At 59.2% G+C, this 55,483-nt stretch carries 54 protein-coding genes and 2 pseudogenes (1 of these 56 cut by a window edge); 36 read left to right on the top strand and 20 right to left on the bottom strand.

Features of this window, described 5'->3' with window-relative positions; translation table 11 throughout:
* On the top strand, nt 1-469 hold the 3' portion of the coding sequence (locus ACWTU7_RS02370; RefSeq protein WP_455837572.1) for a TylF/MycF/NovP-related O-methyltransferase. 281 nt of this gene lie to the left of the window's left edge; only the last 469 of its 750 coding nucleotides appear in the window; the start codon falls outside the window, past its left edge; it ends in the stop codon at nt 467-469.
* Between the two features lie 68 nt (nt 470-537).
* Here the strand turns inward: ACWTU7_RS02370 and ACWTU7_RS02365 are convergent, their stop codons facing one another.
* Nucleotides 538-1,383: a GSCFA domain-containing protein gene (locus ACWTU7_RS02365; protein WP_455846490.1), complete on the bottom strand. Its 846-nt coding sequence runs from the start codon at nt 1,381-1,383 to the stop codon at nt 538-540.
* 406 nt (nt 1,384-1,789) lie between these two features.
* Here ACWTU7_RS02365 and ACWTU7_RS02360 point away from each other — a divergent pair, with 406 nt between their 5' ends.
* The 7 genes from ACWTU7_RS02360 to ACWTU7_RS02330 all read left to right on the top strand — a co-directional run bounded on the left by ACWTU7_RS02360 (nt 1,790) and on the right by ACWTU7_RS02330 (nt 9,847).
* On the top strand, nt 1,790-3,595 hold the full coding sequence (locus ACWTU7_RS02360) for an ABC transporter ATP-binding protein (protein ID WP_287335338.1): 1,806 nt from the start codon (nt 1,790-1,792) through the stop codon (nt 3,593-3,595).
* 6 nt (nt 3,596-3,601) lie between these two features.
* Nucleotides 3,602-4,780: a hypothetical protein gene (locus ACWTU7_RS02355; RefSeq protein ID WP_455837570.1), complete on the top strand. Its 1,179-nt coding sequence runs from the start codon at nt 3,602-3,604 to the stop codon at nt 4,778-4,780.
* Nucleotides 4,781-4,940: 160 nt separating this feature from the next.
* Nucleotides 4,941-5,975 (top strand): hypothetical protein, encoded by a 1,035-nt coding sequence (locus ACWTU7_RS02350; protein WP_455837569.1) that lies wholly within the window; start codon nt 4,941-4,943, stop codon nt 5,973-5,975.
* Nucleotides 5,965-7,134, top strand: coding sequence for a glycosyltransferase family 9 protein (locus ACWTU7_RS02345; protein WP_455837568.1), 1,170 nt, complete (start codon nt 5,965-5,967; stop codon nt 7,132-7,134). Before ACWTU7_RS02350 ends, ACWTU7_RS02345 begins: the two co-directional genes overlap by 11 nt.
* Before the next feature lie 192 nt (nt 7,135-7,326).
* Entirely contained in the window at nt 7,327-8,361 is a 1,035-nt protein-coding gene (locus tag ACWTU7_RS02340; protein WP_455837567.1) for a hypothetical protein, read from the top strand.
* Nucleotides 8,362-8,399: 38 nt separating this feature from the next.
* Nucleotides 8,400-9,164 (top strand): sulfotransferase domain-containing protein, encoded by a 765-nt coding sequence (locus ACWTU7_RS02335; RefSeq protein WP_455837566.1) that lies wholly within the window; start codon nt 8,400-8,402, stop codon nt 9,162-9,164.
* Nucleotides 9,161-9,847, top strand: a complete 687-nt coding sequence (locus ACWTU7_RS02330; RefSeq protein WP_455837565.1) for a sulfotransferase family protein — start codon at nt 9,161-9,163, stop codon at nt 9,845-9,847. Before ACWTU7_RS02335 ends, ACWTU7_RS02330 begins: the two co-directional genes overlap by 4 nt.
* Nucleotides 9,848-9,862: 15 nt before the next feature.
* On the opposite strand, the gene ACWTU7_RS02325 is transcribed toward ACWTU7_RS02330, so the two are convergent.
* Nucleotides 9,863-10,780: a sulfotransferase family protein gene (locus ACWTU7_RS02325; RefSeq protein WP_455837564.1), complete on the bottom strand. Its 918-nt coding sequence runs from the start codon at nt 10,778-10,780 to the stop codon at nt 9,863-9,865.
* A gap of 174 nt (nt 10,781-10,954) precedes the next feature.
* Between ACWTU7_RS02325 and ACWTU7_RS02320 the strand changes: the two genes are divergently transcribed.
* The 4 genes and pseudogenes from ACWTU7_RS02320 (at nt 10,955) to ACWTU7_RS02305 (ending at nt 14,555) form a co-directional block, all read left to right on the top strand.
* Nucleotides 10,955-12,124, top strand: a complete 1,170-nt coding sequence (locus ACWTU7_RS02320; RefSeq protein WP_455846487.1) for a glycosyltransferase family 4 protein — start codon at nt 10,955-10,957, stop codon at nt 12,122-12,124.
* Between the two features lie 108 nt (nt 12,125-12,232).
* Entirely contained in the window at nt 12,233-13,048 is an 816-nt protein-coding gene (locus ACWTU7_RS02315; protein ID WP_455837562.1) for a glycosyltransferase family 2 protein, read from the top strand.
* 78 nt (nt 13,049-13,126) lie between these two features.
* Nucleotides 13,127-13,858, top strand: coding sequence for a glycosyltransferase (locus tag ACWTU7_RS02310; protein WP_455837561.1), 732 nt, complete (start codon nt 13,127-13,129; stop codon nt 13,856-13,858).
* A gap of 242 nt (nt 13,859-14,100) precedes the next feature.
* Nucleotides 14,101-14,555 (top strand): annotated as a pseudogene (locus ACWTU7_RS02305) (NUDIX domain-containing protein).
* A gap of 108 nt (nt 14,556-14,663) precedes the next feature.
* Here the strand turns inward: ACWTU7_RS02305 and phnF are convergent.
* Entirely contained in the window at nt 14,664-15,449 is a 786-nt protein-coding gene (gene phnF, locus ACWTU7_RS02300) for a phosphonate metabolism transcriptional regulator PhnF (RefSeq protein ID WP_455837560.1), read from the bottom strand.
* The gene (locus tag ACWTU7_RS02295) at nt 15,446-16,627 is read right to left on the bottom strand and encodes an alpha-D-ribose 1-methylphosphonate 5-triphosphate diphosphatase (protein WP_455837559.1); all 1,182 of its coding nucleotides are present in this window, start codon (nt 16,625-16,627) and stop codon (nt 15,446-15,448) included. The genes phnF and ACWTU7_RS02295 overlap by 4 nt, the downstream gene beginning before the upstream one ends.
* A 116-nt stretch (nt 16,628-16,743) precedes the next feature.
* Here ACWTU7_RS02295 and ACWTU7_RS02290 point away from each other — a divergent pair, with 116 nt between their 5' ends.
* The 3 genes from ACWTU7_RS02290 to phnE all read left to right on the top strand — a co-directional run bounded on the left by ACWTU7_RS02290 (nt 16,744) and on the right by phnE (nt 19,220).
* Nucleotides 16,744-17,604: a PhnD/SsuA/transferrin family substrate-binding protein gene (locus tag ACWTU7_RS02290; RefSeq protein ID WP_245497145.1), complete on the top strand. Its 861-nt coding sequence runs from the start codon at nt 16,744-16,746 to the stop codon at nt 17,602-17,604.
* A 79-nt stretch (nt 17,605-17,683) separates the two neighbouring features.
* Nucleotides 17,684-18,433 (top strand): phosphonate ABC transporter ATP-binding protein, encoded by a 750-nt coding sequence (locus tag ACWTU7_RS02285; protein ID WP_455837558.1) that lies wholly within the window; start codon nt 17,684-17,686, stop codon nt 18,431-18,433.
* Nucleotides 18,426-19,220 carry a phosphonate ABC transporter, permease protein PhnE gene (phnE, locus tag ACWTU7_RS02280; protein ID WP_455837557.1) on the top strand — a complete coding sequence of 265 codons (795 nt, stop codon included), beginning with the start codon at nt 18,426-18,428 and terminating at the stop codon, nt 19,218-19,220. The genes ACWTU7_RS02285 and phnE overlap by 8 nt, the downstream gene beginning before the upstream one ends.
* 102 nt (nt 19,221-19,322) lie before the next feature.
* On the opposite strand, the gene ACWTU7_RS02275 is transcribed toward phnE, so the two are convergent.
* The 3 genes from ACWTU7_RS02275 to ACWTU7_RS02265 all read right to left on the bottom strand — a co-directional run bounded on the left by ACWTU7_RS02275 (nt 19,323) and on the right by ACWTU7_RS02265 (nt 22,919).
* Entirely contained in the window at nt 19,323-20,123 is an 801-nt protein-coding gene (locus tag ACWTU7_RS02275; RefSeq protein ID WP_455837556.1) for an endonuclease/exonuclease/phosphatase family protein, read from the bottom strand.
* Between the two features lie 154 nt (nt 20,124-20,277).
* Nucleotides 20,278-21,738, bottom strand: coding sequence for a phospholipase D-like domain-containing protein (locus tag ACWTU7_RS02270; protein ID WP_455837555.1), 1,461 nt, complete (start codon nt 21,736-21,738; stop codon nt 20,278-20,280).
* Between the two features lie 71 nt (nt 21,739-21,809).
* Nucleotides 21,810-22,919, bottom strand: a complete 1,110-nt coding sequence (locus tag ACWTU7_RS02265; RefSeq protein ID WP_455837554.1) for a calcium:proton antiporter — start codon at nt 22,917-22,919, stop codon at nt 21,810-21,812.
* A 397-nt stretch (nt 22,920-23,316) separates the two neighbouring features.
* Here ACWTU7_RS02265 and ACWTU7_RS02260 point away from each other — a divergent pair, with 397 nt between their 5' ends.
* A complete protein-coding gene (locus tag ACWTU7_RS02260; RefSeq protein ID WP_455837553.1) occupies nt 23,317-23,973 on the top strand; it encodes a TerC family protein in 657 nt (218 codons plus the stop codon).
* 110 nt (nt 23,974-24,083) lie between these two features.
* Here ACWTU7_RS02260 and ACWTU7_RS02255 read toward each other — a convergent pair whose 3' ends face one another.
* Together ACWTU7_RS02255 and ACWTU7_RS02250 are read right to left on the bottom strand one after the other, a co-directional pair.
* Nucleotides 24,084-25,214, bottom strand: coding sequence for a site-2 protease family protein (locus ACWTU7_RS02255; RefSeq protein WP_455837552.1), 1,131 nt, complete (start codon nt 25,212-25,214; stop codon nt 24,084-24,086).
* 103 nt (nt 25,215-25,317) lie between these two features.
* Nucleotides 25,318-25,755: a CBS domain-containing protein gene (locus tag ACWTU7_RS02250; protein WP_065007865.1), complete on the bottom strand. Its 438-nt coding sequence runs from the start codon at nt 25,753-25,755 to the stop codon at nt 25,318-25,320.
* Nucleotides 25,756-26,149: 394 nt separating this feature from the next.
* Here ACWTU7_RS02250 and ACWTU7_RS02245 point away from each other — a divergent pair, with 394 nt between their 5' ends.
* A complete protein-coding gene (locus ACWTU7_RS02245; protein WP_287335322.1) occupies nt 26,150-26,560 on the top strand; it encodes a DUF427 domain-containing protein in 411 nt (136 codons plus the stop codon).
* Nucleotides 26,561-26,612: 52 nt separating this feature from the next.
* On the opposite strand, the gene ACWTU7_RS02240 is transcribed toward ACWTU7_RS02245, so the two are convergent.
* Both ACWTU7_RS02240 and ACWTU7_RS02235 read right to left on the bottom strand, forming a co-directional pair.
* Nucleotides 26,613-27,029, bottom strand: a complete 417-nt coding sequence (locus ACWTU7_RS02240; protein ID WP_287335321.1) for an HD domain-containing protein — start codon at nt 27,027-27,029, stop codon at nt 26,613-26,615.
* A 209-nt stretch (nt 27,030-27,238) separates the two neighbouring features.
* Complete coding sequence (locus ACWTU7_RS02235) at nt 27,239-27,478, bottom strand: hypothetical protein (RefSeq protein WP_029356005.1); 240 nt, start codon at nt 27,476-27,478, stop codon at nt 27,239-27,241.
* Between the two features lie 250 nt (nt 27,479-27,728).
* On the opposite strand from ACWTU7_RS02235, the gene ACWTU7_RS02230 reads away from it, so the two are divergent.
* Nucleotides 27,729-28,070, top strand: a complete 342-nt coding sequence (locus ACWTU7_RS02230) for a hypothetical protein (protein ID WP_455837551.1) — start codon at nt 27,729-27,731, stop codon at nt 28,068-28,070.
* A 53-nt stretch (nt 28,071-28,123) separates the two neighbouring features.
* On the opposite strand, the gene ACWTU7_RS02225 is transcribed toward ACWTU7_RS02230, so the two are convergent.
* The 4 genes from ACWTU7_RS02225 to ACWTU7_RS02210 all read right to left on the bottom strand — a co-directional run bounded on the left by ACWTU7_RS02225 (nt 28,124) and on the right by ACWTU7_RS02210 (nt 30,631).
* Entirely contained in the window at nt 28,124-29,530 is a 1,407-nt protein-coding gene (locus ACWTU7_RS02225; RefSeq protein ID WP_455837550.1) for a PAS domain S-box protein, read from the bottom strand.
* Nucleotides 29,531-29,698: 168 nt separating this feature from the next.
* Entirely contained in the window at nt 29,699-29,863 is a 165-nt protein-coding gene (locus ACWTU7_RS02220; RefSeq protein ID WP_455837549.1) for a DUF3309 family protein, read from the bottom strand.
* Between the two features lie 355 nt (nt 29,864-30,218).
* Nucleotides 30,219-30,440, bottom strand: coding sequence for a hypothetical protein (locus ACWTU7_RS02215; RefSeq protein WP_029356010.1), 222 nt, complete (start codon nt 30,438-30,440; stop codon nt 30,219-30,221).
* 8 nt (nt 30,441-30,448) lie between these two features.
* Complete coding sequence (locus ACWTU7_RS02210) at nt 30,449-30,631, bottom strand: hypothetical protein (RefSeq protein WP_287335318.1); 183 nt, start codon at nt 30,629-30,631, stop codon at nt 30,449-30,451.
* A 171-nt stretch (nt 30,632-30,802) separates the two neighbouring features.
* Here ACWTU7_RS02210 and ACWTU7_RS02205 point away from each other — a divergent pair, with 171 nt between their 5' ends.
* The 5 genes from ACWTU7_RS02205 (at nt 30,803) to ACWTU7_RS02185 (ending at nt 34,864) form a co-directional block, all read left to right on the top strand.
* Nucleotides 30,803-31,234 (top strand): hypothetical protein, encoded by a 432-nt coding sequence (locus ACWTU7_RS02205; RefSeq protein ID WP_095519845.1) that lies wholly within the window; start codon nt 30,803-30,805, stop codon nt 31,232-31,234.
* Nucleotides 31,235-32,071: 837 nt separating this feature from the next.
* Nucleotides 32,072-32,278 (top strand): hypothetical protein, encoded by a 207-nt coding sequence (locus ACWTU7_RS02200; RefSeq protein WP_029356015.1) that lies wholly within the window; start codon nt 32,072-32,074, stop codon nt 32,276-32,278.
* A 63-nt stretch (nt 32,279-32,341) separates the two neighbouring features.
* Nucleotides 32,342-33,748, top strand: coding sequence for a Do family serine endopeptidase (locus ACWTU7_RS02195; RefSeq protein WP_455837548.1), 1,407 nt, complete (start codon nt 32,342-32,344; stop codon nt 33,746-33,748).
* A 158-nt stretch (nt 33,749-33,906) separates the two neighbouring features.
* A complete protein-coding gene (locus ACWTU7_RS02190; RefSeq protein WP_128340398.1) occupies nt 33,907-34,344 on the top strand; it encodes a DUF2267 domain-containing protein in 438 nt (145 codons plus the stop codon).
* Nucleotides 34,345-34,399: 55 nt separating this feature from the next.
* Nucleotides 34,400-34,864: a YbhB/YbcL family Raf kinase inhibitor-like protein gene (locus tag ACWTU7_RS02185; RefSeq protein ID WP_095519842.1), complete on the top strand. Its 465-nt coding sequence runs from the start codon at nt 34,400-34,402 to the stop codon at nt 34,862-34,864.
* A gap of 27 nt (nt 34,865-34,891) precedes the next feature.
* Here ACWTU7_RS02185 and ACWTU7_RS02180 read toward each other — a convergent pair whose 3' ends face one another.
* The gene (locus ACWTU7_RS02180) at nt 34,892-36,367 is read right to left on the bottom strand and encodes an FAD-dependent oxidoreductase (protein WP_455837547.1); all 1,476 of its coding nucleotides are present in this window, start codon (nt 36,365-36,367) and stop codon (nt 34,892-34,894) included.
* Between the two features lie 244 nt (nt 36,368-36,611).
* Between ACWTU7_RS02180 and ACWTU7_RS02175 the strand changes: the two genes are divergently transcribed.
* Nucleotides 36,612-37,256, top strand: coding sequence for a hypothetical protein (locus tag ACWTU7_RS02175; protein ID WP_455837546.1), 645 nt, complete (start codon nt 36,612-36,614; stop codon nt 37,254-37,256).
* Nucleotides 37,257-37,395: 139 nt separating this feature from the next.
* On the opposite strand, the gene ACWTU7_RS02170 is transcribed toward ACWTU7_RS02175, so the two are convergent.
* Nucleotides 37,396-38,454, bottom strand: a complete 1,059-nt coding sequence (locus ACWTU7_RS02170) for a LacI family DNA-binding transcriptional regulator (RefSeq protein WP_287335315.1) — start codon at nt 38,452-38,454, stop codon at nt 37,396-37,398.
* A 210-nt stretch (nt 38,455-38,664) separates the two neighbouring features.
* Here ACWTU7_RS02170 and ACWTU7_RS02165 point away from each other — a divergent pair, with 210 nt between their 5' ends.
* From ACWTU7_RS02165 to ACWTU7_RS02135, 7 genes are all read left to right on the top strand, one after another.
* Nucleotides 38,665-39,654 carry an autoinducer 2 ABC transporter substrate-binding protein gene (locus ACWTU7_RS02165; protein ID WP_095519836.1) on the top strand — a complete coding sequence of 330 codons (990 nt, stop codon included), beginning with the start codon at nt 38,665-38,667 and terminating at the stop codon, nt 39,652-39,654.
* Nucleotides 39,655-39,742: 88 nt separating this feature from the next.
* Nucleotides 39,743-41,257 carry a sugar ABC transporter ATP-binding protein gene (locus ACWTU7_RS02160; protein ID WP_455837545.1) on the top strand — a complete coding sequence of 505 codons (1,515 nt, stop codon included), beginning with the start codon at nt 39,743-39,745 and terminating at the stop codon, nt 41,255-41,257.
* Nucleotides 41,250-42,251: an ABC transporter permease gene (locus ACWTU7_RS02155; protein ID WP_065007852.1), complete on the top strand. Its 1,002-nt coding sequence runs from the start codon at nt 41,250-41,252 to the stop codon at nt 42,249-42,251. Before ACWTU7_RS02160 ends, ACWTU7_RS02155 begins: the two co-directional genes overlap by 8 nt.
* On the top strand, nt 42,248-43,243 hold the full coding sequence (locus tag ACWTU7_RS02150) for an ABC transporter permease (protein WP_455837544.1): 996 nt from the start codon (nt 42,248-42,250) through the stop codon (nt 43,241-43,243). Before ACWTU7_RS02155 ends, ACWTU7_RS02150 begins: the two co-directional genes overlap by 4 nt.
* A 5-nt stretch (nt 43,244-43,248) precedes the next feature.
* Nucleotides 43,249-44,097, top strand: coding sequence for a sugar phosphate isomerase/epimerase family protein (locus ACWTU7_RS02145; protein ID WP_127209069.1), 849 nt, complete (start codon nt 43,249-43,251; stop codon nt 44,095-44,097).
* Nucleotides 44,098-44,101: 4 nt separating this feature from the next.
* The gene (locus tag ACWTU7_RS02140; RefSeq protein WP_455837543.1) at nt 44,102-45,562 is read left to right on the top strand and encodes an FGGY family carbohydrate kinase; all 1,461 of its coding nucleotides are present in this window, start codon (nt 44,102-44,104) and stop codon (nt 45,560-45,562) included.
* A complete protein-coding gene (locus ACWTU7_RS02135) occupies nt 45,559-46,251 on the top strand; it encodes a class II aldolase/adducin family protein (RefSeq protein WP_455837542.1) in 693 nt (230 codons plus the stop codon). Before ACWTU7_RS02140 ends, ACWTU7_RS02135 begins: the two co-directional genes overlap by 4 nt.
* A 92-nt stretch (nt 46,252-46,343) precedes the next feature.
* On the opposite strand, the gene ACWTU7_RS02130 is transcribed toward ACWTU7_RS02135, so the two are convergent.
* A complete protein-coding gene (locus ACWTU7_RS02130; protein WP_287335311.1) occupies nt 46,344-46,817 on the bottom strand; it encodes a phosphatidylglycerophosphatase A family protein in 474 nt (157 codons plus the stop codon).
* Between the two features lie 361 nt (nt 46,818-47,178).
* On the opposite strand from ACWTU7_RS02130, the gene ACWTU7_RS02125 reads away from it, so the two are divergent.
* Nucleotides 47,179-47,805: a CDP-alcohol phosphatidyltransferase family protein gene (locus ACWTU7_RS02125; protein WP_455837541.1), complete on the top strand. Its 627-nt coding sequence runs from the start codon at nt 47,179-47,181 to the stop codon at nt 47,803-47,805.
* A gap of 146 nt (nt 47,806-47,951) precedes the next feature.
* Here the strand turns inward: ACWTU7_RS02125 and ACWTU7_RS02120 are convergent, their stop codons facing one another.
* Entirely contained in the window at nt 47,952-48,626 is a 675-nt protein-coding gene (locus ACWTU7_RS02120; protein ID WP_455837635.1) for a protein-L-isoaspartate(D-aspartate) O-methyltransferase, read from the bottom strand.
* 572 nt (nt 48,627-49,198) lie between these two features.
* On the opposite strand from ACWTU7_RS02120, the gene ACWTU7_RS02115 reads away from it, so the two are divergent.
* Nucleotides 49,199-50,191 carry a glycosyltransferase family 2 protein gene (locus tag ACWTU7_RS02115; RefSeq protein WP_455837540.1) on the top strand — a complete coding sequence of 331 codons (993 nt, stop codon included), beginning with the start codon at nt 49,199-49,201 and terminating at the stop codon, nt 50,189-50,191.
* Between the two features lie 190 nt (nt 50,192-50,381).
* On the opposite strand, the gene ACWTU7_RS02110 is transcribed toward ACWTU7_RS02115, so the two are convergent.
* Nucleotides 50,382-51,677, bottom strand: coding sequence for a polysaccharide biosynthesis/export family protein (locus ACWTU7_RS02110; RefSeq protein ID WP_455837539.1), 1,296 nt, complete (start codon nt 51,675-51,677; stop codon nt 50,382-50,384).
* Nucleotides 51,678-51,788: 111 nt separating this feature from the next.
* Between ACWTU7_RS02110 and ACWTU7_RS02105 the strand changes: the two are divergent.
* From ACWTU7_RS02105 to ACWTU7_RS02095, 3 genes and pseudogenes are all read left to right on the top strand, one after another.
* Nucleotides 51,789-51,940, top strand: a pseudogene (locus tag ACWTU7_RS02105) (molybdate ABC transporter permease subunit); the annotation flags it as partial.
* 381 nt (nt 51,941-52,321) lie between these two features.
* Complete coding sequence (locus tag ACWTU7_RS02100) at nt 52,322-52,537, top strand: exopolysaccharide production repressor protein (protein ID WP_127313762.1); 216 nt, start codon at nt 52,322-52,324, stop codon at nt 52,535-52,537.
* A 568-nt stretch (nt 52,538-53,105) separates the two neighbouring features.
* Nucleotides 53,106-54,980 (top strand): Wzz/FepE/Etk N-terminal domain-containing protein, encoded by a 1,875-nt coding sequence (locus tag ACWTU7_RS02095; RefSeq protein WP_455837538.1) that lies wholly within the window; start codon nt 53,106-53,108, stop codon nt 54,978-54,980.
* Nucleotides 54,981-55,483 lie beyond the last annotated feature (503 nt).

Below are 55,483 nucleotides of genomic sequence, written 5' to 3'. Positions count from 1 at the left end.
AGGCCGGTCGACGATATTCATGCTGATGAGCGATCTTCGGCCACGGCACTACCACCTTTTCGACTCGTTCGCTGGCCTCTCCGAACCAACCGCAGAGGATCGCAAGCCAAACGGCCGAACGCCATGGAAGTCCGGCGATCTCAGCACCGACGAGAAGATAGCCAGAGAGAATATTTCCGGCTTCAGCAACACCACTTTTCATGTGGGGTGGATACCAGAAACCTTTTCCAGCGTATCCGACCGGCGTTTCGCCCTGGTCCACATTGACGTCGATCTATACGAGCCGACACGTGACGCGCTTGCCTTCTTCTACGATCGAGTGTGCGCGAATGGCATGATCATATGTGACGACTACGGCTCTGCGCTCTGTCCTGGAGCCCGAAAGGCCTTTGATCAATTCTTTGAAAACCGCCCGGAAGGCATTATCGAGCTTCCAACGGGGCAGGCGATTGTCGTAAAGGCAAGCTAGCGCTGAATGGCTGCGGCTACTCTCCATAGACATCAAGTGAGGAACGTCACGGCGGCAAGGCACGGGTGTCAATTCCCGCGTGATGACGCCTGCGACGGAGAAAAGTATGCATTGAAAAACTGTTCAACGATCTCATCGACGACCGATTTCTCTACGTGCCGTAAATCCTCTCTATAGCTACGAGCAAGGCCTCCATAGGTGACAAGCTCGAATGAGGGAAGGTAATGGACATTGTCTCGTTCCCGGCAGACTTGACCAAGCACAGCCCGAAGAACGGACTTGCCTTCAGTGCTCGCAGTGACGACATCCATGTCTTGAAACGTCCGAGCCAATGCAACCGGTGAGACTGTGAGAATTATCGGTGCATCGGGTTTGTGTTGACGGACCATGTCCACGGTAGCCATCACGTTGGCGTAGTTTTCCTGAAAGCCGCTGACGTGAAGCGTCGTTTCCTGCATTCCGCCTCCGCCACGATAAAGCGGTTTCTGTGCTGCTGCTTTGCCACTGGATTTGTTGATGAAAACCTCAGTCATTCCGAAGGTGAATATGAATGCCGTGGCTGCATCGAAGCCAACCCGCATCTCTCCATTTATGCTCTCGATCACCTCTTTGAGAACCTGCGGAGATTTGGCGAAGATGCCGCGGCGGTACGGGTCCTGAAAGCAGATTGGGCCCCAAGGAGCACGTTTCTTGACCTGCCACCAGTCGTCATGGGCCTGATCCCACAACCCAAGCATTTGCTCGACCTGAAGGCGAACAGTGAAGGTGTTGTAGAAGTTCATATGCTCCTGCCGAGGCAGCTCATCTACAATGGCCTGTGTCGGGTCGAAGCTGATATTTCTGTAAGACGGAACGCATGCGATCTGTCTGCTTGTCAATGCACGTCGAATTTCCTGCGCGAAGCAACTCCCCATCGTAAAGAATATATCGTCAGAAGTGAATATTGAGGTTTTGCGGATTGTAATGGTGCCAGAACTGACAAAGTCTTCATACTTCGTGTTTGAATTGTTCGATGCCATCAAGCGAATAGGTTTAATGTATCCGAGTTGGTGGCGGAGCCGAAAATACTTTCGTCGAACTCGCTCTAGCAATGTCACAATGGCTCCATGATCTCCATAGCCGGCCGCCGACAGCAATGCCCGACACTTAGTCCGCTTCGCCGCTAGCCGCAATCAGGAGGATTCAAGATTGACTATAACTTCGAACGAAGTCAGACGTCAGGTATCAGTTTGGCGCATGTGTGACGGCGCCGAGAAAAATTTTCATGGATCGGCAGGAGCGAGGGTCGTCAGAGGACGATACATCGCATCGGGAAACGGAATGAGCGCAAAGAAACGAATTTCAGCGGCCCTGGCATACCCGCTGGTCAAGCGCCTGATCGTGGAGAACCTGCCGCCGCACATAAAGCTGTATCTCACCGGTTTGCTGTGTTCAATCGTCGCTGCGGCGGCGACCGGCGCAACGGCTTGGATCATGAGTGTCATGATCAATAGCATTTATGTAGAACGGAACGCTGCCGCCGCATGGGGTATTAGCGCCGTGATTGTGGGCATTTTCCTGGTTAAGGGGATCGCCGACTATTGCCAGACCATCACAACGGGGAAGGTTCGCCGAGCTATCGTTTCGGACCTTCAAAACCGCCAGTTTTCCCGAATGGTGCGTTTCGACATCAACCGCTTCGCTAACCAGCATCCGGCGAAATTCGTCTCCAAGATCATGTTCAACGCGCGCGCCGGGGCCGCCGTTATTCTCACCCTCACGAGCAGCACCGTCTCCGATGTGCTGAAGCTGATTGCCCTGGCAAGCGTCATGGTCAAGCAGGATCCAATGATGTCGCTGATATCGGTGGCGGTTCTACCCCTGCTATTCCTATCGGTGGGCGCGATAACCAGGAAGCTCAAGGCGCTGGCAAGGGGCGAGACGGAGTTGGCAGCACTGGTCCAGTCGATCGGCACGGAAGCCGTCGAAGGTATCCGCACCATCAAGTCCTTCCAACTTGAAGACAAGGCGGCCGCCAGCTTCGCGAAGGCCGTCCGCAAGATGGAAAGGCGCGGCATCCAGATCAACCGCACATCGGCGTTGATGAGTCCATTGATGGAGACAGGCGGCGGCTTCATCATTGGCCTTTTCATTATTTACGCCAGTTGGCAGACCCTCGGCAACGGCAAGACGCCGGGCGAATTTATGGCCTTCATAACCGCCTTTATGCTTGCCTATGAACCCGCCAAGCGGCTGGCCCGGGTCAATGTCGACATCCAGAAGCAAATGGTGGCCGTCGGGCAGATGTTTGATTTGATCGACACGCCCGAACAGCGACAACTCGCAACCGCGGGCGAGCACCTCACCGATGTCGAGGGCGGCCTCCGTTTTGAAGATGTGGCCTTCTCCTATGAAGGGAATAGCCCTGCGCTGCACGGCGTTTCCTTCGAGGTCCGACCCCGTGAGAAGCTGGCGATCGTCGGCCGCTCGGGCGCCGGCAAAACGACCATCGTCAATCTGATCCTGCGCCTGATGGAGCCGGACAGGGGCAGGATTCTCCTCGACGGAAAGGACATTACGAAGATCAGCCTGGCCGACGTTCGCGACAATATCGCCCTGGTTTCACAGGATGTTTTCCTGTTCGAAGGCTCGATCCGTGACAACATTCGCGACGGACGCCCGAACGCCAGCGATCAGGAAATCGAGTCCGCGGCGGACCTCGCCCGGGTCACAAGCTTTGCTTCGAGCCTGGAAAACGGGCTCGACACGCTGGTGGGTCCGAGCGGCACCAATCTGTCGGGCGGGCAGAAACAACGCGTTGCCATCGCGCGCGCCCTACTCAAAAATGCTCCGGTGATTGTCTACGATGAAGCAACATCCGCGCTCGACGGCGAAAACGAACGGGCGGTCATGGAGGCTGCGTTCGACGATGCATTTCAGCGCACTGTGATCTGCATTGCGCACAGGCTTTCAACCATCAAGGCGGCCGATCGCATCCTGGTATTTGACGCTGGTATGCTTGCGGACTCCGGGACCCATGACGAACTCGCCATGCGCAGCGAAATCTATCGCTCGATCTTCCATTTGGAAGCGTCCGCTCCAATCGTCGAAGGCGGCGAAACGCTGCGGCAGAGCGTATTGCGCTGAAGGCCGATGACCAGTTTTTACCACGGTTCCTACATCCGGTATGTGATAGGTGGATTGGGCCTGCAGTTGCGCCGATACACAAAGGCCGTGCGGGCGCTGTATACCGGCTCCAAGCCTCGTTCCGTTCTTGAGCAGCAGGCCAAGGTCGACGCGCTGATCGCGCGCAGGGACTGGACAGGCCTTGAAGCAAGTACCGATCAAATGGCCATCATGGCCGAGCGTGTCCGCGACCCGGAGTTGATGCAGAAGGCAGGCCAGGCGTTCGAACGGCTGGGCAACTTCGCGCGGGCGGCCGAGCTTCGGCTTTCCGCTCGCCGGCAACGAAAAGGGGAAGGTGCCAATGAGTGGACCGGAGAAGACCTCGGTGCGGATACACTGCTGATCGATCTTGTAGAGGATGATCCTCGCAGTCTTGGCCGGGTTATCCGCCATGCGCGACTGGCCGGCGCCGCCGCTGGATGTGCGCAAAGCGCGACAATTCGGGTCGAGCCGCGCCTCGTATCGCTTCTGCAGCGGACGTTCCCGAATGCGACCGTGGTTCCAGCGCAGCAGAATGTCGTTGGTGACAAATTTGCGACCTTCGAAAATCTCGCCTGGGTTTTCGGCCGCGATGCCGAAAGACTTGCCGCCGATTTCGTGCCGCTGCGGGTAGATCCTGAACTCGTCCAGACATTCCGCAAGCGCTATCGCTCGATGACGGATCTACCACTGGTGGGTCTGTCCTGGGGCAGCAAATCACACACCAAGGACGTCCCTGATTTCCCCGAATGGGCACGGTTCATCGCCCAGACACAAGCGACGTTCGTTTCTCTCCAGTACGGACAGATCAAGCCGGCGCTGAGGCGCCTGCGCAACGGCAATGATGCGCGGCTTATCTATGATGACAGTGTCGACCAGATGATTGATATGGACCGTTTCGCCGCCCAGGTCGCCGCACTCGATGCGGTCGTAACGATCAGCAATACGGCGGCCCATCTGTCCGGAGCACTTGGTGTTCCGACCATTTTCCTGATCGACGACAAGTTTCAGACAGCGTGGCCAGTGATTGGCGATCGAACGCCCTGGTATCCGAAGGGGCTCGTCGTTCGCAAGGAAGGACGCCCGTGGCCGGTGGTGCTCGACGACGTCGGCCGGCGGCTCTCGTCAATCCTGACGGTGCGGTCGACGCCGTCTAGCGATAGTTGAGGTCGCTGTGCCGAGCAGACGATCCATCCTTGAAAAAGCAAAAGCCGCCGACCTGCGCCCGCAAGGTGTTGACGGCAAGCGGCTGCAGAAGGTTCTTGATCGAGCAAAGAAGTTTTTTAAGTGTCCCTCGCGCCACGCTGACGAAAGCGTCGAACGACATATGAGCCTGATGGCGCAGAGTGTCGAGCGGCGTGACTGGCAGGCGGCCCGGGATCATGCGCTGGCACTCGGCCTGCTCGGTGAGCGGCTTGGCGATCCCGGGCTTGTCAAAAAAGCCGGGCGTGGACTGAGACGTCTCGGCGGCGGGAATCGTGCGTGGCAGTTGATCGCGTCGAGCAAGCAAGTGCCCGGCCGGCCCGAATGGGATGGCAGTGATCTTGCGGGTCGCAGGCTTGCCGTCGAGCGGCGCGAAGGCGATCTTGCAATCTTCTTCCAGTTCGCGTCGCTGCTTGGGCCGGTGGTCGCAGCTGCCGAACGATGCACCGTTTTGGTCGAGCCGCGACTCGCGCCACTTTATCGCAGAACATATCCTGGGCTCGATGTCAGGCTAGAGGGAGAAGGGGAGGTGGCGGCGACCGACGCCGACGTTTTCGCCTGCTTCGAGACACTGGCGAAGCACTTCTGGCCGGATGAGCCGACAGCACGCGCGCCCTTCCTCCCGTTGGAGCCGGACCGCCGACTGGTCGCCGAGCTACGCAGCACCTATCTCGCTCGTGACCCGGGGCCTCTGATCGGCTTCGCCTGGGGAAGCCTGAACAAGAGCAAGGACCTGCCGGCTCTGGACGATTGGCGGGCGTTGCTCGGCAATCTGCCGGGACGTTTCATCAGTATGCAGTACGGCGATGTCGGGCCAGCGCTCGCCGAATTCGAACGATGGGCGCCGGGACGCATCATCCATGACGCTTCCGTCGACCAGTTGTCGGATATGGACCGCTTTGCCGCGCAAATCGCGGCGCTCGATGCGGTGGTGACGATCAGCAACACCGGCGCCAATCTGGCGGGAGCGCTTGGCGTTCCGACTGTCGTCATGCTCGACGATGGGTTTCGGCTGTCGTGGCCTGCCTTCGGCGAGACCGTAGCCACATATCCAAGCGTTCGACTGGTTCGGAAGGGCGGTCAGGCATGGGCGTCCGCAATGCAGGAAGCAGGTGGACGGGTTATGCAAATCATCAGTGGAGTTGGTGATGGCCGGTAGCCAACTCCTTCGCCGGTTCCGCCGCGGTGCCGCGCTTGCAGGCTATAAGTACAAGGTCTGGTTCCGTCGCCATCGGCGGCAGCTTTTCCTTCGCTGGCGTGATGGCGACATTGCCGATCAGATGGCGGATTATCGGCGAAGCATCGAGGCGCGCGATTGGTCTGCCGCACTGCCGAAAGCCCTGGCCCTGGGGTCGATTGCGAAGTCGCGGGGCGAGGTTCGCCTGCTCGACGAGCTTAGCAAGGCGCTGATGCGGATGGGCGCCTACGGCCCGGCGGCGGAGCTGAAAATCGCCCGGCGCCACATCGTTGAAGGCCGCGTCAACGGCGAATGGCTCGGCCAGGATATCTCGGACCAGGTCCTGCTCGTCGATCTGATGGAGACCGAAAAGCAGGGTCTGGCCACCGCGATTCATCATGCGAGTTCCGTCGGCCGCGCGCTCGCCCGGGCTGCTCGTTTGATCGTCCTGGTCGAGCACCGGTTGGTGCCGCTCTTTCAGCGGACATTTCCCGCCGCCGATGTGCGAGCTGTCGGTCAGGGGAACAAGGCCTATGGCGAGGCCCAGGCCTTTGCGGGCGTTCAGCATCTGACTGCCGTGTTCGAGACAGATGAGACCACGATCCGGGAGAATTTCATCCCGCTGAAGCCGGACCCGGCGCGGGTCGATGAACTTCGCGCTCGCTATCGGAAGGATGGCCGGCCGTTGGTCGGCATCGCATGGGGCAGCTCCAATCCTGGCAAGGACCTGCCGCCACTTACGGCATGGCGCGGGCTTATCAGCCGTCCCGACCTCCGGTTCGTTTCGCTGCAATATGGCCAGGTCGAGTCCGACCTGAAGATCCTGACCGATGGCGAGCTCGCGCGTATTCTCCATGACGGATCAATCGACCAACTTGTCGACATGGATCTTTTCGCGGCGCAGGTTGCCGCGATGGACGCCGTGGTAACCATCAGCAATACAGGGGCGCATCTGGCGGGCGCGCTCGGCATCCCGTCGGTCTTTATCCTTGGCGATGGGTTCAAACGTTCCTGGCCGGTCGAGGGCGATTGCACACCCTACTATCCTTCCGCCGTGCTGGTCTCGAAACGGGAAAGGCCTTGGGCCGCGGTGATGGAAGACGCACAAAACCACATGGGCTTACTCATCAGCACTGTTTGAATCCACCACGCAAGGCATCGCGAGTGTGCCAGGCAGGTCCAAACCGGCGAAGTGGTCAAGCGCCTTTCTTGACGGCAAGAGCATTGTAAACTACCCGGCGGGGCGGCCGTTCTGAATTTCACGGATAAGAGGCGATGCATATCTTTGGGTAGGTCGAGAACCAAGGCGGCTTCTCCTGTCAGCGAAGGCTTTGTGCAGCGGCTCCTCGCCGCGTACCGGCTTGTTCATCCAGGAAATCTGTTCAAGCGCGGGCGTATCTACGCCCGCGGCAGGGCAGCGACGAGGACTGTCTACTTCGTCCCACACAACCGCAACAATGTTCGGCTGCTGGCTGACGCGGCAGAAATTCTGGTTGACCGCGGCATCCGCTGCGTGTTCGCGCATCTCGATGGATTGAAACGCGGCGGCGTAGCGCGACCTGAACTCAACGCCCGGGGAATATCGCATATCGGCTTTGCCGAGCTCGAGCGGATGATCAGACCCGGCGACATGCTGGTGACTGGAAATGACTATGCGCCGCAATTCTTTAGGCGATGCATAGACTCCATCAACTTCGGCATGGTCCGTGTGGTCGGGCTGATCGGCGGTGCGCGACTGCTGCAGCCGCATCGATTTGTGAGAGCTGACTACATCCTGTCGATGGGACCAGCGGCGCTGCAGCAAAGACGCCAGCCGACATACGTTGTCGGCTCCCCGGTAATTGAGCGTGCCGTCGAAGGTGCTGGCGCCAGGCACGATGAAGGGCTTTTTGTGCTGGTGAACTTCAAGGGGGATATCGAAAAGCCCGCAGATCGCCAAGCGATTGAAGCCGTGGCAGGCGCATGTGCGAAACTCGGCCTTGCCTATGTCGTCAGCGTCCACCCCACGATGTTCGCAAAAGTCGATTTGCCGAACAAATCGACCCTGGATTTCGCACAGCTGCTCCCGGAGGCTCTGGCGCTCGTAACGCGCCCAAGCACCACTGTTTACGAAGCAATCGCCTGCGGCATTCCGGTGGTGCTGTTTCCGCTGGTTTCTCCCATGGTCGAGTTCGACAGCCCTATGGGCGCTTTCAAACCAACATTGTCGGAGCATGACCTCGTCGAGGATATCCGCGCTGCGGTCAGGTCAAGGCCGACTTATTTTGAGCAAAGCCGGGACTTCCTCAACGCCAATCTGTCGATTGATCCAAAGGTGCCGGCTTCGCAACGGATCGCCAATGCCTTAATCGATATTTACAATCGCTGATCTGCTCGATCAAAGTGCCCGCAATCGGAGTTCGCAAGTTGAGTTTGTTTTCCAACTTTTTTGCAAGAAAGCCGCCCCTCCTTGTCGTCTCGTTTCCCAAATCCGGGCGGACCTGGCTGCGCGTAATGCTTGACGATCTGGGCGTCGATGCGGCTTACACGCATGACGGTTCCGACCACAAGGATCTGCGTGACATTGCGCAGATAAGCCCCGACAAATCTCGCTACAAACGCCAACGGATTCTATTCCTGACGCGAGACCCCCGCGACACTGCGGTATCTGGATATTTTCAGGTCAACAAACGCCATGGGCTGGAAGCAGGTCCGATCGGCGATTGTATAAGAAGCCCCAAACACGGTGTCGAGAAGATTGCCCTTTTCAACCTGCAGTGGTTTGCAGCCGCAAGTCACATGCGAAAGATTGCGCTTCTGCGCTATGAAGATGTGCAGCGGGATACAAACGACGCATTGCGCAGCATCGGAAAATTCTTGGGAAAATCCTTTGAAGAGTCCCAGCTTGCCGATGTTGCCGTCAGCAGATCGTTCAAACGAATGCAGCAATCTGAAATGTCAGGAGAACTGGGTGCGCGCTATGGCGGAAGACTGCAACCACGCAATCCTGACGACCCGGAAAGCTTCAAGGTTCGAAAAGGTAAGGTCGGTGGTTATTTGGACTACCTCAGCGCGGATGATGTAGCCTTCTGTGACAATTTGCTTGCGCGGCTCGATTACTGGAAGCGGCTCGATGAAGCCTTCCAGCGGCATGGCATATCTTATGCCGAGGACAGGGCAGGTGTGAATTGATCCGATGCAAAGGCTTTGTCTGCGGATGCGGACATAGCGGCACCACGCTGATAGCGACGATCCTTGCCTCGCATGCCGATGTCTTTTTGCCATTCGAAGAAACCAACGTGTTTTTCAAATGGACCCCACTTGCGCTGTATCGCTACTCAAAGCTGAAACAGGCGGCCATTGGGGCGGGCAAGTCGGTGCTGCTTGAAAAGACACCGCGTCATATCAGGCGTGTCGACCGGATACGACGCCTGGTGCCGGGCGCGAAGTTCGTGATGCCGGTACGCGATGGGCGCGATACCGTTGCTTCGCTGACCAGGCGGCTTGGCGATGCGACCGAGAGCCTGGATCGCTGGATTTCGGACAACACAATGGTGCTTGCCGAGCGCGGCAGCACGGACGTCCTGATTTACCGCTACGAAGATCTTGTCGATGACCCAGAAGCGACCGTCGAAAAGATCTGCACCTTTCTGGGATTGTCGTTCGATCAGAGTCTGCTCGACTATCATCGGAACCCGCAACGATGGTTCACACTTAATGCGCAACCCCAACATGCCGCATTGCGCAACCAGCAAGTGAACCAGCCAATTTATGATGGCCGCGGCCGCTGGAAAACCGAACTGGGTCAGCAGGAATTGATGGAGCTTACCGAGGGGCGAGGGAAGCCCCTGATGCAGGCGTTCGGATACCTTTGAAACCGCGCGACCGCTTTACTCTGGAAGCGCGCGCGGATAGCCAAACTGATCGAAGTCGCGCTCATACGCGCGATAGATGGTATCCGCCAGTTCTTGCGTGAAATAGTCGGCAAGCCTGCGGCGCGAGGAGGTGTGCAGAGGTGGCATCGCCGCGCGTCGCACCTCGTCGCTCGCACCGACATGATCGAGAACCCGTTCGAAATCCTGTGCGAAAGTCTCGGTCTTGCCGATGAGGTCGAACGCAACTCCTGGAAGGTCGACGATGTCGCTTTGCCTCTGCCAATGCTTGTCGATGCGCCATGTGGAAGTCGTGCAGGCAAAGGCGACGAAATCTGCAAAGGACAGGCTCTTGTCAGCACCAACAGGCAGCGCCGGATCAGCCCTTTCGCGGTGGGCTAGATAGACCTCCACCCTGCCATAACCAGGCACAAGGGGACGGTCGCGATATTGGTCGGCCCAGCACGACAACAGCCGGGTATAGGGATTGCGAACGAAGGTAAATCGCAAGGCTTCGGGACTTGTGGCCATGCGATAGAACTGCAGGACGCCATGGCGAGGCGCCTGCAAGTTCGACGCCTTTCGGTTGTGCACCTTCCAGTTCTGGTCGCTGCGCCATCCCGACACGGTGTCGTTTCCGATCATGGCTGCAAGGTTGCTGCGAATGCGGCTGCTCGCCGCCTTTGGCGTGGCGAGATACAGGATCTTGAGTTGCGGGACTACGTCGATCAGGTCGTCCGGCAAATATGCGGTTTCCATGGCTCTGCGGTAAAAAGCGAGCGCTTCCGGATGCGCCCAGGCAAGAAACGGCTCCTTGACCAGACCGCGAAGATTTCGCAGTCCTGGTCGCAACGAGCGCTCGAGGCGGCGGATCACGCCGATCTTGCGTTTGCCCGGAATGACCGTATCGGCGGGCGAAACATGGCTGGTGGTCATCGGCAAAACCCTCGCCTTGAAAGCAGTCTACCAGTCGTGGCATAGCCGCAACCACGCAGAACTATAGCGAATTGCCCCCTATCCAGGACCGGCTTGCTGCGCTTAATAGACTGCGAAGAAAGTCCCGCCAAGTTCGAAAGCTTATTCGTGGTGCAAAAGGCGTAACGAGATCGCATGGATTTGTCACAGCATGATCAACGGGTTCAAGCTGAACCGAAGATGCCTATTGTGTTCGTACGCCAGCGCTATGCGCCTTTTGGCGGAGGCGAGATCATGCTGGAAAACATCATGGCGGCGTTCGCCGCGCGTCAACGGCCGGTGGCCGTGCTGTCCGGCGACTGGCCGCGATACGAGGGCATAGAATTCATCCATTGTGCCGGCCGCCGCTTTCCCCGCTCGCAGCGGGCGACGTCCTTTGCTCGAGCCGCATGCCGCAAGATCGCCGAAATGCCACCGGCCCTGGTGCAGAGCAACGATCGACTTCCGTGCTGCGATGTCTTCCGGGCCGGGGAAGGCGTTCATGCCGCCTATCTTGCCGAGCGGCGGCGTTTCGAGACGCGGCTTGGCAGGGCAGCGATGGCGCTGAGCCCCTTTCACCGCCAGACGCTGCGTCTTGAACGCACAACCTATGCGAGCCCACGGCTTAAAGCTGTGATTGCCATTTCGAAAATGGTGGCTGAGGATATTATCCGTCACTACGACTATCCGGCGGAACGTGTGCACCATGTTCCCAACGGGGTTGACCTGCGCCGTTTCAACCTGGAGCTGCGTCAGCAGCATCGAACTGCGGTCCGCTCACGGCTCGGCATCAACGATGACAGGTCGGTCGTCCTGTTTGTCGGCTCGGGTTTCGCGCGAAAAGGACTTCTTCCATTGATGAAGGCTGTCGCCACGCTGGACGGTGAGTCGGAGGTGTGGGTCATTGGCCATGATTCGCGCGCCAATGCCTTCAAACAGGCCGGCGACAGACTTGGTCTTGGCGCAAGGCTCAGGATGTTGGGGCCGCAGAAAGATATGTTGCCATGGTACGGCGCGGCCGACATTGCCGTGCTGCCTTCCATTTATGACCCATTCGGCACAGTGGTGATCGAAGCCATGGCCAGCGGCTTGCCCGCCGTGGTAAGCACCGGGTGTGGCGCGCGCGAGCTGGTCGATCGGTTCGAGCCGACGCTTGTTTGCGACGCAGCCAGCGTAAACGACCTCGCCGCCGGGCTTGCCCGTGCGTTGCAGCTGTCGTCACGGCCTGAGACTGCGGCAAAGGTCAGAGCGGCGGCCGAACATTACGATTTCAACGTCATGATCAGGAGAATGATAGCGCTCTACGAAAGTCTCGACCTGAGATAATTTTCGACATTTTTTTTGAATCCGTTAGTATCGCTCGGAGTGCTAACAGGCCGGGGGACCAGTTTCTTTGAACAACTGTAGCAGTTTTGACGCCGGAACCGTCTGACAGTGCCGGCGCTCTCAGTCATCATAATCAGCCGCAATGAGGAAGCGTGCATTGCACGTTGCCTTCGCTCGGTACATTTTGCCGACGAAATCGTCGTCCTCGACAACAACAGCACCGATCAAACCAGGGACATCGCCAGTGGACTCGGGGCCAAGGTCCTGATTACCCTCGATTGGCCCGGTTTCGGCGCGCAAAAAAACCGTGCCCTGGCCGCGGCGACAGGGGATTGGGTCCTTTCGCTTGATGCCGACGAGTGGGTCGAGCCACCCCTCGCTGCAGAAATCAGAGCCGCTATCGCCAACCCAAAAGGCTATGATGGCTTCGAAATACCAAGAAGATCCCGCTTTTGTGGGCACATCGTCCGCCATGGCGGCTGGTCGCCCGACCTGGTGCTCCGACTTTTCCGTCGACAGTCCGGGCGCTTCAGCAACGACACGGTGCACGAGAAAGTTGTGGTGAATGGGAAGGTTACGCGATTGTCCCATCCTATGGAGCATGACTCCATCGCCGACCTGGCAGACGCGCATGACAAGATCGGCCGATACGCAGAAGCGTCCGCGGCGCGGCTGCTTACCGAGGGCAAAAGAAGCTCGATAAGCAAGGCGGTTTTGCGCTCGGTCTGGGCCTATATGAACAGCTATGTTTTCAAGCTGGGATTTCTGGACGGTTCGACCGGCGCGATGGTCGCCGCTTATTCAGCCAGCTACACCTATCAGAAATGGGCGCTTGTCGCATTGGGCAGCGAGGCGAAATCCGCCGAAAAAAGCAGGACCGGCGTGAAAGGCAAATCCGTGCGATTCAGAAATCGTCCCGGCTAATTTCCGCACCATTGTTGCCGAGCTGTTGCCAGACAGTTAGTGTATGGCCGTTTTGAAATTGGAGCCAAGGTACTGAATATGACTGATGCGTTTAGGGTATTCGTTGGATGGGACAGCCGCGAGCCGATCGCCTACGACGTAGCACGGCACTCTTTGCTTAAAAACGCTTCGGTGCCTGTCTCCGTCATTCCAATCAAACAGGACGAACTGCGTGCCCGTGGACTGTATTGGAGGGAAAAAGATCCACTCGCGTCAACAGAGTTCACCTATACGCGGTTTCTCACGCCTTTTCTCGCCGACTACACGGGTTGGGCTTTGTTCTGCGATTGCGACTTCCTGTGGCTCGGTGACGCCGCAGGTTTGCTGGAGTACACGAAGTCGAACAAGGCGGTCTATTGCGTCCAGCATGATTATACGCCGAAGGCCACTACCAAGATGGACGGCGTGGTCCAGACATCCTACCCACGAAAAAACTGGTCCTCGCTGATGCTGTTCAACTGCGCGCACCCTTCGGTTAAATCGCTTACGCCAGAGGTCGTGAACCGCGAAAGTGGTGCCTACCTCCATCGAATGCAGTGGGTCGCCGATGAGGACCTGGGCTCGCTGCCAGTAGAGTGGAACTGGCTTGAAGGTTGGAACGAAAAGCCGACGCATGGCACACCTAAGGCGGTCCACTATACAAGCGGTGGTCCGTGGTTTGCCGAGTGGCAGAATGTCGACTATGCGGATTTGTGGATAGCCGAACGCGACGAATTCTTGAGTAATGCCGAACAAACGGAAGCTTCTCTCTCGCGCTCGGCGAGCCGGTAGCTAATCCAACCGATCGGCCCGACAATATTGGACGTTTCGTCGAGATCGCCGGCAGCGCGCGGTTCGTGCAGATCGGTGAACAGACTAGGCGTGCCTGGTCGAAATCGAACCGAGCGGGTTGTCGAACAGCCATTTTTGGCGACGTGCTTTCCAGCGCGCGGCGTTGGCACAGCGTCTGCTGCGCCAAGCCGGCAACTGCTTTGTCGTTGTTGCGGCATGCTGCATGGCAGAGGCTTGAGGCCATGGCGAAAAGAAGTGCGGGCATCCTGCCTTACCGCAGATCGAGCAACGAACTGCAGGTGTTGCTTGTTCATCCGGGCGGGCCGTTCTGGCAAAGCCGCGATCTTGGCGCATGGTCGATTGCAAAGGGCGAGTATGGTGATGACGAACAGCCGGAAGCTGCGGCACGTCGCGAATTCGTGGAGGAAACCGGCTGGGAGCTCGATGGAGCACTGCTTGCGTTGGGGGAGCTGCGCCAGCGCGGCGGCAAGCTTATTACAGCCTTCGGCGTCGAAGGCGATTTCGACGCCGGCACTTTGCGAAGCAACATGTTCGAGATGGAATGGCCACCGCGCAGCGGCCGCATGCAATTCTTCCGGAGATCGATCGCGCGGGGTGGTTCGGCCTCGATATGGCCCGGGAAAAGATGCTTATTGGCCAGCGGCCTTTTCTCGACCGGCTTGTGGGGTCCGTCTAAAGCCGACCCAATGGCCGACCGACATCATGAACTGGTCGTGCTGATCGCTACGCCCCAGGAACCATGGGCTGAGGCGAAGAGCATGTTGAGCGCGCCATCGCGCCAGGATCAGAACACGAACTCGACAGACGTCAGCGGCCAGCAGCCGCGGGTCCATTCGATTGGTATGCCGTTGCGGTCCTCGTTGACGGCATTGATGCGGAATACTGGTGTTCCGGGTGTCAGCCGCAGGATTCCGGCTTCATCAGGGGACGCAAAGCCGCCACTGATGCGCGTCTCGGCCCGCCGGTAATTCTCGATGCCATGCGCGCGGAAAACATCGGTCACCGACTGACGCACGTCGTACGTCTGCTCGAAATCAGGAAAGAGATTGGCTGGAAAGACCTTGGTATTGACGTAGACCGGCTGCTTATCGGACGTTCTGATCCGGCACAGCCGGATAATGGTGGCATCAGGTGCGAGACGCAACCGCTCCGCCACGGCCGGTTCTGCTGGTTCCCGGACGATCAGCAGCGTCTTGGTGCCGATTTCCTGGCCATGAGCTTCGAAATTGTCGAGAAAGCGCTGGCCGTCGCGAACCGTGAATGTCGAGGGTAGGTTTCGTACGAAGATACCGACGCCCTTGCGAGCGGTGAGGTGGCCCTCATGCTGTAACTGCTGCAGCGCCCGGCGAAGTGTAATGCGGGTGACCGCGAGTTTCTCCGCCAGATGCGTTTCTCCGGGAAGTTGGCTGCCCGGCGGAAGACAGCCGCTCTCGATCAGATTGAAGATGTGATCGTAGATCTGCTGCCAGATCGGCGAATCGCTGCGTGGCCGAAAGACCAGCCCGTCAAAGGCCAGAAGACGATTGACGCTGCGCTCGTGTGGTGTTGGGATTTTCGTATTCTGGTTCATGAAGCTTTATTCACCGGCGATCGGTGTGCCGACCGTCGGTTTACGCGCGAGAGTCGAGAGGAATAGACAATTTGTCCGTGAACCATGGTGGCCACCACACGCGGATGCTCTGGATCGCCGGCATCGACGAGGATCAGATCCGCTCGGCGCCCGGCAACAAGCAACCCGCGATCGTCAAGGCCGGCTACCCGGGCCGGATTTGCCGAGACCAGATTCCAGATCGTGGGGAAATCGCTGGCCCCCGGAGAAGACAGCCTGAAGGCGGCATGCAGAGGCGAGGGATAGTGGTAGTCACTGGTCAGCACCGTGCAGAGCCCGGCTCTGATGGCCTCGGTGGCATTCAGCGCTCCATTATGGCTGCCGCCGCGCACGACATTGGGCGCGCCGAGGATCACATCCTCGCCCATTTGCCGCGCGGCTTTCGCCGTTTCGAGCGTCAGTGGAAATTCCGAAGCCTTTGCACCGAGACCGCGGAAATACATACGTTCTTCGGGAGACGCTTCGTCATGGGCAAGAAGCACATTGCCATTGGCCCGTGCAGTCGCGGCCAGCTTCCCGATCGCGATCGCTACGTCGGCTCGGCGGGACCAAATCTGATCGAGCAACGCCATATACTGCTCACGGCTCAAGCCGGACCGGTCCGCCATCTGGCCGATCTTGCGGGCGATCGTGCCGTTCAATACCGACCCGGTCGTATGGTCGTTGAGAGCAATGATCGGTCGCGGCCAAAGAGAGAGCCATTGTATGACCTGCGCCATCTGATCAAGCGCGAAGGTCTCCCAGCGCAGATGCACACGCGTATCGCAGCTAAGAGTATCGCGGAGATCGCAGAGCGCGCCGATCAGTTGCTTGGCGGCTTCGAGCGAGCGAAGTCCGGGCTCCCATGACACCGTGACGCCGTGAAAGGCTGTGGTTACTCCATTGGCGACAAGCTGGCGGTCCGTATCTTTCAACGCCAGCGCCGTGTCGAAGCGGACACCCGGCCGCGGCATGATTTGCCGCTCGAAGCCGTCGCCGTGGATATCGACGATCCCCGGAAGCACGAGCAGACCATCGGCATCGATTATGGACGCATGGGCCGCTTGGATCTCTGACAGTATCCCGCCGGCAATGCTCAGGTCCGCGGTTTCAAGTCCCCGGTCGGTAAGGATGCGACCACCCTGGATGTGCCAGTTCACTGTATCCCTCTAAAAGCAAAGCCTGCCGGTGGCGCCGACGAAATGTCACGAGCACGTCATCTGCTGCGTATACGGATTAGCGGGTAACAGTTTCCTGTCTATACAGCAAAGGGAAAATGATGATCCGCACCATCGCAACCGCACTCGCGCTGACGCTTGCCTCCGCTCTTCCAGCTTTTGCGGAGCCGGTGAAATTCGCGGTAACCGACATGGAGGGACTGGAGGCTCTTCAGCAGGAATTCGGCGCTTTCCAGACCGCCCTTGAAGAGGCGACCGGCCTGGATATCGAGCTGTTTCCAGTCAGCTCGCGGACCACCGCCGTCGAGGCCATGAATTCCGGGCAGGTCGATCTCGTCCTGACCGGTCCTGCTGAATACGTGGTCATGAAGGAATTAAGCCAGCCGAAGATTGTTGTTGCCTGGCAGCGCCCCGATTATTTCGCTCAGATCGCCGTACTGGCGAATGGACCGATCCGCTCGATTGAAGACTTGAAGGGCAAGAAGATTGCATTCGGCTCGGTAGGCTCGACCTCCCAGCACCTCGGCCCCGCGCAGGCGCTGGCCGATTTCAACCTGAAATATGCCACCGACTACGAGCCAGTGATCATATCGCGCAATATCGCGGCTGAGGCTCTCATCCGCGGCGACATCGCCGCTATCGGCTTGAATTTCGGTTATCTGAACTCGGTCCGGGAAGCGTTCCCCGACACTGCCTTCTCGGTAATCGCACGGGGCCGCGATCTGCCGAACGACATTCTTGTCGCCCGTAAGGACATTTCAGACGACGTGTTCGTCAAGGTCCGCGATGCCTTTGCGAAGAATGGCAACGAGCTGATGAAAGCGATCCTGACAGGCGAGGACAACCAGAAATTCAAGGGCGGTTTCTTTCTGACTGATGTCAGGGACTCGGACTACGACTATGTCCGCTCGATGTACCGCACGATCGGAATCGAGACCCTCACCGACTTCGTAAACTGAGGCTTGCTCCTTTTCATCGCAAAGGCCGGCGGTTAACCGCCGGTCTATTTCGTAGTCCCGTCCGGGCCAAGAGGTCACTATGACAGCAATCATTCGCGCGCACGATCTTGCGAAGAGCTATGCGAACGGAAAGGTCGTTTTCTCCAGTATCGGCCTCAACATAGCATCGCGCGAACGGGTTGCCCTGATTGGCTCGAACGGTGCTGGAAAATCCACCCTGCTCAAATGCCTCATCGGTCTTTTACCGTCGAGCGGTGGCGAGGTCGCCACCCTCGGCGAGAGCTTCCGCTCGGCGCCGTCCGTCGCCCAGCTGCGGCGCATACGCAGGCAGATCGGATTTGTCTTCCAGCATCACGGACTGGTTAGCCGCCAATCCGTTCTTACAAACGTTTTGCAGGGCAAGCTCGGGCTGCCCGGCGGCTGGCGCGGCTGGCACCATTCCATCGCAAAGCAACACTGGCGCGAGGAAGCAATGCAGGCGCTCGCCGACGTGCGGCTTCTCGGCAAGGCAGGCGCCCGCGCCGACGTGCTTTCTGGAGGGCAGGCGCAGCGGGTGGCGATTGCCCGTGCGTTGATCCGGCGTCCGAAGCTTTTGATAGCAGACGAACCGGCGGCAAGTCTCGATCCGGCGGCTGGACATGATGTGATGCGAGTTTTCTCCGAGCTCACCCAGGAACAAGCGATCACCTTGGTCTACACCACGCACGACATGGAACATGCTCTCGACTACTCCGATCGCTTGATAGCGCTCAAGGCGGGCAAGGTCTTCTTCGACCGGCCGACGGCGCATGTCACCCGCGCTGATTTGAAAGACGTCTTCGATGCATGACCGCCTTTCGCCGAGCCGGATTCCATCGATCTCGCCCCTCACTTTCAGCTTTGCCGTCGCTTTGGCCGCTCTCGTGATCGTTTCCGCCGGGCAGGTCGCACCTTCGCCGGAACAACTGGCAGGGGGAGTGCCCCGCATGGCCCAGCTCGTCGGCCGCATGATACCCCCAAATGTCGAGCCAGGGTTCCTCCTGCGGGTTTTCTGGCGCATGATCGAAACGTTTCAGATAGCGGTCGTGGGGACAGCAATAGGTGTCGTCCTCAGCTTGCCATTTGCCTGGCTCTCGGCCAAGGACATAACCCCGCTCGGCCCGTTCCGGCATATCTCCAGGATCCTGGTCTCATTGTTTAGGACCGTTCCAGATTTGGTCTGGGCACTTCTTTTCGTGTCAGCCGTTGGTCTCGGGGCGGTTGCTGGAACCATGACCATCGTCGTCGATACGATCGGTTTTTGCGGGCGCTTCTTCGCCGAGGCGATGGAGGATGCCGACGAAAGACCTCAGGAAGCGCTGTTTGCAATCGGGGCCAGTCGGTTCTCTGTCCTCTGCGGGGCAGTTCTGCCCGACGCTTTGCCGTCCCTGATAAACACCACGCTCTTTGCGCTTGAAAAGGCAGTGCGCTCGTCTGTTGTTCTCGGCCTCGTTGGAGCCGGTGGCATCGGCCAGGAGCTGAAGGTCGCGTTCGATCTTTTCCAATACAAGAATGCCTCGACCATCATTCTCGTGATCTTCACCATCGTGGTGTTGATGGAGTTCGTGACGGATCGCTTGCGCTCGAAGGTCCAGTAGCTGCAGGCTAGCCATGCGCCCAAATCGGCACGACACCGCCCCGTATCCTAGACAAGAGCTTCCCTTTGAACCGATCTCCATCCATGGGGCTGGGCAGATGCATTATAGGCGAACGAATCCTGTAAGCGGTAGATGATCGGAGGCGACCCGCGAAAGCGGCGTGTCATGGGCTTCGACGGTTGAGATCATTCCGTGACGATTTGCCATGATCCGGTCGAGCGACAGCAGCGGCAGACTCGATGGAAAGGTAGGGACCGCCGGCGGCGCGGGACCGAAAGTCGTGTGCAGCGTATTCAGCGCGGAACGGTTTCCGAGTCGCCATTCGTTCAAATCGCCGAGCAGCAGTGTTGGTTTTTCGTCCGGTCTGTTCATGATTTCGAGCACGACACGGGCCTGTTCGGAGCGCGATCGGCGCAGCAAGCCGAGATGGGCTGCGATAATGCGCAGAGTTCGTTTCTCATCCAGATCGATTTCGGCAACCAGTGCTCCGCGCGGCTCCAGCCCCGGGAGCTTTATCTGGTGGACATTGCGAACGATGCCCCGTTTGAAAAGCAGAACGTTGCCGTGCCAGCCGTGCCCTTTGCCGTTTCCGGACACCGGCACCGGCACCAGGCCTGTTTCCAATTCGAGACGCCGCAGATCCAGAAGGCCGGCACGATCTCCAAAGCGATTGTCCGCCTCCTGCAACGCAATGACATCCGGGCCGATTTCCCGGATGACGCGACCGATTCGTTCGGGATCGAACTTTCTGTCGACGCCCACGCATTTGTGAACGTTGTAAGATGCGACCAGAGTCCCCGCGGGGCGTGTCCCTTCTGACGGCGCAGCCTTCGCCTTCTGCTTTTTTCTGTCGCGAATGGATTTGAGCACACTTGCAGGAAAGCTATGTCCGGTTCTTTGCATGAGTCTGCTGCTCGTCCTCACTACCTTCAAGATTTTGCTTTGTCTCACTCAAATAGCATCCGCAATCGCTGCTTCCCTGCCCTGACGAGATGCGGCGCTCAAAAGGAGCGGTGGCTGCGTCACCCGAATTCCCCCCGGCAGAACGAGAAAGCCTCTAAAGGTAGGGCGATCCCAGCCACAACACTCGGTCGAACAGGCGGACGATGAAGGGCCGGGCTCTCAAGGTTTCGATCGTTACAGACGCGGCGGAGGCGATTGCCGATCCGATCCGCGCTTCAATCTCCGCGGCAAAGCCTGCATCAAGAACCTCTACATCAATCTCAAAATTCAGCCGCAGGGACCGGGCATCAAGATTGGAGGATCCTATATAAGCCCAAACTCCATCGACCGACAGCAGCTTCGAATGATCGAACGAGCCCTCCGTGCGCCATACGCGGCAATAGTGCTTTAGGACCTGATCGAATTGCGCCGTCATCGCCCGGTCGACAAGGAAGAGATTATTCACCGCCGGTACCACGATGTCGATCTCGACGCCTCGCCTGGCGGCAGTCGTCAGCGCGCTGATCAGTTCCCGATCCGGCAGGAAATAGGGCGACATGATGCGGATCGATTTGCGGGCGACGGAAAATGCCCCGATCAGCAAGTTGTGGTTCGTTTCGATGCTGGCATCCGGCCCGGATGCAACCGCCCGCGCCAGCATCGGTTGACCGGGAGCCGCGGGAAGCGTGGCCACTTGCCAGGTGTCGCCTTCCAGGAGCTCGCCGCTCACGAAGCGCCAATCTTCGGCGGCAACCGAAAAAAGGTCGGCCACGACCGGCCCGGTGACCTGAAAATGCGTGTCCCTCGCGCTGGAGGAGCCTGCGAACTCGGCTGAGAATCCCTTTCGGATGTTCATCCCTCCGGTGAACGCAATCGTGCCATCGACGACCAGGATCTTCCGGTGCGTTCTGAGGTTGGCGTAGGGAAGACGCAGGCCCATGACAATGTTGCCGTTGAAGAGGTCTGCTGTGATTCCTGCCTCTCGCAGACGCCCAAGAATGCTGGGGACGGAGTAACGCGCCCCGACGGCATCGATCAGCACGCGAACGCTGACACCCCGCTGGACGGCTCCGGCGAGAGATTCCACGAAAAGCCGCCCGACATCGTCATTGTCGAAGATGTAGGTCTCGAGAAGGATAGTGCGTTGAGCGCCATCAATCGCTCGGCACATTGCGGCATAGGCCTCGTCACCTGTCTCCAATATCGCAATCGCGTTTCCCGAGGTCAGGGCACGCCGGGCCACCCTGTCGCCCAATGTCTTCAGGCCGGTGAAGCGTTGGCCGTACCGCTCGGCAATCAATTCTTCGGCGGCAATGTTGCGCTCATGTTTTGCGGAAGCCGCCTCGCTGGAAAGGGGCCGCATGGCGCTGATCGTTGCACGACGGATGCGGTTTATGCCGGCAACGGCGTAGATGATCGCGCCAAGGAATGGCGACAGGAACATCACGCCGACCCAACCTGTGGCGGCGCGGACGTCTTCCTTCGTCATTATGGCGTGGACGATGCCGATGGCCGCCATCACCACCGGAATGATCGCGAGGATCTGGGGCCAATGAGTCATTAAGGTCTGCAACATCGCCAGGACTATCCAGCGAGCGGTTGCAGAACGCAATGCAGCTCATTCCCGGCGTTGATACTCAACAGACCCTAGGGCACGAAGATAAGGAACAGATAGGCGACAAACACGACGAGATGAACCAGCCCCGTCAGCATCGTTGTTCGGCCCGTCCCAAAGCTCACGATGCTAATGGCGAGCGCGAGGATGAGAAGCACGGTATCCCCCGGGCCCAGACCAAGCGTCAGGCTCCGTCCGGTGAGCAGGCTCGCCGCACCGATTGCCGGGATTGTCAGGCCGATTGTGGCGCAGGCAGAGCCGAGAGCGACATTCAGTCCTCGCTGAAGTTCGTTATTGAGCGCTGCCCGAACCGCCGACACCGCCTCCGGCATAAGCACCAGCGCAGCGACGAAGAAGCCCACGATTGCGTCCGCCTGAGTAACTTGAAGAAACTCGAGCCCATTCTCGATGCTGCCGGCCACCTGCTCGGTTAGAAGAACGATCCCTGCCAGTCCAACAAATAAGAGGAGCACGTTTGTGGCCACGTTCCCACCCTCAGATACATGCGCCTCATGTTCCGCGCTGGACGTCAGATCCTCGATAAAATCACCCCGATGGCGCACCGTCTGGGCAAAGACGAAGGCACCATAGAGGAGGATTGAAAGAACGCTCACGAAAGCGAGTTGCGATGCGGAGAACGTACCGGGGCTTGTTGCAAGCGTGTAGTTTGGAAGGATCATCGTAAGAACCGTCAGCGCCATAATGACGGCAAGGGAAGCGTTGGTGCCCTGCCGTTTGATGTCCTGATATCGATGCTTCAGCCCACCCAGTGTGAGGCAGACCCCGACAACACCAGCGCACACGATCATGACCGTTGAAAACACGGACTCGCGTGCCAGCGTCGGGTTGTTCTCGCCATGGAGCATCATCGAAACGATGACCGATGCTTCGATGGCCGTGACCGAAAATGTCAAAAGCAGCGTGCCGTAAGGTTCACCGAGCCGCCGTGCGACGGCTTCGGCATGATGCAAGACCACAAACACGGTCGCGAAGATGAAGATAGCGACCACGATCATCGCCAGGATCTTGATCGAAAGCAGCGAATGCTCGATCGACGCGGCGCCGAAATGAATCACTGCGGCCAGACCCAAGGAGCCGATTGGGAACAGATATTGGCCGATCGGTCGTCGATGAACAGCCAAGACGGATTTCCTTCATCGCCATCGACGGTTGCAGATCGAGTATTACAGAGACTGACCGAAGCCCACGGTCTCAGTGTACTTGCGGCTGCCGGCCCGTACAATGGCCGCGTGCACGATCGACTTGGCGTACGAAACTTGCCGAGGGTCGATGCCACACATCCCGAATTACAATTAAGCCTTGAGTTTTCGCGTTTCCGGCAATAGCTAGGTGCTACCAGGCCGGGCCCCTCTGGCAGTCCATCAGGACTGTGATGTCGGACTGGAATTCAATCCGGGTGGCCTGGCTTTGAGGTTTCTTCAGCTGTAGCGGCATTTCTCTTGTCATACGCGGTGTTCGCGTTGCTCTACGGTTATGCTCGCAAGCCGCGTCACCCCTAGCTGAACGCAAGGGTGCCGTATGACAGAATTTTTTAGTCCCGAAGCAGTGACCGCTCTGTTGCAGGTCATCATGATCGACCTGGTGCTGGCCGGTGACAACGCCATCGTTATCGGCCTTGCCGCGGCCGGACTACCCAAAGAGCAGCGCAGAAACGCAATCGTCGTTGGTATAATCGCAGCCGCCGTTCTGCGCATCGGCTTTGCGGCCGCGACAACTCAACTCCTGCAGATCGTTGGCTTGCTGTTGGCTGGCGGTATATTGCTGTTGTGGGTGTGCTGGAAGATGTGGCGCGAACTCCGGCAAAACCATGCGCAGGAAACACAGGCGATCGAAGCGCTTTCGGAAAGTGACGTCGACTACGACGGCATCGTAGCTGGCAAAGCTCCACGCAAGACCCTGGCGCAGGCAACCTGGCAGATCATCATCGCCGACGTCTCGATGTCGCTCGACAATGTTCTGGCGGTAGCGGGAGCCGCGCGCGATCATCCGAACGTATTGATCTTCGGCCTTGTCCTCTCCGTCGCGCTGATGGGCATTGCTGCAAACCTCATCGCCAATCTGCTTCAGAAGCACCGTTGGATTGCCTATGTCGGCCTGGTGGTCATCCTCTACGTAGCTGGCGACATGATCTATCGCGGTGCGCTTGAACTTCTGCCTCACGTCGCGGGCGCTTGAGACACAGAAAATGGGCCGGAACGACGTCGTTCCGGCCGATTTCTGCTCATCGCTCCCCTACGATATAGAGCGCACTCACCCGATCCGGCGTAGAAAGAATATCCTCCTGCTCAGATCCGTGTGAGTCGCGGCTTGCTCCCACGCAAACGACCAAATCGGAAGGCATCTGAAACCGCCGAGCGGACCATAAGCATCTCGCCTATGGTTTCGTGTGTCATGAGCCCGACCAGCCGATCGGAACTGTCCACGACGGCGACAGCAGGCACATCTGCCTGCTGCATGAGCCGCAGGCTTTCCTCGAGACTTTTGCGGTAATGTATTTTCGGGATATCGCTCCGCATTGCGCTCGCGACCGGTTCAGCAGGCCCCTTTTCTTTCAATGTCCGGATCATGTCGTTGCGTGTCACCAATCCCTTAAGATGGCCGGCGGTGTCGGTGACAGGGAAGTCGTGCTGCGTGGTCGCGAGCAGCATCTCAATTGCCTCGTCGAGCGTCGCCGACCGTTCCAGCCGGGCGAACTCGGTAATCATCACGTCACCGACCAGGACGCTTGTGGCAACCTCGCGGATCTGTGCGTTCTGGGCTTCTGCTGCCGCGGCGAGATAGACGAAGATGCCGATGAAGATCAGCAGCGGGTTGTAGAACAGCCCAACGAAACCGAAGACGAAGGCCAATCCTTGCCCGATCGTGGCGGCGATCTGGGTCGCGCGCGACCAGGAAAGGCGGGCGGCGAGGGCTGCGCGCAGGATACGGCCGCCATCCATCGGGAAGGCCGGGATCATGTTGAAAAGGACCAAGAAGACATTGACCCCGGCAAGCCTGGCGAGAAAATTCATGCGCGGATCCTCGATCCCGGCCATCTGTTCGACACCCGCCGACCCACCTAGCAAGGCGAAGATCAGCGCGGCGATCGCGACATTGACCAGCGGCCCCGCGACCGCGATCACGAACTCCTGTCCCGGCTCTTCGGGCATGCGTTCCAGCCTGGCCACGCCGCCGATCGGGAAAAGTGTGATGTCCGGCGTGCCGATGCCGAAATACCGTGCGGCGGCGATATGGCCGAACTCATGCAGGACCACGCACGCAAAGACGGCAATGATGAAGGCAACGCCTTCCCAAGCCGCTGGCGTGCCGCCAATCCGATAGTGCGTCAGCCAAATCCAGACGAGCAGAAGCAGGAAGGTAAAGTGAACGCGCACGGTGGTGCCGGCGATCGTCCCGAGTTTCAGCGACCAGCTCAATCTAATCTACTCCGAGAGGCCCCACCTTCACCATAGGCTTTGGCAGGGCGCTTGCAATGGCTCGAGAACATCAGGCGCTGGCACCAACGTGTCGCAGCGTCAGTTAGTGAGCAGTTTGCGAGTGCTCGCCGCCCGGCTTCGAGATGTCGCTTAAAGCATCTCCCGCTTCTGCCGCTTCGCCGTTCGTCGCGAGATCGCCAAGAGAGATGATCCCGACGAGCCTCTTTTCGCGGTTCAGAACCGGAAGCCGACGCACCTGCAGGTCGCCCATGTTCTCAAGCACATGCTCGACGTCTTCGTCATCGAAGCAGTATTTGACCTCCGGGGTCATGACATCACGCACCTTGGTGTCAGGTCCCATACCCAATGCTACGCCGCGGATCGCGATATCACGATCGGTGATCATCCCGACCAGCCGGTCGTGGTCGCCCACGGGCATCACTCCGGCGTCAAGCTTGCCCATGATCTGCGCTACTTCGCGAATGGACTGTTCGGGGTTCGCGACCTGGACATTCCTCGTCATGCAGTTGCCGACTTTCATGGCAATCTCCCTTCATTTGCGAAGCCCCGCCGCCGATACGGTATTGGTGACCGATGAACGAAGTTTCGGCGGTAGCGTTCCCTTGAAAGTGGATTGCCCGCACAGGGTTTCAGCTGGCAAGGCTGAGAAAGCCTGCGTTGCGGGAAGCTTGCGGTAGCGCTTTGACGCGAAGCCGCACCCACGGTCGCGCGCTCCAGTGCGCCTATTGCCGTACTGCAGCGGCAGCACGTTTTCCGTCGCGGCAAAGGCATCGAGGCGGCCATCGCTGCCCGAGCGACGGAACTCGGGATAGGCACCGATTGCATTTTGTTGAGACGCCGATGCCCGGCCGACCTGGAACCCTGATGGGCGGTGCTACGTTTCAGTGAGACAGCGCAGCCAACGGAGAAGTCGAATGCAGCCCTCAGCCGCAAATTCCGCCCGCCACCCCGGCGCGCTTACAGTCACCCCGTTCAATGGAACCGTGACGGTCAGGTTCTCCGACGCGATCGTTGCCTCAACCGAGCGGGCAAAAGTGCTTCACGAAGAAGGACATGATCCCGTTTTCTATATCCCTTTCGAGGATATCTATTTCGAGCTTCTGGAGAAGACGAACACCACAACGCGCTCCCCGCTGAAGGGCACAGCAAGTTACTGGCGGGTTCACGCGGTCGGCGGAGCGGCAGACGACTTCATGTGGGCCTACGAGACGCCCGACACCCCGGCATTGGCCATCGCCCGCCATGGTGCCTTCGATTCCGACAAGGCGCGGATCGATGCCGATCCTGCCGAGGACAAGCGACATACGCCTCACATCCCCGAGTAGCAGCGCTTGAATTTCCACATCGACGGTCAGGTCAAAGGCGGCAATCTTTCCCTCATTGGGAGAATTTTTCGTCGAGGACCCGCAGTCCGTCTTCGTACTTCGACGTCGGCGCGCCAATCTGCCGTGCCTGCCACAGATTGTCGGCGAGATCTGCGCGCTTGACCGGCAGCGCCAATGGGTTGGATGCTGCTCTGCGCACGAAAGTGAGGTCGTCCTCGTCCGGCCTGCGTGTCATGGCATCGACTGCCGACACGATGGATGTTCCAAAACCAACCGCCTCGAGCCGATCGCGGTCCCAACCGTCGCTTTTCTCTAGAACGTCGTGAAGATAGGCAACGGCCTTCTGATCGAGCGTTTCGACGGCGTCAACGACCCGGCGGCAATGTTCGATATAGGGCCGTCCGGTCTTGTCCATCTGCCCGGCATGAGCTTGTTCGGCGATTTTTGCCGCGCGGTAGAGCACGCTCACTGCTTCGATCCTTGCTGGCCTGTGTATTGATGCAACCGGCCTTTGCTCCGGTACACAACTACACAACGTGCCTCAAAAAGGGTGTGGCCGTAGCCCCGTGTCACCGAACGCGCGACGATTGCCTGAGGTTCCGGAGCGCGGGCAAGGCTCCGCACGTCGAAAGGAAACACCGGTTTAGGTTGCTAGCCTTGAGCGACAGTTCGAGACGGCTAGCCGCCGTCGGACGGTCCATCGACAATCCCGGAACTGGGCAGAATCCCAAAATCCTGTGACTTGGCACCTTGTGCTGCCGTCAAAAATCCGTCTGCATGGAGACCGCGCCGCAGCAACTCTCTCACCGCCGCCGACCGGCTTGGCATGCGCCTTTCGAAGCGCCAGTTTTCCAATGCAGCCAATTCGTCAGCAGTTAGCATGATCTGCAGTCGTTCGGGTCTTTCCAGGTCGGCCATTTTGCCTCCAGCCGCTCAAAGTTAGTAATTGTCTAAGAATTAGGAACAGTCTCATCGCCCGTCAAGGCCGGTTCATACGCTGTCGGCGTGCAAGGTTGACAGTGACTGTGAGGCGTCGACTGCACAGTCCGCGCCATATGCTAACTTATTGATTTAACGGTGTAATTTTATTGATCCCGTTGCCATTCGGATCGTTATGGCGCATGCTTACCAACGAGGGACAAACCGCTCCTAAAAAAGAGGGTTTTCCATGAGATACGGTTACTCGGCTCATTTGTGTCAAGACGTTGACCTGCAAGTTAGGGCAGCCGCCCGCTATAAGGGAATGGTCAATGTGACCGCGGTGGCCGAGGCCGTGCGGCTGCGAAACCTCGCAGAAAACGTCGCGCTTGAAGACATCGAATACCTGGTACTGCAAGCGGCCCAGTTCTGCGGGGCGGCCATGGAATTCGACAGCCTCACAGTTCTTGAATCACATAACGTCCATCGTCACTCAGTGAATTGCGATGCTCTGCCTGGCAGCGGCGGCTTCGATGTTCTGGAGGACAGGACTGTTTCGCTCTATCATCGCCAGCCGGACCCAACGCAATAGGTCCGGCGTCAGCACAGTCGGTCGGAGGGGAAGGTTCAGCTTCACGGGCGCTTTCAAATGGCCGCGTTATCCGCGACAGACGTCTGGACGAAGGGTAGCGGCGCCTCAAGCGTCCAGGTGACGCCTTGCTCATGGAATTCCAGCCGCCCGCTGCCGCTGAGAGCCTGCGGCGCCACCCGCTCGAGGACGACCACTCCGAAACCGCGCCGCCTGACAGCGTCCAGGATCGGCCCGCCCAACTCACGCCAGACCAGTCGAAAGGTTTCGGCACCGACGCCGGCAGGAATCACATTCCAATCGATTTCGACGCGTCCACCGCTACAGGACAGCGCTCCATGTTTTGCCGAATTGGTGGCGAGTTCGTGGAAGGCGATACCGAGATACTGCACGGCGTTCGGCTGCAGTATTACCATTGGCCCGGCCATCGACACGCGGGACTGCGCTGCAAAGGCCTTGAGCTGTGCCTGGATGAGCTCGCCGACGGTCGCACCGCGCCACTCGGCATTGACCAGGAGATCATGGGATTCCGAAAGCGCCATGATGCGCTCCCGAACCTGCCCGAGGAAAGCCTCAGGTGTGCTCGTCAGCCTGCTGGTCTCGCGGATCATCGAGATGATGACCGAAAACTGGTTCTTCACCCGATGATTGACCTCGCGCATGAGCAGACGGATGCGCCGCTCGTTCTCCTTGTGAGAACTGATGTCGCGCGCGATCTTGGAGGCGCCGACGACCCGCCCGATCCCGTCGCGGATCGGCGAGACGGTGAGCGAGACCGAAACGAGCGTGCCGTCCTTGCGCAGGCGCATCGTCTCATAGGAGGGGACGCGTTCGCCGGCGCGGATGCGGCTGATGATCGAGACTTCCTCGTCGAGACGGTCGGGCGGAATGAGCACCGTCACCGGCCGGCCGACCGCCTCGGCAGGCGTGTAGCCGAACAAGCGCTCTGCAGCATCGTTCCAACTGGTGATGATGCCATTCATGTCCTTCGACACGATGGCGTCCATCGATGACTCGACAATGGCGGCAAGACGCATGCGGGCTTCATCGCCCAGCTTCTGGGTGCGCAGGTCGAGCAGCGTGTTGATGGCACCGACAACATTGCCCGCTTCGTCGCGAAGCAGGCGTGGGTGAGCCCTGAACGGGACGAGTTCGCCGTCCGGCCGCTCCGCAATCGCCTGGTCCCATGAGACATCCCGTCCTTCGCGCAGCGCCACGGCCATCGGACACTCGCCATGTGCCATATCCCGACCGTCGAGATGACGAAGTTTCCACGAACCGCACCATAGGTCCCGACCGATAACGGGACGATGGCCCCAGAGCTCAGCTGCGGCTTCGTTGAAGAAGGTGACGCGTCCCTGCCCGTCGACGGTGTAGATGGCGACCGGCAGTGCCTGCATCAGATCGGCAGCGGGAATGCCCGGAACTCCGAGGCCGACATCGGCTTGTTCAACGAAGTTCACTTATGGCGCCATTCTCGTGGATTTCCGAGCGGCTATAATGCACTTGAGCGATTTCGGTTCCGTCCGGGCAGTCACGTGCGCCCCCTTTGCCTGCAGCCGCCACATTCCTGGACAAGGTACTAGCGCGACACAGGATCACCCTGAAGTTATCGGCCTAATCGAGCGGCACTAGAGGCGTCCGAGAAGGACCAGGATAATGACGATGAGTAGCACGAGACCGAGGCCGCCGCCACCATAATAGCCGGTGCCGTAGAACGGCCCGCCACCTAGACCGCTGAACCCGCCAAGCAAGACAAGGATCAAAATGATGATGAGTATGGTGCCGAGGGTCATGGTGGTTCTCCCATTCTTGCGCTGCCGCGCCATACAAGGGCACGTCCATGCGCCTGTTGATGACGGTATGAACTCCCAGAAGGGGCTTCCTGTTCCACCGGAAGTAGCATCGTGTCGCTCGTCTAGCGGGAAAAAGCCGGTAGGCTGACGAGAAAGCCCGCCGGCCGGGAGCCAGCGGGCGACAGGCTTTTTCTGCCTCGGACCGCCTGGAGGGGGGCAATAACAGCAAGGCTGCCTGACGCGGGCCTGCCGAGGCGGCGCTCACAGTCAGCCGGTCGATAATGTTTAACACCTCGCCTTTTCAGTAGAAATGCGAGGTGCTAGGCCGCAGGGTTCGCGGGACGTGAACAACCATTCACCTTGCTTGGTGTGCCGGTCGGGTGCCGCCGCCCTTCTTTTCCGAGTCATGAGTATGGTGGCTGTCGCGTTCGCCTCCACCGCCTGAGATCTTGCTGCGGCTGCGCTGATCGGAATCGGCTGGCGGCTTTTCTATCACCAGCGGCTTCTTGGCATTCTCGTGCGATGCGCCAGGACCGCCATGGCGGATGCTGGCGCGGGTCTTCTTCGACGTAGACATGAAATCACCTAACGGTCCTGCTGGTAGCCTTGATGGGTCGTATTGACCCTAGTGTTGCCCTGCTGGCCCTGTTTGTCGGGATCTGGGGCGGAATGGCTGTGCTGCGTTTGGTCGACGGGAATCGACTTCTTATCGCCCGGACCCTTTGGGCTCTTGTTCTCTGCCGGAACGGGTGGTGGTTTTGTGCTCATGACGCTCTCCTTTCACTAGCCAAAACAAGCAGGCCCCCGAGAAGGTTCCTGATAAGAACCCCTGCGAGGGGCAAACTCCTAACATCGCCAATTCCGGCCTTGTCGGCGCGTCGCAGCGCAATAATCTTCTGTGAGGGCGTGGGCGCTTCGACCTATTGAAAGGAGCCGACCATGAAACACCAAACACTCGAGCAACTGCAGACAATCGCAACAGTTGAGCCCTCGGCGACATACCCGACCATGTCTCGGACGCAACGGATCGAGCGTTGGGCCAAGCTTCTCGAGCAAAATCCACGGCGTTGCCTCGGAGCGCTTTCAGGCACCGAATATCTCAGTCCTGAAGCCCGTGCCGTAGCGCGTGGCGCGGGGTCGCCGATCACCGTTGCCTATGAGGATCCGGTGCTGCGCGCCATGGGTCTGAAAGATGACACCTACGGTGAGGCAAAGCGCTTCTTCGAGCTGAGTGATTGGCAGTTGCACAACATCGTCTGTCACTGCCACGTCGGTGCTACGATGCAAGCGCGATGGGCTGCCGCCAGAGTTCGCCGGACAATTACCGGCAACAGACTTCTGGCTTGGCTGAGGGCAAGGTTTGTGCATTGAGGCTAGCGCAGAACGGTGACGACAAGTCTTGATCGTTCTCGTTAGCGACTGGCCGCCAAATGCTGGTGGCGTCGCCGGCAACGCTGTGGATCGTGGAGCGAATGCCGTGCTTTCAGAGCGGCCGGGTGAAGATTTCATGCTCGCCCGGTCGGGCTCATTGTTGGCGACCGTATAGAGGAGCAATTCGAGCGCCCTCTTAAGTGAACACAGCCCGCGCTCATACGATCCATGCCACCGCATGTGCATCGCGGAGAAAATCGAAATCCTCGGCAGCAACAGTCGTCACGACAAATGCGCCCACAGCCTTGCAAACTGAATCGCCTGATCCCCGACACCGCCGGCGCCGCCATGGATGAGAACCCGCTGCCCGGATTTGAGGGTAGCAATGGTCGAAAAGGCCCTGGCATGCTGTAATGCCGGCAAGCGGCATGGCGGCGGCTTCCACATGGCTTAGACGTTCCGGTTTTGCTACCGCTTCCGTCGCCTTGACTACGACGTATTCGGTGTTACCGCCGCGGTCACTGCCAAGCATGGCAAAACATCGGATCGCCCTTCTTCAAAGTTGCGCCCGCGTGCCCGACAGCTCCACCACGCCCGATACATCGCGGCCGAGCCTAACGGGCAGATCCCCGCCCGCCGGATTGCGAGCTGGAAGTTCCGATGATTTCCGAGGCCGGTCGTGGTTATTCAAGGACCGTTTTCTCGGGCTCTACGAGAGACCCCTTGCGCAGAGATCATCCTGTGAGATTCCCGCAATCTCGTCAGGGAACTTTTCTTGAGGGACATGGTTGAAATGTGCGGTCGAAAGAACCCGGGCCCGTGCCAAGGAGATTCGCCATGAAGCTTCGCGAGTTGATGGACCAAGTAAAGGATCTGCCACCGGATACTCTGGTCTGTGCCGCCGAGATTGACGAAGCCTTTGCAGCCAACATCGCTGGCATAGAAACAATAGAAAGCGCCCGGATCGAAAGCCGCAAACCGGACGGCACCGAAGCTGTCGAACTCGCCAACGGGAACGACAAGGTTGTCGTAATCCGCTGGTGAACCGCAGGCTCATGCTGGAGCTGTCGCATGCTTGATCACTGAACGCTGGAGGAGTCGCAGACCATGTTTCCGGTTTTGAACAAAAGACTTTGCGCCGGCCTGATCGCCGGAACTCTGATGCTCTCGGCCGGCGGCTTTGCTCCGCTCGCAGCCCAAGAAATCCCGAACGACTTCACGGCAATCGTGCGCGAGAAAATTCCGGCCGTGGTCGCAATAACCACCCGACAGATTATCCAAGACCAGGCGACGTTGAACGACCTTCTTAGTCCTTTCTATGGCCGCGGCCTGGGACCGGCTCAACCGCGGGTGCGAGAGGCACTTGGCTCCGGCTTTGTGATCAGCCCCGATGGATACATCGTCACCAACAACCATGTCGTTGCCGATGCAAGCGAAATTCATGTCGTATTCTCCGACAAGGAGACGCTGCCTGCGCGGCTCGTCGGCCGCGATGCGGCAACCGACCTCGCGGTGCTGAAGATCGACCCACGGCCCAACATGACAACCACCGCCTGGGGTGACTCAGATGCAGTACAACCCGGCGCATGGACCATCGCGATCGGCAGTCCGTTCGGACTCGGTGGGACCGTCACCGTCGGCGTGCTTTCGGCCCGTTCGCGCGACATCAATGCCGGTCCATACGACGACTTTCTCCAGACCGACGCCTCAATCAATCGCGGCAATTCCGGCGGCCCGCTGTTCAATGCGCGCGGCGAAGTGATCGGGGTCAACACGGCCATCGTATCTCCCACAGGTGGCAGCATAGGGATTGGCTTTGCGGTACCATCCCGCACCGCCCGCAACATCGTCGACCAGTTGATCCGCACCGGCCGGATCGAGCGCGGTTTCATCGGAGTACGTCTCCAGGAGATCACGCCGCCGATTGCTGAGGCGCTTGGAATGCCCGACAGCAAGGGAGCGCTGGTCGCTTCTGTCGAACCCGGCAGTCCGGCTGAGCAGGCAGGCATACAGGCAGGAGACGTGATTACACGCTTTAACGGCAAGGACGTCCAGAACGTCCACGATTTGACGCTCGCGGTTGCGAGCCAAACGCCGGGAACAAAAACGACGCTGACAAGAAATCGTGGAGGCAGCCAACAGGAAATAGCTCTGACCATCGGACAGCGCAACGATGAGGAGCAACAGACCGGCGCCATTCCAAAGTCGGAAACGGCCGACACACGTCTTGGTTTGTCGCTCAGCCCAATCCCGGATGAGGCGCGCCAGCAGCTCGGACTCCAGCCGGACATTACGGGCGTATTCGTGCAAGAAGTGGCCCCCAACGGCCTCGCCGCCGAAAACGGCATTCAGCCCGGCGATGTGATCGTCTCGGCCAACAACCGGAACGTGACGCAGCCGTCGGACATCCAAGAGGAGTGGGCGAAATCGCGCCAACAGAACAGGCCCATATTGTTCCGCATCAACAGGCAAGGACAATCGCTTTTCGTTGCCGTCGCCATGGCCAAATCTTGACGGGGCAATCTTGGCGGAAACACACGTAGCGAAAGCTTGGCCGGATGGATCGCACGCCTTCGCGAGAGACGGCCTTTAAGCTTGGGGGACGGGAACAACAGCCGACCCACGGTCGTTTCGTCTGATGAGTCATTCAAACCGTTGAACAGGAGGCTTCGATGAGCGCCACCGGACTCGACGTATTCGACAAGACGCTGCAGACCACAAACATCTGGCTCGACGAGATCATGGCCGAGATGGGACCGGATCGGCAGATCGCATGGCATGTTCTTGGAGCGGTGCTGCACGCGCTGCGGGACCGCATGCAGCCGGATCTTGCAGCCCACCTCGGCTCGCAGCTGCCGATCCTGGTACGCGGCGCCTATTACGACCAATATCAGCCTTCCAAGACGCCCGAGAAGTTGCGGTCGCTCGATGAGTTTCTCGCCAAAATCAAGGCGGAGCTGGAATTCACCCGGCCGGTCGATTCCAACGATGCATTCAGGGTCGTATCCAAGGTGCTCGTTCACCACGTGGACGAGGGGCAGATGACCAAGGTTTGGGAATCCTTGCCGGCAGAAATCAGGCGCGCCGCGGAAGCTCAGCAAGCGGCGTGAAATGGCGCCCAGACCTCGATGGTCTCGGCCGTAACGCTTCTTTGGGGAAATTGAAATGCCACTCACCCTTATCAGCCCTGCGTTTCCGGCGGGCGGGAAAATCCCTGAAAGGTATACGCGTGACGGCCAGAACGTCTCGCCGCCGCTGAAGTGGTCCGGGGTTCCGGATGGTGCGAAAAGCCTTGTTCTTGTCGTGCAGGATCCCGACGCGCCGAGCGGCACCTTCGGGCACTGGGCGGTGTTCAATATCCCGCCCGATGCCAGCGAGCTAGCCGAGGCGCAAGATGGCAAGCCAGGTCCGTCGGCACTTCGGCAAGGCACCAACGATTTCGGCAATGCCTATTACGACGGCCCACAGCCGCCGGTGGGACATGGCGTCCATCATTATCACTTCCGGCTGGCCGCGCTCGACGTGCCGAGCCTCAGTGTGCCGGGACAGGCGGGCGTGCAGTCTGTCTGGAAGGAAGCCCAGAAGCATGCGCTGGAGCAGACTGAACTGGTCGGAACCTACGCACGGTAACGCCGGCCGTGTCGGTCGCCGCCCTTTTTACAGCGCGGCCGGGGCAAGCGGTTTTCGAGCCGGGCCGTGGATAACCGTGCCGTCGGCGGCGAAAATCGAGCCATGACAAGGACAATCCCAGGTGTTGTCCGCGTTGTTCCAGGTCACGGTGCAGCCCTTGTGGGTGCAGGTCGCCGAAACGGGGTGGAGTACTCCTTCAGTGTCCCTCCACGCCGCGATCTTTTCGTCACCCCTGACGATCACACCGCCCATGCCGGGCGCAATGTCGTCGATGCTTGAGACAATCGATTGGCTGCGGCCATTCCTATGAAAGTCCTCGGGATATGACCGCGCCGGATCATAGAGCTTTTGCCATGGGCTCGGCCGAGCGCAGATCAAATCCGCGATCATCGTGCCTGCGGCCGTTCCATTGGTGATGCCCCAGGCGTTGAATCCCGTGGCAATATGAAAACCGGAGGCTTTGTCCGGATCGGGTTCGCCGGCATATGGAACTCTATCGGCCGTATCATAGTCCTCGTTACACCAGCGCCACGCAACGTCCCCAACCGGAAGGCTCATTCTTGCCCATTGTTCCAGCTCGACGAACCGTTTCGCCACGTCGCCGTCCTGGCCCGTGTCGAATTTGGGGCCGAGCGCGACCAGCAGCGGGCCTTCGGCATCGCGGCCGGTGCGGATGGAATGCGTTGGATCGTCGATGCCGATGAACATGCCGTCGACAGCAAGAGGGTCATCGATCCGGAACGCCATGGCAGTGTGGCAGCGCGGCTGGGTCCGGTTCGCCATACCGACGGGGCTCTTCACCGTCATGTTGGTGGCGACGACCACATGCTCGGCGTGGACGGTGCCGATGTCGGCGACGACGCGCCAGCGGCTTGCCTCGCCGATCAAGATCGCGCGGCTGTTTTCGAAAATCCGTCCGCCACGGGCCGTCACCGCTCGAGCCAGGCCAACCAGATACATCGCCGGATTGAACTGCGCCTGGTCTGAAAAACGCAGAGCGGCGGCCGTTTCGAAAGGGAGCGGCGCGCGCTCGAGACTATCGGCGTTCAGCCCAACTTGCCGCGCGGCCTCTGCCTCGGCCACGATCTCCGCGCGCCGGCTTGCATCGCAGGTGTAGGTATAGGCGTCTTTGGCCTCAAGATCGCAGGGAATGCCATAGTTGCGAACCCATTCCCGGATCTGGACAGCGCCGGCGGAATTCGCATCGGCATAGGCTTGCGCCAGGTCCCGGCCGAAGGTGTCGATGAGATGGTGGTAGATCAGCGCGTGCTGCGTCGTGATCTTGGCCGTCGAGCGGCCGGTCACCTGGCCGCCAGTCCGCAGGCCTTCGATGACGATAACCGACCGACCGGCCTCGCAAAGGCGAAGCGCCGTCGTGAGCCCGACAATCCCGGCGCCCACGACAACGGCCTCCGCATGGATCGAGCCCTCGAGTGGGGGATAATTCGTAGCGGGGGCTGCCGCCACCCAACAGCTTCCCGGTTTTCCTGAAAGAATGGCCATTTCACCGGCGTCCCATGCGTTCGAGGCATCTCCACAACCCGCGCCGACGCGAAAACGTTCCCGGATTTACGGCGCGCACCATCGGGTTGCCTGAGGCAGGTGTCGCAAGCCGCTTGGCAGAGCCCAAAGAAGAGTTCGAGATATAGGATGATCCGCATCCAGTATTCTGGCGACAAACCAATTCGTACCTTGTTTTCCCCTGTGCAATTGCGAACAATGGCATGGATTGATTCGGAGCTTGTCTATGCACGCACTGCAAGCGGCCCTGGCCGTGGTGATCTTGAGCACTTCAGTCAGTTCTGGACTCGCCGATGACAATTCTCCCTTTATTTATTTTGCGACCCAAGACCCTTTCACAGACGGTCTGCCGACCAAGAATGATGTTTATGTCTTTGGTGGCGTGTTTGCGAGCGGGGCCTTCGGGGACACGATCAATGTTTTTGGTGCCGACTACACGGACAACTATATAATCGGAGCTGCATACGGTCGCGATCTCGTCGATATAGGCGCTGGTTTCGTTCTTGGTGGCGTCACCGGCGCGGCCATAAGATTTGGCCAGGACGACGATACGTCTGGCGAACTTTGGGCCGGAGCGCGACTTCGCCACCAGGGCCTTGTCATTGGTGATTTGGCGATTGCGCCTGCACTGACAGCTGGATTCAGTGCCGTTACAGGCCCTACCGAGATCGAGCGCGATCGCGAAATCCGCTACGATGGCGATGCATCATTCCTCGGCTTCGTTGGTGCGGAGCTTTCGTTCAGAGTCAGGCAAGCTCCCAATGTCGAACTTGTCTACCAACTCCATCATAGATCCGGCGCCGATGGTACAATTGGCGATATGAACGAGGGTTCTAATGCGAACACTCTTGGAATCCGTTATCGCTTCTAATGCTCGCTGCTATTGGCCTTTTCAGGCGACTGCGCGCCCACCCTGTTGGCTCACGGTGAGGACGGCGACACTCTCGTGAGGTCGGCACGATGGACCATAGAATCTCAAGGTGCGGGCGGGCTATAGCGCCGATTCACCCTCAGGCTATGTCCTTCAGAGTGTCCAGCGGCCCTTTCAGTGCAGACCTGGGCTGGATCAACTCTGGCGCAATCAGGAAGGTCTGCGGTGCCGTCGGCGGTTCATCCATCAGCTCGAATGCCTTCGTGATCATCGCCTCAACGTTCTGCCGCACCATGATTACGGGGAAGGGCAGGAAGGAGCCGAATGGGTCATAGTCGTAGCAACCGACGACGAGCTCGCTGAACATTTCTGCCGGCCGGCCCGCCATGAAACGCAGCAGACCTTCCATATTGATCGACGAATTGATGAACAGCGCGCGCGGCAGCTTACCATGGCGTTGGTAAAACGCCTCGAAGGCACGCAAAGTTATATCGGGCGAATACCCGGAGGACTTCACACCGTCGTCAGGGTCGGCGCCCAGCAGGGCTTTCTTGGTCGCATGGAAAGCGGCGATGCGTTCGCGGCTCGCATGGTCGTTGCGGCCGCCAAACAGAAACAGCTCGTCCGGCCGCAGAGGATCGTCGTTGCCGAAGCGGCGGATGATTGCCTCCGTCAGCATCCGCGCGCCCTCATAATTGTCGCTGATCACCGAGTGCGCCTTCGCTCCCGGCAGGTCGATGTTGATATGCCTCAGCCCCGCCGGTTCGCAGACCTCGTGCACGCCGTCCGGATCGGTGGCGCCGACGATGAAGAGCTGGTCGATTGAATAGGAGATCAGCGTCTCCGCGGTCCGCCGTTCCTCTTCCGGGTCGCGGCTGGCGCTAACCACGACCGGGCATTGACCGCGGCTGCGCACATGCCCCTCAAACGTCTGTGCCATGGAGGAGAAGTAGCGGTTGTCGTGGACGGGCAGCATCAGGCCGACCAGGCCCGATCGCGAGCGTCGCAAACCCCGTGCCTGCAGATTGGTGGTGTACTGGTGGAGTTCGGCGAGGCCGAGAATTGTTTGCGCCGTAGTTTCCTTGATGCGGCGCTTGCGCCAAGTGCCGTTCAGCACGGCGCTCACGGTCGACGGCGAACTGCCCGATAGCACGGACAGGTCATAGATCGTCGCCTTTTTCTTGACCCGCTGATCCATCTGGCCCTCCCGCGCGTCTTTTTAGAGCAAATATCCCGCTTGACGAGAGCTTCTCGATGCATAATAGTTTCTGCACCATCGATTGTGCAAGCGGAAACCGGTGGATAATCGATGGGGAAGTGCCCGTGTTTTTCGGGGAGGTTTCTAACGGCCGCCGTCGTTCGACGGCTCGAGTGTGTTCCCACTAGGAACGTTATGGGAGGAGTAGAGATGAAAAAGCTCATGATCGCGGCGCTTGCCGCGACCCTTTTGCTTGGCGGATCGTTCGCTGCGATGGCACAGCAGGCCGGCAAGGTCGGCGTCGTCGTAAAGATCGGCGGCATTCCGTGGTTCAACGCTATGGAGGCCGGTATCAAGGAGCGCGGCCAGAAGCTCGGCGTCGACGCGTTCATGGTTGGCCCAACCAGCGCTGATCCGGCACTGCAAGTTCGCGCCATCGAGGATCTGATCGCACAGGGGGTCAAGGTCATCGGTGTGGTGCCGAACGATGCCAAAGTGCTTGAACCAGTGCTGCAGAAGGCCAAGGACGCCGGCATCATCGTCATCACGCATGAATCGCCTGGCCAAAAGGGCGCCGATTGGGACTTCGAACTCGCATCCGCGACCGGTTTCGGCGAAGCTCACGCCAAGCTCCTGGCGGAGAAGATGGGCGGCAAGGGTGAGTATGCAGTGTTCGTCGGCTCGCTGACGGTGCCGCTGCACAATGCCTGGGCCGATGCGGCAATCGAGTATCTGAAGAAGAACTATCCCGACATGAAGCTTGTCGGCGAACGTTATGGTGTCGCCGAGGATGTGGACAAAAGCCGCAGCACTGCGCTTGACCTGATTTCCGCGAATCCCGGCTTGAAGGGCTTTCTGGCCTTCGGCAGCCAAGGCCCGATCGGCGCTGGCCGCGCAATCGAAGAGCGGCGGAAGGTGGGGGAAATATTCGTGCTCGGCCCATTCTCGCCAGGCCAGGGCCAGAAGCTCATCAAGAACGACGCGATCTCCGGCGGCTTCATGTGGAATCCGAAGCAGGCGGGCGAGGTTTTCGTCACGCTGGCCGACCATCTCATGAAGGGCAACGAGATCAAGGACGGCGATACGATCGAAGGGCTAGGGACAGTCAAGCCCGACTTCGAAAACCGTAACATCATCGTCGATCAGCTGGTCCCAATCAACAAGGATACTGTCGACGATCTCGCGGCGATGGGCCTGTAAAGCCTCCCAAGGCTATGGCAGCCGGGCTGGCCTCGAGCCGGCCCGGCTGCAGGATTGCAAACGGGATTGAATCCAGGGTTTCAACTCGATGGCTGATCAGGCACTCGATGGCGCCACATCACGGCCGTTGCTGTCGCTCCGCAACATCAACATGACGTTCGGCGGCGTGAAGGCGCTGAAGAATGTCAGCTTTGAGGTGCTGCCGGGCGAGGTGCATTGCCTCGCCGGCGAGAACGGCTCCGGCAAGAGCACGCTGATCAAGGTCATTACGGGCGTGTACAAGCCCGAGGCGGGCGCCGTGATCGACTATGATGGCCAGAGCTACTCCAATATGTCGCCGGTTACGGCGCAGGCCGGCGGGATTCAGGTCATCTGGCAGGACCTCGCCCTGTTTCCCGAGATGACTGTCGCCGAGAACATCGCGTTCCAGACTGTCATCGGCCGCTGGCCGCGGCTGGTGAACTATGCCGAAATGCGCCGTGTCGCGACCAACGCCCTGCAACGTCTTGGTGTTACCCTCGATGTCGATTTAGCACTCCACCATTTTCCCATCGCACAGCGGCAGATCGTAGCAATCGCGCGCGCCCTCGTCGGCGAGGCGAAGCTCGTCTTCATGGACGAGCCGACGGCATCGCTCACCCAATCCGAAACCGACTATCTGCTGGACGTTGTGCGCAATCTGTCGGCGTCGGGCGTCGCCGTTGTGTTCGTCAGTCATCGCTTGGCGGAGGTTCTTGAAATCTCCAGCCGCGTCACCGTGCTGCGCGACGGCGCGCTGGTAGGCCTCTATCCAACCAAGGGCCTGACCCAATCGCGCATCACCGAGCTGATGACGGGCAAGACCTTCGACTATTCCGTCCTGCATCGGGATTTGAGCAAGAGCCCGGTCATGCTTGAGGTCGAGGGACTGTCGCGGCCCGGCGAATTCCAGGATGTGTCCTTGGCGGTCCGGCGCGGCGAGACGCTCGGCATCACCGGGTTGCTCGGGGCAGGGCGCACCGAGCTGGCGCTGACATTGTTTGGCATGCGCAAGCCGAAATCGGGCTCTGTCGTCCTGGATGGCAAACCCGTTCGCTTCGGTTCCAACCGTGACGCGATCGCCGCCGGCGTCGCCTATCTTTCGGAAGACCGGCTGTCGCTCGGCCTCATTCAGCCCCAGGCAATCGCCGACAACATGGTCATCGCCTCGCTGGACAAGATCCTTTCGAGCGGTTTCATTTCGAGCGATCGCAAGCGATCTCTGGTCAATCGCTGGATAAGGGATCTCGGCGTCAGGATCGGAAAGCAGGACGACGCGATCTCGACTCTGTCGGGGGGAAACCAGCAACGTGTCGCCATTGCAAAATGGCTGGCGACCGATCCGAAGCTGCTTATCCTCGACGCACCGACAGTCGGCGTCGATGTCGGCGCGCGCGCCGGCATTTTCGACATCGTTTCCAAGCTCGCAGACAGCGGCCTGGCCATTATCCTGATCTCGGACGAGGTGCCTGAAGTCTATTTCAACGCGGACCGTGTGCTGCACATGGCTCAGGGGCGCATTGTCGGCGAATATGCACCGGGCGCTACGACCCTCCAGGCGATCGAGGAGGCGGTCTATGCGTAGGTTTGTCCGCTCCCACGCAACGGAACTGGCTTTGCTCGCCGTTATCGCAGTCATCTGCGTCTTCCTTTCGTTCGCGACAGACCGGTTCTTCACCCTCGGCAACGCGTTTGACCTTCTGAACACCAGCTCGGTCAACATCATTTTCGCCGTCGGCCTGCTCGTCGTGCTGGTCGCCGGCGGCATTGACATTTCCTTCGCGGTTGCTGCCTCCGTTGTGCAATATCTGACGGCGACCGTCCTCGGCTGGGTCGGCGGCGGCAATTGGATCATCGGCGTCATCATCGCTGGCGCATTGGGCGTCGCGTTGGGCTGCATCAACGCCTTCCTGATCCACGGGTTCAGAATCATTTCGATCGTCGCCACGATTTCGACTTTCAACATTTTCTTCGGCTTGCTGATGTTCTTCACAGGCGGCGTGTCGATCTACAATCTTCCGGATTGGCTCACCAACCGTGTCGTGCTGTTCGAGCGAGAAATGGCTGACGGCAGCTGGGCGGAAATCACCCTACCTGTGCTCATTATGGCTATCTGCGTGTTCGCTACCTGGGCGTTGATCACGCGCACCACCACTGGGCGCCAGCTCTACGCATTTGGCGACAATCCGGAGGGGGCGCGCCGCTTCGGCATCAATATTGGTGCCATGCAGTTTATTGCATTCGGCTGGCTGGGCCTGATGGCTGGCATCGCCGGTCTCGTGCAAGCGCATTACGCGCAGGAAGTGGTGCCGAACGCCCTTTATGGTCGCGAACTCGACGTCCTGGCAGCCGTGGTCCTTGGCGGTGCGCGGCTCGGCGGCGGCAAAGGCAGCGTGCTCGGCTGCATTCTGGGCGTTCTGTTGGTCTCGATCACCCAAAACGGACTCAATTTGATGGGTGTATCGCCTTTCGCGTTCAAGATGATCGTCGGCGCCATTATTCTTGCCGCCATCACCCTGTCGAACACCAGCATCGAACGCCTTCTGCCGTTCCTGAAAAGCCGGCGGGTGCCTTCATGACGGTTTTGATTGAACGCGCCCGCAACGCGCTCGGCCCCGAACTGGCAGGTCCGCTCGCCGCGTTCGTAGCGGTTATGGTCGTGTTCGGCTTTGCCGCGCCGAACTTCTTTTCCCGTGCCACCTTTGGATCGGTCGCCTTCCAGCTGCCGGAACTCGGCCTCCTCACGCTTGCCATGCTGCTGCCGATCCTGACCGGCGGCTTGAACCTGGCCATCACCTTCACGGCCAACATGGCCGGCCTGACGCTGGCTTGGGTACTGCAAAGCCAGGGAGGCGTCGAAGCAGGCATCGGCGCCTTTGTCCTTGGCTCGGTCCTTGCCATCGCGGTCGGAGCACTGAGTGGGCTGATCATGGGGCTCGTCATCGCCTACACCAAGGCTCACCCGATCCTGGTCTCGCTGTCGATGATGATCTTCCTGCGCGGTCTCGGCGAATTCCTGACGCGCGGCGGCGACGTGTCCGGCATTCCCGGCTTCTTCGCGGCGATCGGCTACGGTTCGATCTTTGGCATCCCGGTACCGTTGCTCATCTTCATCGCTTGCGTGCTGATCTGGAATGTCTTGCTGACGCGCATGAAGCTAGGCTTCAACACCTACATGATCGGCTCCAATATCGAGGCCACGCGCTATTCCGGTATCAATACGCGCAAGGTGCAGGTTCTCGTCTACACATTGTCCGGCGCGATGTGCGCGGTTGCCGGCATCATCATGCTGGCGCGCTTCAATTCGGTGCGTGTCGGCCACGGCGAGTCTTACCTGCTGATCACCGTGCTTGCCTGCTTTCTCGGCGGCGTCAATCCGTTCGGCGGCTTCGGTCGAGTGATCCCGGTCTTCGTTGCGCTGGTCGTGCTCCAGCTTCTGTCCTCGGGACTCAATCTGATGGGCGCAAACCAGCATCTTGCGACGGCGGTCTGGGGCATTTTGATGATCACGGTGATGATCCTGCGCTGGCTTGCCGGGCGCCTCAAATTCCTAAACACAAACAGAGGATGAGTTAGATGCATGGTTTTGGGGTCCACACCTCGATGTGGACGATGAACTGGGACCGGGCCGGCGCGGAGAAGGCGATCGCGGCTTCGGTCAAATACGGGATGGACTTTATCGAGATCGCGCTTCTGAACGCGCCGGCGGTCGATGCCGCGCATACACGCGCCTTGCTCGAAAAGCACAATCTTCCTGCCGTTTGCTCGCTCGGCCTGCCGGAGCGCGCCTGGGCCTCGGTGCGGCCGGATGCCGCCATCGAACATCTCGAAGAGGCCATCGACAAGACGGCGGAAATGGGCGCGCTGGCGCTTTCCGGCGTGATTTTCGGCGGTATCGGCGAACGCACCGGCGTGCCACCGACCGAAAAGGAATACGACAACATCGCGCATGTGCTGACCGTCGCCGCCAAGCACGCCAAGAAGCGCGGCATCGAACTCGGAATCGAGGCCGTGAACCGCTACGAGAACCATTTGATCAACACCGGCGCGCAGGCCGTCTGGATGGTCGAGAAAATCGGGGCCGACAACATCTTTGTTCATCTCGACACCTACCATATGAACATCGAGGAGAAGGGGGCAGCCAATGGCATTCTGGCCGCCCGCGATCACCTGAAGTACATCCACTTGTCCGAGAGCGATCGCGGCACACCAGGCACTGGCAACTGCCCCTGGGACGAGATTTACGCAACGTTGGCGGCGATTGGTTTCAAGGGCGGACTTGCCATGGAAAGCTTCATCAACATGCCGCCGGAAGTCTCCTACGGTCTCTCGGTCTGGCGCCCGGTCGCGAAGGATGAGGCCGAGGTGATGGGCAATGGCTTGCCGTTCCTGCGCAACAAGGCTCGCCAATACGGTTTGATCTGACACCATGGGTGACGGGCAGAAGGCGGACGGCGCGAGGATCGCCGTCTTCGATGTCGGGAAGACCAATATTAAGCTCTCCGCGATGACGCTCGACGGCGTGCTCGTGGAGAGCCTCTCTGTCCACAACGAAGTGCGGCCCGGTCCACCTTGGCGGCAGCACGATCTCAAGGGCATTAGCGGCTGGCTGTTCGGCTCGCTTGCCAGTTTGTGCCGTCATCATCCGCTGGAAAAGGTGGTCGGCACCGGACATGGCTCCGCGGGAGTTCTGGTGAACGCAGATCCCGACGAGACGTCCGCCCTGCCGATGATTGACTACGAGCAGGATCTGCCGCCCGCAATTCGCGATGGCTACGCGCCGCTTTCGGGCGATTTCTTCGATCGCGGCAGCGCGATCATGCTAAAGGCCGCCCACCAGGCGCGCCAGCTGTACTGGATGCAGCAGGTTGATCCGGAGCGCGTCGCTCAGGCTCGCTGGTATCTGGGTTTGCCGCAATATTGGGCCTGGCGGCTGTCAGGCGTGCCATCGGCCGAAACGACGATCCTCTCGGCGCAATCGCATCTATGGAACAATGTGCGCAAGCAGTGGTCGCCCATTGTCGCGGGGCAGGGGTGGCAGCGCCTCATGCCACCATTCCATCCGGCCTGGGAGACGTTGGGGCCAATCCGGCACGATCTGGCGCGCCGGCACGGCATACCGGAAAAGCTGTCTGTCCTGACTGGCGGCCACGACAGCAGCCTGAACCTCTACCGCTACCAGGCGGCAGGCATGCGCGACGCCTGCGTGATCTCTACCGGAACCTGGATTGTCGGAATGTGCGCAGCGACACCTCTCGACCAACTCGATGAAAACCGCGGAATGGTGCTGAACAGCGACGTGACGGGAGGCCCGGTCGGCGGCGTTTTGACCATGGGCGGACGAGAGTTCAGTCATGTGGCAGGACAGGGGCAAGAAGAAACTGCGGCCGACGCAGCGCTGGTCAGCTTGTTGATTGGGCGCGGCACCTTCGCATTGCCGTCGTTCGGCGACGATGACGGCCTGTTTCCCGGCAGCGCTGGGCGCGGCCGGTTTGAAGGGCCGCCTGCAGAAACCCCTGCTGAGCGCAAGGCGCTCGCAGTGCTCTATGCCGCGCTGCTGACGACCGAATGTATCGATGCGCTGAACGAAGACGGGTTGGTTGCATTGGATGGCACCTTCCTGAGGGATCCGCTCTACGCCACGTTGGTTGCCGCGCTGCGGCCAAACGCCGAAACGGTCTACAACCTCGACTCCTATGGCACCGCTTCGGGTGCGGCGTTACTTGGCGAACATGAAACTCGTTACACGCCGGCTCCCATCGCACTCAGCCGGCCGACCGCCTTTGCCGGCGACCGTAACGCGCTCGCAGCCTATGCACAGCGGTGGCGCGAACTGGCGAAGCGAAACAACTTGCAACAGGGCAAGACCAGCAAAAGGGACAATCGATGACCGATGACAGCGCTCTGCGCCGCGAGATGGTGGATGTTTGCCGCCGGATGAACTCCAGCGGTATCAACCAGGGCAATGCCGGCAACCTGTCGGTGCGCTGCAGCGACGGTTTCCTGATCACGCCCTCGTCGCTGCCCTACGACACGATGAGGCCCGAAGACATCGTCGAGATGGGCTTTGACGGCACCTATGTCGGCCGACGGCCCTCCTCGGAGTGGCGCTTCCACCGTGACATTTTGAGGGAGCGGCAGGAGATCAACGTCGTGCTGCATTGCCACTCGCTCTACGCCACGACGCTGGCCTGCCATCACAAGACGATCCCGAGCTTCCACTATATGACAGGAGTGGCTGGCGGTACGACGATCCGCTGCGCGGAATACGCAACCTTTGGCACGCAGGCCTTGTCCGACAATGCCTTGGTTGCACTCAAGGATCGCTTCGCCTGCCTGCTTGGCCAGCACGGCCAAATCTCGCTCGGCAAGACCATGGAAGCGGCGTTGTGGCTGGCGAACGAGGTCGAAACCCTTTCGCGCATGTATGTCCAGGCGCTTACACTTGGTGAGCCGCCCGTCCTTTCCGACGAGGAGATGGCGCGGGTGATCGAGCAGATGAAGAAGATGAGCTATGGCCAAGCGCCGGATCCGGAGGGAACGAACGATTTGGCACGGCCGCGCGACGCTGCGGTCTAGCGCTGCTCCGGCAGATTTGGTGGAGAGAGGTCTGTTTTCCCGGTGGGCCGCAACAAGCTCGACAGTGGCAGGTGAAGACTAAGATGTCCCCCTTACGGCAAACGTTGAATCAAATCGTTCAGCAAAAGCAGCAACGCGCCGGCAAAGACAGCCGCAGCCGCGTCGTCCAGCATGATGCCGAGTCCACCCCTTACCTTCTCATGCACGACGCCGATGGGCCAAGGCTTGACGACATCGAAAAACCGGAAGGCAAGGAAACCTGCTGCCCACCAGACCGGGTCGAGCGGCAGCATGGAAAGTGTTGCGGCGGTGCCGAAGGTCTCGTCAATGACGACGATCTGCGGATCCTCCGTCCCGGTACGGGAGACGACATGCGACGACGCCCATACTCCCACGGCGAATAAGGCCATATAGGCGAGCACGATCAGCCAAGGCGATGCAGGTATCAGCACCGCGGCAAGAGCCACTCCGACGCCCGCGCCGGCCGTGCCCGGCCATAACGGAGAGAATCCTGCGCCGGCAGAGGTCGCGAGTAGGCAAGCAAACTTAGGCAGAAATTTACGCATGGAGTTTCGGACGGCTTCCCCGTGAATTGTAAATAGGCATCATAGTCACATCTTTCGGGTTACTGCCGCTAGACTGCCAGTCGATGTGCGGCGGCAGACACGACGGGCATTGCAGAAATATCGGAACAACATCGGGCGGTTATCGCAGCGACCGGAGTCTTTGTGTTTCGCCGACAGCTTGACAGTTCTCTGGCTACCTTAATCCATTGGCCGCATTCGCCAAAGAAACGCTGCTGGTTGAGCCGGGCCTGATCCGGTCTCGGCCGCGCTGATCACCTCGGTCGGCGCCGACGGGCTGGAACGAACCCACAATTTGCCGGTTAAGCTTCGCGGACGACATCATCAGAGGAGCCAAGTCATCATGATCGCCGGTCTCATGAAACGTCGTATCGACCCGCTATGGGAGCACGCCGCTTCTCCGCTGATCGGGATCGGCATGACCCCGAACCAGGTTACAGCCGGCGGTCTGGTGCTCGTCGCCCTGTCGTGCGCCGCCTATGTGTACCACCAGTCGAGCCTTGGCTTTGGCGTTTGCCTCGCGTTGGCCTTCACCTTCGACGCGCTGGACGGTGCGGTCGCCCGTCGGAGACATATGAGCACCAAGGCCGGTGGCTATTTCGACGCCATGGCCGACCGTTATCAGGAACTTGCCGTGTTTGCGGCAATAGGCTGGGTCGCCGATCTGTGGGCGATCGCAATGATCGCATTCGCGGGCGGAATCCTCACCAGCTACGCCAAGGCGCGGACGGCGATCGAAATCCCCATAGAAAACCAGGCGTGGCCGGATTTCTTCGAACGGATGGAACGCCTGGTGTTCATTTGCGTGCTGTTAGTCGCCGATGGATTGGCGATCGCCATGGGCGCCGCTTCGCCTTGGATTCTCACGGGCGGGTTCGCGCTTTACGCACTGCTGGCAAACGCCACAGCTCTGCAACGGATCAATCGCGCATTTGCCATGCTCAAACGAGCGGACGCGAAGCAGCCGTGAGACGCGAAATCTCATACTGGTTTGGCGGCGGAAAACGCGAGGCGCTGTCGCGGGCACAGTCGGTTAAAAACAATCCTCCCGCGGCCTGCGTCATCTCTGGCCATAGCGAAGTTGCTGCCCCTGTGGGCCAGACGTCCGCACCCTCATTAGACCGTTTCGAGCCGGCTGAACCGAACCGGGATGAGTTTGCGAGTCTTCAGTTGCCCTACCGAATCCTTGTCGATGACCGTCAGCAACTGCCCTTGTTCAGGGCCCACAGGCAGAACCAGGCGGCCCCCCGTCTTGAGCTGCTCAAGCAAAGCCGGCGGCGCCCGCCCAGCCGCGACGGTGACTAGGATCTTATCGAATGGGGCGTGCTCGGGCCAGCCGCGAGACCCGTCACCGACACGAATGCTGATATTGGATAGACCGAGGCCCTGCAGGAGAGTCTCGGCATGGCTTGCGAATTCCTCGATGATTTCGACGCTCCAAACGTGCCCGGCGAGTTCCGCGAGGATTGCGGTTTGGTAGCCCAGGCCGGTGCCGATCTCGAGCACCGCCTCGTGCGGCTGGAGAGCAAGGAGATCGGTCATGAGAGCGACGATGAACGGCTGCGAGACGGTCTTGTCGAAGCCGATCGGCAGTGGCATGTCCTGGTAGGCATAAGGCGCCACCGAGCTTGGCACGAAGAGATGGCGCGGCACCCGCTGCATCGCTGCCATCACCCGTTCATCGAGCGCCGCCTTGCCGAGTTCTTCGCTTGCAAGGTCGGTATGGATTGCAATCATCTCGACCATGTGTCTGCGTAGAACTGCGAGGTGTTCTTCATTCATTGGCTTCATGACGGTGGGGCTTTCCTCAACCAGCTTGCTGCCAGATAAGCTTATATCCTGTTCGTCACAGCAACGCCCGCCATCGTTTCCGGTTGCGGGTGCCCGCGGCGACCGGAGGAAATTTTGGCGTTGCGTCTTGGCATCGGCGGCGGCCCCGGAGATCCCGTGCCATGTCGCCATAACGGGTATGGTCCTGGATCGCGGTGATCGAACAATGAACGGCTGCATTGCGTGCATGCGTGGGCAGCCGGCGATCTCGGCCGGGGCGTTGTCGTTGAATAGTGGACGCCTGTTTCATCGAGCGAGGCTGCGACTGCTGCATGGCTTCGGGCAGCGGGAATGCCGCGACGGGCAGTTCGGGAGGTTCCTCACCTACACAATCGGAGTTCCTAAATATCCAGCTAAAGTCCGGAGGCCGCCACTTTATCGCTTCCAGGAGTGCTGAGTGGAACTCGCCGGGGGCCTCTGCCTTGCCGCTCGGCCGTCGTGGTTGAATCCTCCATCAGCTAAAGTAGTGAAATTTGATGGAACTACCGGCCTGATGTGCCATTTTACCACGTCGTGAGAGAAGACGAAGGCAAATGAGCCAGCACAATGCCACTGTGATAGGCGTCGTGGTGCCCATGTTCAATGCCGAGAGAACCATTCTCCCGACGCTGACCAGCATCTGCCAGCAGAGCCACCAGGCGCTGGACATTATCGTAGTGGATGATGGGTCGACGGACCGGTCCGCGTCAATCGTGGCCGCCTATGCCGAGCAAGATCGGCGTATACGCCTTTTCAGGCAGCCGAACGCGGGTGTTGCGCACGCGCGCAACAGCGGCGCCGCTGCCACCGATGCGGAGTTTCTAGCGTTCGTGGACGCGGATGATCTTTGGGCTCCGTCTAAAATCGCACTGCAACTGCGCGTCCTGCAGGAAGGAGGTTCGTCAGCTGGCCTGGCATATTGCTGGTTTGCGGAGATCGACGAGGACGGTCGGATATTTTCACTCAAACAGCCCGATGCCGATGGTCGCGTGCTGCAACGCATGTGCAGAAACAACTTTGTCGGTAACGGAAGTTCGATGCTTGTACGTCGCTCCGCATTCGAGCGGGCGGGACAGTTTGATCCTTCCCTGAGGGCGAGGAACGCACAAGGCTGCGAAGATCTTCTAATGTGCCTCAGAATAGCGGAGAATTACGAGTTTCGTGTCGTGCCCCAATATCTTGTGGGTTACCGTAGGACGAGCGGCAACATGTCGAGCGATGTCATGCAGATGTTTCGTTCGTATCAAATTGTCCTAGCCGAGTTTCACGACAAATATCCGCAATTTGGGAGCGATCTCAATGCCCATCTGCTTGACACGATCAATTCGCTTGCCGTGAGAGCTTTGCTTCAAGGGCGGCCTTCCGCAGCCTGGTACCTGTCGAAGAAGCTCTTTGTACTGGAGCCGCGCATGGCCATTTCACGTCTGCCTCACACGGTCGACGTCTGCTGCCGCGGACTGGTCCCTCGCTGGATCAAGGTTCGAGTGAAACGGATGCGAAACGCCGAGTCTCGGCCTCTCTATGACAAGATTTATCTGGAGAGGTGAGTGCGTCCCTGTTCGGGCGTACCGAGCCCAATCTGTTGAAGCTAGATGCTTGATGCCAGGCTTTGGCGGCGCACGCGGCAGTCACGTCATTGCCCGGACCCTGAGCGGCCACCAGAACGATCTTTGGCCCGGACCACATTTCCATAGGACACGTGCAACTACGCGCCGCCTCTATACAATATTTAATTGTTTAGTTCGCGACCGCTCCTGGTGGGACCTCCAGCGTAATTGTGATGGTGTCACCCGGAGCAAGCAGAGTATCTTCAGTCACCTCGGTCGTCGCTGCCTGTCCGTCAGTGGAGCGGGTTACACCGATCGTAATTCGGTCCCCTTCGCCTACAAGGTCGCTGCGCATCTGCATCACGTAGGCGATTTGTTTGGTCAATGAATCCATCTCAGCGCGCATTTGCGTCATCGCCGCGCGTTCAGCCTGCAAGTCAGCCAACAGGTCAATTCGACCCTGGTCGATAAGCTTATCTAGACTGCGCTGCAAGTCCCCTTGGTCGCGTTCAAGTCGAGCGATCTCAGCGTTGGTTTGCAACGCGCGGGTCGCTGACAAGAGCACTGCGCGTTGAGCATCGTTGACCCTCGTGATCTGGATCAGACCTTTTTCGAAGAGCTTCTTGAGGCGATCAAGTTCCGCTGCATCTGCGGCTGCGCCCGCTTGATCCGCCTTCTGCTGCTCCTTCAGGTAGCCCATTCGCTCCGCCGCCTTGGTTGTAGCCAACTTAATCGAAGCGCGCTCTTTCTCCTGATCCGCATAGACAGCTTCAAGATGCTTCCCCTCCTGCTGCAAAGCTTCGTCGCGACGAGGTTCGAGGCTCGGGTCACGTTCTGTGTCCGGAACCTCAATCGCTCTGGCGCCGCTCAGCTGCGCCTCTATGCGAGCAGCCTTGATTTCGCTTTCCTGGTACTTGATGCGCAGAATGTGGAGGCGGCCGCCAAGGTCCGCTGCTGTCATCTCAGGGTTTTGAAGCTCACCGCGACCGAGCTGGTAGCCGCCGCCAGCCGCCACAGCCTGTCGGACAGTCATGCCTGGTCTGAAGGCCTGAGTCCCAGGAGAGGCAATGTCCCCGTCAATATAGACGGGTCTGTATTCCTCAATATCAACTACAATCTGATCCGGGTAAAACCCAGTCCAAGTCTCAGTGCCGTCGGCGGATCGTTGTGGAAGGGATTTTGGTTTTAAACCCTCAATTACCTCCTTGCGAACATCCTCTATTGTCTTCCCGAGAACGGTTAGGGGGCCCAGGACCGGCAACACGATTACACCGCTTTGGTCGATGACAGCTCGCTTTTGCATCTCGGGATAGCCTAAGACAGCGAAGCCGATCACGTCGCCAGTCTGCAGACGGTACTCGCCGACATTGTACTCCTCCGCTAGGGCAAGGCCATTCGACGGATTCGCGTATGCGAAAAACAAAAACACGCATGCGAGCGCAGCGCAGCTGCCTGCCCGCATCCAGCGCACCGATCTATTCAACATTCGCGATCACCCGGCAATGTTTAAGCATGACGTCGACGCAGACCTTTCTCACAACGCCATTCCTTTGAGGCGAATTTACGCTCTGAACAACGGCAACAAGGCAGACGATATTCCGAGATCGCGCCACTCTGATCGTCATCCGGCTGGAAGAATACAACTATCCGGCGACCACCGCGATCGCGTCGATCATGGTTTTGCTATCGTTCGCGACCGCTCCTGGTCGTCGATCTGGTGCAGTCGTGGAGCCCAAACGCTATGGCTGACGTCACCGGCGTGTCGTCGGCCGGAAGCGACACCGCCAGCCAGCGAGCAGCCGGTCGCGCGCTACCTGATGGCAGTCGCGTTCTGGTGGCCTGAGCGGCGTTGGCCCGCCTGACGCGCGGCCGCCATGTCCGCCGCTCCGCTAAACACGGAAGCTGCGCGGCGGACACACCAACGTCACCACTGAATGCCACGCCATTTTTTGCAGAACTTTGACGCCACAACTCCTGGAAGCAAGCGTCCTGGCACAGGTTGGGCGTATTTATTCGCACCTGCTAATATATCGGTCGCCCTGACCCGTTCCGATATGTTATGATGGTTAACGCGCTGAGGCCTGGATAGCCAAGGAGCGCGTCACGTCAGCGGCTGCGAGTGGGACGGCGATGTCCTTTTTGCTTTTTTTGCGAGGCCTTGTCATAGTACTGTTGGCATTCGCCATCAGTATATATTTGCTCACCGGCTCCCTCTGGGGCACGTTTGTCCAGACGTTAATTTGTGGGATCTTGATACAGATCGGGTACTTTGTTGCTGTCATGCTGCTAGTGTGGCGCTCGGTCTCCAAAGAATCGGTGACTCCGAAGTCACACATCGCGCGATGAGTCCGAAAGGGAGCAACTGCCGAGCCACTTAGCAAGTGAGGCGGGCCACGCTCTGCCTTTATAGGCTCTGGCTGCTAGAGCAGGACGATCAGCAAGATGACACCCCACACCACGAAACAAAATGTGACTGCAACCTGTCTTATTCGGGCACCGGAGAGGCTTTCCGCGAGGCGCCAGATGCGCGCCGGACACTTGCGGTGATCGTTAGCGCGCGTCTGGGATCGACGAGCCATTCCTGTTTCCCGCAGGACAGGCTCAACCGGAGCCCGGAATCTCTTGCTCAGATGTTTTGCCATTTGGCAACACGACTCAATTTCTTCCTTCAGTTGGAGCTTACGACATGCAGCGGAATTGCGGCAGTCGGATCATGGGCCGCGTGAGGTTTCGTTTATAGCATGAGGCTAGGAGTTGCGCCTTTGACGAAGAGCGGGCTGATGCCCGCCCCGAGCGGTGTGCCTGTGCTTCGCGTGCGTCGATACTGAATTTGCAGACATTTAGTCAGATAATGTGGTATGGTGTTTGTCATTACCAATGCGCTGCCAGTCTCATCCCACGGGTTTGAAGGCTTATGCTCCGCGAAGTTGAAAAGCACCCGGATTCTGCCTTCACATTCGGCGATCCTCAGTGGGGAACGATTGATCTCGAAACACTCGTGGCGGCAGCGCAACGGCAGTTGAGGTTCGTCCTTACATGCGCGCTCGCAGGACTTATGCTGGGGCTGGCGTATCTTTGGGCCGAGGTGCCCTTGTACGAGTCGACCGCCAGAATCCTGATCGACAAGAACCAGCCATCCGTCGTGACGAAGTTAACAGAGAGCGGAAGCTCCGCACCGCTTGACCCGATGATGCTGAGTCAGGTCGAATTGTTGCGTTCCGACCGCATCGGGCTAAAGGTCGTTGACAGCCTCGGTCTTGCTACCGATCGCTCTTTCTTGTCAGCGCCATATTCATTGCTCGACAGTCTCACAGGATCGGTCGCTCGGTTGGTTTGGCCATTCATCGGCAGTTCCGAAGCAAGTGGAGCGCCGGTGAAATCGAGTGCCGCGCGAGGATCCGATCCTCGATGGGAGGCATTTGGCATTCTGGCTGAGAATATAACGGTAGATCGCGTAGGAGATTCTTACATTCTGCAAGTCCAATTTCGGTCGCCTAGCCCCGAAATGGCGCAAAAAATAGCCAGTAAATATGCAGAAATCTATATCGCTGACCAGGTCGGAGCCAAAGACGAGTCGATTATCCGAGCTCGCAGCGCACTGGCGGAAGAGCTCGAGACGGTGCGGAAGCGATCGGTTGATGCCGAGCTCGCAATCCACAGGTTCCGAACAGACAATGCGCTGACCAAGGAGACGCTGGTTACCTTGCGCCAGCTCGAACTTGAGGCGTCCTCTCTCAAGTCGCAATATGAAGAGGTTCTGCAGCAGTACCAAGCGAGCCTGCAGAACCTTTCGATAGCGTTGACGGAGGCGCGGACTATCTCGGAGGCACCATACCCCGGCAGACCGAGTTCTCCGAACAGCAGTCTTACGTTGGCGTTCTGCGTCGTGCTCGGCGGCATGGTTGGCGCCGGTGTGGGCGGAATTCGGGAGTACCGTGAGCGCTTTTTCCGCACGACGGCTCAAGTGCGCGATGAGCTCGGACTTCAGACGCTCGGAATGATCCCTTTGCTGGACGGGAAGCCAATTCGGCGAAACCAGCACGATCGTGCTGCCGGAGAGCCGTCATTCATCGAGGTGGGGAACAGCGCTTTCAACTGGGTAGAACAACATCCGCGCTCGGAATTCGCCGAAGCGATGCGAACTGTGAAAGTCGCTGTTGACGTCGAGTTACCAAGGAAGAGCACCAAGGCGCTCGGCATCGTTTCTTGCCTCCCGGGAGAAGGGAAGTCTCTGGTCGCTGCTAATTTAGCGATGGTTCTTGCTATGCAGCGTTGTAAGACATTGTTGATCGATGCTGATATCCACAATCCTGGATTGTCCCCTATGTTAGCCAACGGCTGGGAACGAGGCCTGGCCAACTTGTTGGCTGGAGAACTCAATCCGAGAGACGTGCTGGCCCATCAGTCATTGCCATTGAGGTTCCTGCCCGGCGTGAACCAGGGCCAACAAAAGCTCGCAAACACCGTGCAGCCTATCGAGAAAATGGGCGACTTCCTGCTCAAGGTGGGCCCTATGTTCAATTACGTTGTCGTTGATTTGCCCCCGTTGGCTCCAGTCGCGGACGTGAGGTCCTTTATCCAGCACCTCGACGGCCTTGTTCTGGTTGTTGAATGGGGTGTGACCGCTCGTACATTCGTGCGCGAAATCCTCGACAACAACCCGACCCTGGCGGATAAATGCATCGGCGTTCTGCTCAACAAGGTCGATATCAAAAGAATCAAGCGGTACCAAAAATTCGGCAGCGCCGAATTTTACAGTGAACGTTATCATCGGTATTACCAGGCCTAGTTGTGGAGCAGGCATATTGAACAGAGGGGTCTCGTGAAGATCGCAATTGTACACTATTGGCTCGTCACGATGCGCGGCAGCGAAAAAGTTGTTAGGTCGTCTTGCGAATGTATCCAGGGGGTCCCGGTCGCTCTTGCACCAGAAAGGGCAGCATTACCCGCCTTGGGCCAGTAGGCTCGGGGTGCTGATTCCACGAAGGAGAGCAACGCCATGAGAAAGCATAGCAAGAACGGATTGCTGATGTCTGGCAGGAAGTTGAGTAGGCGTGGCAAGCTTTGGAAGCAAGCTTCGAGCGCTTCTGCCTGACCGCAGGCATCACGGCGATGGAGGATCTGCTGCGGGTTGACGCCGAGGGGCTGACTGGAGCGCGCCACGCACGCAGCCCGGCGCCGCGGGCTCGCAACCGTTACGTGGCGTCTATTAGATCGGGCGCGCAAACTGGGAAACCAAAGTCGCTTGGCGACAGTAGCGAAGCGGCCCGGTTTTCTGCGATTCGCGGATCA

The sequence above is a fragment of the Mesorhizobium sp. BHscii genome, assembly GCF_053848065.1.
This window is presented reverse-complemented; position numbering and strand designations above follow the sequence as displayed.

Excerpts from the sequence above, each read along its gene's own strand:
- ACWTU7_RS02150 (WP_455837544.1), top strand. The coding sequence starts at position 42,248 with ATGACGGTTTTGATTGAACGCGCCCGCAACGCGCTCGGCCCCGAACTG.
- ACWTU7_RS02250 (WP_065007865.1), bottom strand. The coding sequence starts at position 25,755 with ATGAAAGTCGGCAACTGCATGACGAGGAATGTCCAGGTCGCGAACCCC.
- ACWTU7_RS02220 (WP_455837549.1), bottom strand. The coding sequence starts at position 29,863 with ATGACCCTCGGCACCATACTCATCATCATTTTGATCCTTGTCTTGCTT.
- ACWTU7_RS02175 (WP_455837546.1), top strand. The coding sequence starts at position 36,612 with ATGCACGCACTGCAAGCGGCCCTGGCCGTGGTGATCTTGAGCACTTCA.
- ACWTU7_RS02270 (WP_455837555.1), bottom strand. The coding sequence starts at position 21,738 with ATGTTGCAGACCTTAATGACTCATTGGCCCCAGATCCTCGCGATCATT.
- ACWTU7_RS02125 (WP_455837541.1), top strand. The coding sequence starts at position 47,179 with ATGATCGCCGGTCTCATGAAACGTCGTATCGACCCGCTATGGGAGCAC.
- ACWTU7_RS02200 (WP_029356015.1), top strand. The coding sequence starts at position 32,072 with ATGAAGCTTCGCGAGTTGATGGACCAAGTAAAGGATCTGCCACCGGAT.
- ACWTU7_RS02245 (WP_287335322.1), top strand. The coding sequence starts at position 26,150 with ATGCAGCCCTCAGCCGCAAATTCCGCCCGCCACCCCGGCGCGCTTACA.
- ACWTU7_RS02210 (WP_287335318.1), bottom strand. The coding sequence starts at position 30,631 with ATGAGCACAAAACCACCACCCGTTCCGGCAGAGAACAAGAGCCCAAAG.
- ACWTU7_RS02120 (WP_455837635.1), bottom strand. The coding sequence starts at position 48,626 with ATGAAGCCAATGAATGAAGAACACCTCGCAGTTCTACGCAGACACATG.
- ACWTU7_RS02310 (WP_455837561.1), top strand. The coding sequence starts at position 13,127 with ATGACTGATGCGTTTAGGGTATTCGTTGGATGGGACAGCCGCGAGCCG.
- ACWTU7_RS02325 (WP_455837564.1), bottom strand. The coding sequence starts at position 10,780 with ATGACCACCAGCCATGTTTCGCCCGCCGATACGGTCATTCCGGGCAAA.
- ACWTU7_RS02115 (WP_455837540.1), top strand. The coding sequence starts at position 49,199 with ATGAGCCAGCACAATGCCACTGTGATAGGCGTCGTGGTGCCCATGTTC.
- ACWTU7_RS02350 (WP_455837569.1), top strand. The coding sequence starts at position 4,941 with ATGAGCCTGATGGCGCAGAGTGTCGAGCGGCGTGACTGGCAGGCGGCC.
- ACWTU7_RS02190 (WP_128340398.1), top strand. The coding sequence starts at position 33,907 with ATGAGCGCCACCGGACTCGACGTATTCGACAAGACGCTGCAGACCACA.
- ACWTU7_RS02135 (WP_455837542.1), top strand. The coding sequence starts at position 45,559 with ATGACCGATGACAGCGCTCTGCGCCGCGAGATGGTGGATGTTTGCCGC.
- ACWTU7_RS02320 (WP_455846487.1), top strand. The coding sequence starts at position 10,955 with ATGGATTTGTCACAGCATGATCAACGGGTTCAAGCTGAACCGAAGATG.
- phnF (WP_455837560.1), bottom strand. The coding sequence starts at position 15,449 with ATGAACCAGAATACGAAAATCCCAACACCACACGAGCGCAGCGTCAAT.
- ACWTU7_RS02285 (WP_455837558.1), top strand. The coding sequence starts at position 17,684 with ATGACAGCAATCATTCGCGCGCACGATCTTGCGAAGAGCTATGCGAAC.
- ACWTU7_RS02145 (WP_127209069.1), top strand. The coding sequence starts at position 43,249 with ATGCATGGTTTTGGGGTCCACACCTCGATGTGGACGATGAACTGGGAC.
- phnE (WP_455837557.1), top strand. The coding sequence starts at position 18,426 with ATGCATGACCGCCTTTCGCCGAGCCGGATTCCATCGATCTCGCCCCTC.
- ACWTU7_RS02215 (WP_029356010.1), bottom strand. The coding sequence starts at position 30,440 with ATGTCTACGTCGAAGAAGACCCGCGCCAGCATCCGCCATGGCGGTCCT.
- ACWTU7_RS02360 (WP_287335338.1), top strand. The coding sequence starts at position 1,790 with ATGAGCGCAAAGAAACGAATTTCAGCGGCCCTGGCATACCCGCTGGTC.
- ACWTU7_RS02260 (WP_455837553.1), top strand. The coding sequence starts at position 23,317 with ATGACAGAATTTTTTAGTCCCGAAGCAGTGACCGCTCTGTTGCAGGTC.
- ACWTU7_RS02290 (WP_245497145.1), top strand. The coding sequence starts at position 16,744 with ATGATGATCCGCACCATCGCAACCGCACTCGCGCTGACGCTTGCCTCC.
- ACWTU7_RS02110 (WP_455837539.1), bottom strand. The coding sequence starts at position 51,677 with ATGTTGAATAGATCGGTGCGCTGGATGCGGGCAGGCAGCTGCGCTGCG.
- ACWTU7_RS02095 (WP_455837538.1), top strand. The coding sequence starts at position 53,106 with ATGCTCCGCGAAGTTGAAAAGCACCCGGATTCTGCCTTCACATTCGGC.
- ACWTU7_RS02165 (WP_095519836.1), top strand. The coding sequence starts at position 38,665 with ATGAAAAAGCTCATGATCGCGGCGCTTGCCGCGACCCTTTTGCTTGGC.
- ACWTU7_RS02140 (WP_455837543.1), top strand. The coding sequence starts at position 44,102 with ATGGGTGACGGGCAGAAGGCGGACGGCGCGAGGATCGCCGTCTTCGAT.
- ACWTU7_RS02180 (WP_455837547.1), bottom strand. The coding sequence starts at position 36,367 with ATGGCCATTCTTTCAGGAAAACCGGGAAGCTGTTGGGTGGCGGCAGCC.
- ACWTU7_RS02100 (WP_127313762.1), top strand. The coding sequence starts at position 52,322 with ATGTCCTTTTTGCTTTTTTTGCGAGGCCTTGTCATAGTACTGTTGGCA.
- ACWTU7_RS02170 (WP_287335315.1), bottom strand. The coding sequence starts at position 38,454 with ATGGATCAGCGGGTCAAGAAAAAGGCGACGATCTATGACCTGTCCGTG.
- ACWTU7_RS02130 (WP_287335311.1), bottom strand. The coding sequence starts at position 46,817 with ATGCGTAAATTTCTGCCTAAGTTTGCTTGCCTACTCGCGACCTCTGCC.
- ACWTU7_RS02275 (WP_455837556.1), bottom strand. The coding sequence starts at position 20,123 with ATGCAAAGAACCGGACATAGCTTTCCTGCAAGTGTGCTCAAATCCATT.
- ACWTU7_RS02205 (WP_095519845.1), top strand. The coding sequence starts at position 30,803 with ATGAAACACCAAACACTCGAGCAACTGCAGACAATCGCAACAGTTGAG.
- ACWTU7_RS02185 (WP_095519842.1), top strand. The coding sequence starts at position 34,400 with ATGCCACTCACCCTTATCAGCCCTGCGTTTCCGGCGGGCGGGAAAATC.
- ACWTU7_RS02230 (WP_455837551.1), top strand. The coding sequence starts at position 27,729 with ATGAGATACGGTTACTCGGCTCATTTGTGTCAAGACGTTGACCTGCAA.
- ACWTU7_RS02155 (WP_065007852.1), top strand. The coding sequence starts at position 41,250 with ATGCGTAGGTTTGTCCGCTCCCACGCAACGGAACTGGCTTTGCTCGCC.
- ACWTU7_RS02160 (WP_455837545.1), top strand. The coding sequence starts at position 39,743 with ATGGCTGATCAGGCACTCGATGGCGCCACATCACGGCCGTTGCTGTCG.
- ACWTU7_RS02355 (WP_455837570.1), top strand. The coding sequence starts at position 3,602 with ATGACCAGTTTTTACCACGGTTCCTACATCCGGTATGTGATAGGTGGA.
- ACWTU7_RS02345 (WP_455837568.1), top strand. The coding sequence starts at position 5,965 with ATGGCCGGTAGCCAACTCCTTCGCCGGTTCCGCCGCGGTGCCGCGCTT.
- ACWTU7_RS02235 (WP_029356005.1), bottom strand. The coding sequence starts at position 27,478 with ATGGCCGACCTGGAAAGACCCGAACGACTGCAGATCATGCTAACTGCT.
- ACWTU7_RS02365 (WP_455846490.1), bottom strand. The coding sequence starts at position 1,383 with ATGGGGAGTTGCTTCGCGCAGGAAATTCGACGTGCATTGACAAGCAGA.
- ACWTU7_RS02195 (WP_455837548.1), top strand. The coding sequence starts at position 32,342 with ATGTTTCCGGTTTTGAACAAAAGACTTTGCGCCGGCCTGATCGCCGGA.